Origin of the sequence: Bacillus sp. HNG (assembly GCF_003400205.1) — a bacterium.
Taxonomy (GTDB): domain Bacteria; phylum Bacillota; class Bacilli; order Bacillales; family Bacillaceae_L; genus Ferdinandcohnia.
Map to the genome: position 1 here is coordinate 1 of NZ_QUQV01000001.1, position 57,671 is coordinate 57,671.

Annotated in this window: 45 protein-coding genes and 2 pseudogenes (1 of these 47 running past the window's edge); 40 read left to right on the forward strand and 7 right to left on the reverse strand. The window is 35.6% G+C overall.

Features of this window, described 5'->3' with window-relative positions:
• Positions 1-1,307: 1,307 nt before the first annotated feature.
• Positions 1,308-1,820, forward strand: a complete 513-nt coding sequence (locus DZB84_RS00010) for an NUDIX hydrolase (RefSeq protein ID WP_116350205.1) — start codon at positions 1,308-1,310, stop codon at positions 1,818-1,820.
• Positions 1,821-2,110: 290 nt separating this feature from the next.
• Positions 2,111-2,407 (forward strand): annotated as a pseudogene (locus DZB84_RS00015) (DUF2750 domain-containing protein); the annotation flags it as partial.
• A 153-nt stretch (positions 2,408-2,560) separates the two neighbouring features.
• On the opposite strand, the gene DZB84_RS00020 reads toward DZB84_RS00015, so the two are convergent.
• Complete coding sequence (locus DZB84_RS00020) at positions 2,561-3,715, reverse strand: hypothetical protein (protein ID WP_116350206.1); 1,155 nt, start codon at positions 3,713-3,715, stop codon at positions 2,561-2,563.
• A gap of 704 nt (positions 3,716-4,419) precedes the next feature.
• Here DZB84_RS00020 and DZB84_RS00030 point away from each other — a divergent pair.
• From DZB84_RS00030 to DZB84_RS00110, 17 genes and pseudogenes are all read left to right on the forward strand, one after another.
• Positions 4,420-5,073, forward strand: a complete 654-nt coding sequence (locus DZB84_RS00030) for a hypothetical protein (protein ID WP_116350208.1) — start codon at positions 4,420-4,422, stop codon at positions 5,071-5,073.
• Between the two features lie 219 nt (positions 5,074-5,292).
• Positions 5,293-5,757: a hypothetical protein gene (locus DZB84_RS00035; protein WP_116350209.1), complete on the forward strand. Its 465-nt coding sequence runs from the start codon at positions 5,293-5,295 to the stop codon at positions 5,755-5,757.
• Positions 5,758-6,138: 381 nt separating this feature from the next.
• The gene (locus DZB84_RS00040; protein WP_116350210.1) at positions 6,139-6,699 is read left to right on the forward strand and encodes a sigma-70 family RNA polymerase sigma factor; all 561 of its coding nucleotides are present in this window, start codon (positions 6,139-6,141) and stop codon (positions 6,697-6,699) included.
• A complete protein-coding gene (locus DZB84_RS00045) occupies positions 6,689-8,158 on the forward strand; it encodes a hypothetical protein (RefSeq protein WP_116350211.1) in 1,470 nt (489 codons plus the stop codon). Before DZB84_RS00040 ends, DZB84_RS00045 begins: the two co-directional genes overlap by 11 nt.
• A gap of 569 nt (positions 8,159-8,727) precedes the next feature.
• Complete coding sequence (locus tag DZB84_RS00050; protein WP_116350212.1) at positions 8,728-9,234, forward strand: GyrI-like domain-containing protein; 507 nt, start codon at positions 8,728-8,730, stop codon at positions 9,232-9,234.
• Positions 9,235-9,288: 54 nt separating this feature from the next.
• Positions 9,289-9,816 (forward strand): AAA family ATPase, encoded by a 528-nt coding sequence (locus tag DZB84_RS00055; protein ID WP_116350213.1) that lies wholly within the window; start codon positions 9,289-9,291, stop codon positions 9,814-9,816.
• Between the two features lie 333 nt (positions 9,817-10,149).
• Complete coding sequence (locus DZB84_RS00060; protein ID WP_116350214.1) at positions 10,150-11,112, forward strand: catechol 2,3-dioxygenase; 963 nt, start codon at positions 10,150-10,152, stop codon at positions 11,110-11,112.
• Positions 11,113-11,261: 149 nt separating this feature from the next.
• A complete protein-coding gene (locus DZB84_RS00065) occupies positions 11,262-11,465 on the forward strand; it encodes a 2-hydroxymuconate tautomerase (protein ID WP_116350215.1) in 204 nt (67 codons plus the stop codon).
• A 225-nt stretch (positions 11,466-11,690) separates the two neighbouring features.
• Complete coding sequence (locus DZB84_RS00070) at positions 11,691-12,347, forward strand: HAD family hydrolase (protein WP_116350216.1); 657 nt, start codon at positions 11,691-11,693, stop codon at positions 12,345-12,347.
• Between the two features lie 129 nt (positions 12,348-12,476).
• A pseudogene (locus DZB84_RS00075) lies at positions 12,477-13,290 on the forward strand (lipid II flippase Amj family protein).
• 86 nt (positions 13,291-13,376) lie between these two features.
• The gene (locus tag DZB84_RS00080) at positions 13,377-13,871 is read left to right on the forward strand and encodes a phosphoribosylanthranilate isomerase (RefSeq protein ID WP_116350217.1); all 495 of its coding nucleotides are present in this window, start codon (positions 13,377-13,379) and stop codon (positions 13,869-13,871) included.
• 112 nt (positions 13,872-13,983) lie between these two features.
• Positions 13,984-14,142 carry a hypothetical protein gene (locus DZB84_RS00085; RefSeq protein ID WP_116350218.1) on the forward strand — a complete coding sequence of 53 codons (159 nt, stop codon included), beginning with the start codon at positions 13,984-13,986 and terminating at the stop codon, positions 14,140-14,142.
• Between the two features lie 541 nt (positions 14,143-14,683).
• The gene (locus DZB84_RS00090) at positions 14,684-15,253 is read left to right on the forward strand and encodes a hypothetical protein (protein ID WP_116350219.1); all 570 of its coding nucleotides are present in this window, start codon (positions 14,684-14,686) and stop codon (positions 15,251-15,253) included.
• A 28-nt stretch (positions 15,254-15,281) separates the two neighbouring features.
• Entirely contained in the window at positions 15,282-15,878 is a 597-nt protein-coding gene (locus DZB84_RS00095) for a class I SAM-dependent methyltransferase (protein WP_116350220.1), read from the forward strand.
• Between the two features lie 182 nt (positions 15,879-16,060).
• Positions 16,061-16,702 (forward strand): alpha/beta family hydrolase, encoded by a 642-nt coding sequence (locus tag DZB84_RS00100; RefSeq protein ID WP_116350221.1) that lies wholly within the window; start codon positions 16,061-16,063, stop codon positions 16,700-16,702.
• Between the two features lie 116 nt (positions 16,703-16,818).
• Positions 16,819-17,766, forward strand: a complete 948-nt coding sequence (locus DZB84_RS00105; RefSeq protein WP_116350222.1) for a phosphotransferase enzyme family protein — start codon at positions 16,819-16,821, stop codon at positions 17,764-17,766.
• A 127-nt stretch (positions 17,767-17,893) separates the two neighbouring features.
• Positions 17,894-18,394: a GNAT family N-acetyltransferase gene (locus DZB84_RS00110; RefSeq protein WP_223254350.1), complete on the forward strand. Its 501-nt coding sequence runs from the start codon at positions 17,894-17,896 to the stop codon at positions 18,392-18,394.
• An 89-nt stretch (positions 18,395-18,483) separates the two neighbouring features.
• On the opposite strand, the gene DZB84_RS00115 is transcribed toward DZB84_RS00110, so the two are convergent.
• Entirely contained in the window at positions 18,484-19,107 is a 624-nt protein-coding gene (locus DZB84_RS00115) for a LysE family translocator (protein WP_116350223.1), read from the reverse strand.
• Positions 19,108-19,633: 526 nt separating this feature from the next.
• Between DZB84_RS00115 and DZB84_RS00120 the strand changes: the two genes are divergently transcribed.
• From DZB84_RS00120 to DZB84_RS00185, 14 genes are all read left to right on the forward strand, one after another.
• Entirely contained in the window at positions 19,634-20,059 is a 426-nt protein-coding gene (locus tag DZB84_RS00120; RefSeq protein ID WP_116350224.1) for an RND transporter, read from the forward strand.
• 329 nt (positions 20,060-20,388) lie between these two features.
• Entirely contained in the window at positions 20,389-20,706 is a 318-nt protein-coding gene (locus tag DZB84_RS00125) for a hypothetical protein (protein ID WP_116350225.1), read from the forward strand.
• 47 nt (positions 20,707-20,753) lie between these two features.
• Positions 20,754-21,218, forward strand: coding sequence for a spore coat protein (locus DZB84_RS00130; RefSeq protein ID WP_116350226.1), 465 nt, complete (start codon positions 20,754-20,756; stop codon positions 21,216-21,218).
• A 604-nt stretch (positions 21,219-21,822) separates the two neighbouring features.
• Complete coding sequence (locus DZB84_RS00135; RefSeq protein ID WP_116350227.1) at positions 21,823-22,098, forward strand: histidine kinase; 276 nt, start codon at positions 21,823-21,825, stop codon at positions 22,096-22,098.
• An 89-nt stretch (positions 22,099-22,187) separates the two neighbouring features.
• Complete coding sequence (locus DZB84_RS00140) at positions 22,188-22,727, forward strand: DUF1572 domain-containing protein (RefSeq protein WP_116350228.1); 540 nt, start codon at positions 22,188-22,190, stop codon at positions 22,725-22,727.
• Between the two features lie 177 nt (positions 22,728-22,904).
• On the forward strand, positions 22,905-23,606 hold the full coding sequence (gene vanR / locus DZB84_RS00145) for a vancomycin resistance response regulator transcription factor, VanR-F/VanR-M family (RefSeq protein ID WP_116350229.1): 702 nt from the start codon (positions 22,905-22,907) through the stop codon (positions 23,604-23,606).
• Positions 23,599-24,705, forward strand: a complete 1,107-nt coding sequence (locus tag DZB84_RS00150) for a sensor histidine kinase (protein ID WP_116350230.1) — start codon at positions 23,599-23,601, stop codon at positions 24,703-24,705. The genes vanR and DZB84_RS00150 overlap by 8 nt, the downstream gene beginning before the upstream one ends.
• Before the next feature lie 94 nt (positions 24,706-24,799).
• Complete coding sequence (gene vanY / locus DZB84_RS00155) at positions 24,800-25,672, forward strand: VanY-A/VanY-F/VanY-M family D-Ala-D-Ala carboxypeptidase (RefSeq protein WP_116350231.1); 873 nt, start codon at positions 24,800-24,802, stop codon at positions 25,670-25,672.
• Positions 25,673-26,234: 562 nt separating this feature from the next.
• Positions 26,235-27,470: an MFS transporter gene (locus DZB84_RS00160; RefSeq protein ID WP_116350232.1), complete on the forward strand. Its 1,236-nt coding sequence runs from the start codon at positions 26,235-26,237 to the stop codon at positions 27,468-27,470.
• Positions 27,471-27,696: 226 nt separating this feature from the next.
• A complete protein-coding gene (locus DZB84_RS00165; RefSeq protein WP_116350233.1) occupies positions 27,697-29,070 on the forward strand; it encodes a hypothetical protein in 1,374 nt (457 codons plus the stop codon).
• Between the two features lie 322 nt (positions 29,071-29,392).
• Positions 29,393-32,785: a phosphodiester glycosidase family protein gene (locus DZB84_RS00170; protein WP_116350234.1), complete on the forward strand. Its 3,393-nt coding sequence runs from the start codon at positions 29,393-29,395 to the stop codon at positions 32,783-32,785.
• Positions 32,786-32,962: 177 nt separating this feature from the next.
• Complete coding sequence (locus DZB84_RS00175) at positions 32,963-33,340, forward strand: SET domain-containing protein (RefSeq protein WP_116350837.1); 378 nt, start codon at positions 32,963-32,965, stop codon at positions 33,338-33,340.
• Between the two features lie 95 nt (positions 33,341-33,435).
• Entirely contained in the window at positions 33,436-33,645 is a 210-nt protein-coding gene (locus DZB84_RS00180; protein WP_116350235.1) for a hypothetical protein, read from the forward strand.
• 361 nt (positions 33,646-34,006) lie between these two features.
• On the forward strand, positions 34,007-37,897 hold the full coding sequence (locus DZB84_RS00185; protein WP_116350236.1) for a carbohydrate binding domain-containing protein: 3,891 nt from the start codon (positions 34,007-34,009) through the stop codon (positions 37,895-37,897).
• Between the two features lie 63 nt (positions 37,898-37,960).
• Here the strand turns inward: DZB84_RS00185 and DZB84_RS00190 are convergent, their stop codons facing one another.
• Together DZB84_RS00190 and DZB84_RS00195 are read right to left on the reverse strand one after the other, a co-directional pair.
• On the reverse strand, positions 37,961-41,008 hold the full coding sequence (locus DZB84_RS00190; protein ID WP_116350237.1) for an FIMAH domain-containing protein: 3,048 nt from the start codon (positions 41,006-41,008) through the stop codon (positions 37,961-37,963).
• 104 nt (positions 41,009-41,112) lie between these two features.
• Entirely contained in the window at positions 41,113-43,092 is a 1,980-nt protein-coding gene (locus DZB84_RS00195) for a WD40 repeat domain-containing protein (protein ID WP_116350238.1), read from the reverse strand.
• 381 nt (positions 43,093-43,473) lie between these two features.
• Here DZB84_RS00195 and DZB84_RS00200 point away from each other — a divergent pair, with 381 nt between their 5' ends.
• Entirely contained in the window at positions 43,474-47,835 is a 4,362-nt protein-coding gene (locus DZB84_RS00200; protein WP_142759821.1) for a cohesin domain-containing protein, read from the forward strand.
• Positions 47,836-47,878: 43 nt separating this feature from the next.
• Here DZB84_RS00200 and DZB84_RS00205 read toward each other — a convergent pair whose 3' ends face one another.
• Entirely contained in the window at positions 47,879-49,474 is a 1,596-nt protein-coding gene (locus DZB84_RS00205) for an FAD-dependent oxidoreductase (RefSeq protein WP_116350240.1), read from the reverse strand.
• A gap of 168 nt (positions 49,475-49,642) precedes the next feature.
• Positions 49,643-50,266 (reverse strand): YesL family protein, encoded by a 624-nt coding sequence (locus DZB84_RS00210; RefSeq protein ID WP_116350241.1) that lies wholly within the window; start codon positions 50,264-50,266, stop codon positions 49,643-49,645.
• Positions 50,267-50,484: 218 nt separating this feature from the next.
• On the opposite strand from DZB84_RS00210, the gene DZB84_RS00215 reads away from it, so the two are divergent.
• The 5 genes from DZB84_RS00215 to DZB84_RS00235 all read left to right on the forward strand — a co-directional run bounded on the left by DZB84_RS00215 (position 50,485) and on the right by DZB84_RS00235 (position 55,972).
• A complete protein-coding gene (locus DZB84_RS00215) occupies positions 50,485-51,564 on the forward strand; it encodes a GNAT family N-acetyltransferase (protein ID WP_189655095.1) in 1,080 nt (359 codons plus the stop codon).
• Between the two features lie 311 nt (positions 51,565-51,875).
• Positions 51,876-53,144 (forward strand): sugar ABC transporter substrate-binding protein, encoded by a 1,269-nt coding sequence (locus DZB84_RS00220; RefSeq protein ID WP_116350243.1) that lies wholly within the window; start codon positions 51,876-51,878, stop codon positions 53,142-53,144.
• A 105-nt stretch (positions 53,145-53,249) separates the two neighbouring features.
• Positions 53,250-54,206: a carbohydrate ABC transporter permease gene (locus DZB84_RS00225; RefSeq protein ID WP_411266248.1), complete on the forward strand. Its 957-nt coding sequence runs from the start codon at positions 53,250-53,252 to the stop codon at positions 54,204-54,206.
• 36 nt (positions 54,207-54,242) lie between these two features.
• The gene (locus DZB84_RS00230) at positions 54,243-55,046 is read left to right on the forward strand and encodes a carbohydrate ABC transporter permease (RefSeq protein WP_116350839.1); all 804 of its coding nucleotides are present in this window, start codon (positions 54,243-54,245) and stop codon (positions 55,044-55,046) included.
• Between the two features lie 26 nt (positions 55,047-55,072).
• On the forward strand, positions 55,073-55,972 hold the full coding sequence (locus DZB84_RS00235; protein WP_116350244.1) for a Gfo/Idh/MocA family protein: 900 nt from the start codon (positions 55,073-55,075) through the stop codon (positions 55,970-55,972).
• Positions 55,973-56,020: 48 nt separating this feature from the next.
• Here DZB84_RS00235 and DZB84_RS00240 read toward each other — a convergent pair whose 3' ends face one another.
• On the reverse strand, positions 56,021-57,388 hold the full coding sequence (locus DZB84_RS00240) for a hypothetical protein (protein WP_116350245.1): 1,368 nt from the start codon (positions 57,386-57,388) through the stop codon (positions 56,021-56,023).
• Between the two features lie 220 nt (positions 57,389-57,608).
• Between DZB84_RS00240 and DZB84_RS00245 the strand changes: the two genes are divergently transcribed.
• Positions 57,609-57,671, forward strand: the 5' portion of a protein-coding gene (locus tag DZB84_RS00245; protein WP_116350246.1) for an NAD-dependent epimerase/dehydratase family protein. The gene runs 954 nt beyond the window's last position; only the first 63 of its 1,017 coding nucleotides appear in the window; it begins with the start codon at positions 57,609-57,611; the stop codon falls past the right edge of the window.

Here is a 57,671-nt window from a genome sequence, read left to right on the forward strand (position 1 = left end):
AAATTAAGTAATACATGAAAAACCTTCCAATATGGATGAGGAGGGTTATTTGGCATGCGCATTTTTAGTATATCATTAACTGTTTAATAATTTTACAGAAAAATATTGACATCCTATTAGCTGGTTTAGTTTAACAAGCTAAAGATAATAATTATAACATTATGTTTCGTAATTGGGCGTGATTGCTGCTTGGATAGAAAAGAAACCCAGTCTAGCTTTTCATGTGAAGCTATATACAAATGAAAACAACAAACCATAGAACTATAATAAGTCAAGGTTTCTAGGGTTTGCTTTTATATTTGCAATTTAATAAACAATTTCATTAACGATATTATTCAACAACGTTTGTCTTCTCAATTATGTAACTTTTCTTATATCTAGGAATTAATCACAAGAACATCTCATTTTTAACAACCAATCTTCCTTCTGTATTTACATAAAAACTTGGATCATCTAAAGAATTAGATTCGGTTAAATCTACTGAAACAAGTGAGTTAGTTTGATACTTAGAATCTCCTTGATAAACTGGGCTTATCATCAAGAGCAGAAACGACACTCAAAAATCCATCATATTTGATATATGAATTGTCATTAGCTTTTGAGTGTTCTTGACGATTATATTCCTCTATATCAGTTAAGACAATCCCTTGTTTAGAAAATTCATTAATAAGATATTCAAATGCATATTCATTTTCATCTTTCACATAATCTAAATATCTTTCACAGTATAAACATTTGGAGTGACTTTTGCCGTACCATTTGCTTGTACTTCAGTCCCTCCCTCTAAAGGTTTCTCGCCAAAAAGCCAACAATTAAACCGGCTAAAATCAGTAGTGCAAAGGATAATAATAAATTTTCTTGCATACGAGTGCCTCTTTCACTCTTTATTTTAATTCTTAATTTTTATATCGGTAACATACAAAAAATAAATTAAGAACTGTATTTTTATGGTAAAATTTCCATAGTAATGGGGGAGATGAGATTTCGTAAACAATTGGGTATTGTATACATCTTACTTTTAATCATGTCTTATTTAATTTTACAATCTCTCATTGGGAAAGACATTAGGCAATTGTGGGTCTTGATAATTGCTATTGTGTATTTGGTTTTGGCACTCGCTTGTTGGTACCATACAAGCGGTTTTTGGATGAAGGCATCAGCGACTACCTTGATTATCTCTACCTGTTGATTTTCTGAATTTTATCATTTTATTTATTATTGGTGTGCTAGGGAATGGATTTTCAGGAACTACTATCAACTAGTATAGTTTATATCCTTGATTGTAACTGATAAGGGGAGGAATATTTATGTTCCACAAAGTAATAGGGAATGAGTACTACATACAAACCCAAAAGAAAGTAAATTATAGAGAAGCAGTTCGGGCTGTCATTATTTCACAAGATAAAATATTACTAATCCAGAACAGTAAAGGAGATTATAAGTTTCCCGGTGGGGGAGTAGAAAAGAATGAAAGTCAAATAGATGCATTGGTTAGAGAAATTGCTGAAGAAACGGGATATGTAGATTGTGAAGTTGGAGAGAAAATTGGGATGGTGGTTGAATGTCATGTAGATGAATTTGATTCGAATGCTATTTTTCATATGACCTCTCACTATTTCGAATGTAGTATTAGAACGCCGAAAATGGTAGATCAGGTATTAGATGATTATGAGCTAGATTTGGAATTTAATCCTGTTTGGATCACGCTTGATGCAGCGATTGAAGAAAACGATAAATTAATAGCTGAGTTACAACAGAATGGTTGGATTAGACGTGAAAATCACGTGTTAAAAACTTTGAAAAAGAACGCAATCCTATGAAGAATGACAAAGGGAATTATCAATGGAACAATTTTTGGGAGTGTTTTCTCGTTTTGTATTCCCAGTGTGTTTATGCTAGTTGCTAGATTTTGGAAGGTGTAATCATTGTTGTTTTTTGTAGTTCTTATTGCATTAATTATTTTGATTGTTATAAAAAGGAAGATCAAAAAGGTAGTCATAATATTATCAGCAATATTGATCCTACTTCTAACAGGTGGGGTAATGTTTTCATAGATGGTGTACAAAACTTTGCCCCATAATTGCCTTGGTAAGTTACGTTTAAAAAAGCTTGGTCAGTAAAAGATGAAAAAGGATTTCCTAGTTCAACAAATCTGAATGGACAAACAACAATTCTTTTTTGGTCTGTGAAGTCAAGAGCAGAGAAAATAATTAAAACTGTCCCAGCATATAGCAAATTTCAATCACATGAAATCTCATTAGAAGATTTTATAAATAGGTGGTTAACTGGTCTTGAAAAGGATGGTTTAAATGTTAGTATTAATTGGAGTGGAAAAAGAGCAACTGGATATGACTTAAAGCCAAATGAAGTCCTTAAACGGATTAAATATGAAAGAGATAATGAGTGAAGTTGTTCAACTAAAGAAGCTGGTTAGTTGAATAAGAAATAATACACTTTTGTGTTCAAATTAAAAAAAATGCCAGAGAAGAAATAGTATAAAGTCAAGGACAAACTATCCGTAATAAAACAAAACGACAGGAAGCCCTGCCGCCGTTGAGATTTAGAAGTATTTCAACATTTCTTTTATACTCGCTTCGTCAACTTTTAAAAACGAATCCAATTCGTCAACCTTATCTCCGTCCAAGTGTTCCGACACACCGAACGGTTGCCCCATCCTGTTGACCACAACGTTGATATCGTTCAACAATTGCTTCATGTATTCAACTGCTTGATGATATCGTTTACTTACGGGCTTCCAATTTTTAACCGCTTCACTTGGGGGGTGTTTATCCGTTTTTGTCGGGTCAATTTTTATGTGTTTCACCCGCTTGTCGTGTTCTATTTGTATAACCGCCGCAAGCATTCGCAGCTTGTGGAAATCTTTTTCAAGGTCAACACCTTCAACCCGAATATGGTCGCCCACTACCGCAAGGATTCCGTATGCCTTCCTATAATAATCGTATTCAGTCGGATATCCCACTTGCATTAGTTTTTCGTCAGGTTCACCGTTCCACTGTTTTAACGTATTCGGGATATATTCTTTCACATTCAACGGGAAGTCTGGCTTAGTCAAATCCCCCTTTGTCGATACGTCCATCCATTCCTTTGGACGGGATAATTCTCCAATAATGTCACGGAATGCGTCCAATTTCGCCCACGATTTAAAATATCCTTCGGTGTCTCCGTTTGCCCGTGCTTCGGTTATACCTTCAATAGTTTCGTCAATCAATCCATTTAATGCTACATTTCCCGACATTGATTTCACGGATGTTAAAATTGGAATGTCCCGTTCAACTGATTGGTCAAGTAGGTCTTGTGGATAGAAACTTTTTTCAAACGTTGAGTAATGAAGTAGTTCACTAGATGGAAGATTGAAACGAATTTTCTTTTGCAATGCTTCGTCTTCCTGTTTATATATCAAAACCGCCGCCGTGACCGTTGGGTTGTTCTTCATAGATTCAAAACTTGTTTCTTCGTTCTTCTCGACTGTTTCAAGGTATTTCGTTACTTTGTTGGACATTTCTTGCGTCAAGGGTGTATTCTTCGGATAATCTTCGATCATTTCATTGATTTCTTCCTGCGTTGGTACACTCACTTTCACTTCCGTCTGTGTTTCCGCTTTTGCTTCCGATGGTGCGTCAACGTGCGTGAATCCAACGACTAAACTTCCTCCAACAACAACCGCACCCAATACTAATAATGCTTTCGATTGCATTTTCTATACATTCCCCTTCTTTCATAATTTTTCCTTTTTTTAGTGTAACATAATTATTTTGCAACTTGGTAAATTTGTCATTCTTTTTCAGATTTTCATAGAAAATAATCATGTTTCTGATCGTGAAGCGTAGGTTTCTTTTTGTACTAACGGGGCAGGATAGTTGAAGAAAAATATGAAAAGTAATATATTTCCAAATCGCGGAAATTATGCTATAATGGTGTAAAATTACACTTTTTAAGGTGGTTTGTATCGGTAAACATATTATTTTTTCTTATTTGTTCTTTGTTATTAGTCTGATAGCATTCTTAATATATTACAAACACGTTTACTACATAGATATAAGGTTAAATCTACTTATAATAGTTATAACTCCTATTATGGGTGTTATTTTTGGCTCATTAGGTAAAAGCGGATACCCTAAGTTGATTGCTATAAGTTTTAATATTGTCTTTATTTTATTCTTTGTACCATTACCTCTAATAAATTTATTCATTTGGACTTTTGGTAAATAAACTTTATATACAAGGTAGCGTTTGTCAAATAAGAAAACTATCGCTTTTTTACAAACAGTGCAGTTTTGTTAAATTAGCGTTATATTTTGGGGTGAACGAATGATGAAGTGGAATGTTCAGTTGTTTTTTTGTGTTATCAGTTTAATAAGTGCTTATGGTAATAATCGATTAATTTAAGGAGATGATTTTATGAAAGAAGAGAATACAAAAAAAGGTAAAGTTATCATCATTTCATTATTGATTTTATTTACTATTAGCCTACTAATTGGGTGCGGGAATGATGAAGATACTCAACAAATGCAAGGTTCGGTAGATGTAGTCGAAATTGATACAGATGAAAAGCAGAATAGTAACTCAGAATACAAAGATGAAATTGAATCACTAGAATTTCAAATCGAATATCTAAATGAACAGAATCAATATTTGGTATCCGTCATTAAACAATTAACAGAAGATTTCTCGGATGAGAAAATGCTAAATTTTTCTCGAAATCAGGTTATATATGAGTTGCAAATCAATGGTGAATCTATTCCGAAAAACGGACAAGTAACTATTCCTACTGGGAATATAGAAATTTTATTAGTACAAAAAGGTTTGGGATATGAATTTTTACCTCCTGGATGGGTAGAAAAAGGAATGATTAGTGGGAATTATATCGAACATATTTTAAACTTTGATACTTCGAATTGGACACCAACTGGAATGGATGGCACAGTTAATACCGCACAAGGTTATTTAAAAACCGATGCAAAAGCTGGTGAACATTTTTCCTTTAATATTACTGATGAGTTAAAATCACGTTTAAAAATCGATACCAATTTAATACAGATTGAAGTTAATTAAGTTAAATCTCATTTAATTAATGTGGTAGTGTATTTAGAAAATAATTGATAATAAAGATTGTGAAAAGATGTACATAAGCTAAAGGGTGCTTTCCTTAAAGAAGGAGAAGTGCCCTTTTTTGTAGAAGTATCTGTACTAACGGCAGATTTGTTTAAAATAGGAAGTTAAATATAAATTGGAGAATATAGAGTTAAGAAATATAGTAAGGGAGGGGATAAGTTGAGTAGTATAAAACGAGCATATATGGTGATCCTATTAATTTTACTATTTTTGTTGTTAGGATGTTCTAAAGAAATTTCCCTTGAGGATGAAATCGTAAAAATTCTTGAAAACAGTGAAGGTAAAGATTATGAAAGAATTATCGACTATGACATAAAAGGAGATTTTATTGTTGTCATATATAAGAGTAATGAAAATGAGCAATTAAATATCGGATTTATTAAGTTCCACTATGGTAAATTAGATTGGGAAATAGGTATTGGAGGTCCAGAATTAAGCGGTGGTGATACTTTTATTTCTGACCCAATTTATGTAAATGTGATTGTCCCAAAGGAAACTGGCATAAATCACGTAAAAGTCTTTGGGGAATATGCAAAACAAGTAAAATACTCTAATGAGATTAATTATTGGATTTCATATACAAATAAATCACCAAACAGCTTAGACGTTGAATACATAAAATAGCTTACAATCTTATTAAACTACCATGAAAATAAACTTCTCGTATTGCAAAAAAAGACAATACCAAAGAAGACCCTTCTAATTCGTTAAAAAACAGAGAGCAAATTCATCGATCTATGGATTGGTTGACAGGATGAAGAACAAATATAGACACCTTAGTATATTTTGATTCTCTGAGGTGAAGCTCTGATTTTTGCGCTTCATGGATGGCTAACGATTGATTTCCCGTTTACTAACCAAACCCATACTTCAGTGTTGAAGTATGGGTTTCTTCTTTATACTAAAGTATAGGCCTTAAGCTATTTCTAAAGAAATTTATATATTAGTAGAACCTAAACATGATTAGTTTCGTCTAATACTTAAAACCTAAAAGGAAGCGAATACATGATTGAAGTGGAAAGGAAACCTGATACATCAATTGAATATCTTGACAATGAAGAGAAAATTACGCGGTTAATGGATCAATATGGCCAAGAAGTTATTATGCTGGCTTATACATATGTGAAAGATAAGCAATTGGCAGAGGATATTGCCCAAGAAGTCTTTATTAAGTGTTATGAAAAATTGGATTCGTTTAGGCATGAGTCTTCGTACAAAACCTGGATTTACCGCATAACGATTAATAAGTGTAAAGACGTTTTTAAGAGTTGGCACTATAGACATCTAATTTTTACTGACCTTATTAAAGGAAAAAAAGATATTGCTGCCCAATCGGCAGAATTTGAAAATGTAAAAAGAGAAGAGAACTTATGGGTGGCAGAAATGGTTATGAGCTTACCATTAAAGTTAAGAGAAGTTATTATTCTATATTACTTTGAGGAACTAAAAATTGAAGAAATTGCAGAGATGTTAGAAATCAAATTAAATACAGTAAAAACAAGATTGCATCGAGCGAGGTATGTATTAGAGAAAAAATTAAAGAGAGGCGATCTTAATGGAAGATAAACTGAAGGATTTAAAAAGTATTTTAAGAGATTCTCTAACAGATGAACAAAATATTCACTTTACTGAAAAACATAAACATAAGGTTTTAAAATCTATTAAATCAAATTCTTTACAAACCAATTTTTCTAGGTCGTTTAATAAAAGAATTCATCTAATACTTAGTGCAGCAATTACTTTTGTTTTACTAGTGGGTACATATCACATAGCAGGAATTAATGATATTTTTTCTGAAAATGAAGCAAAGCAAATTAATAGGGAGCATGAAACAAATAACGTTACTTCAAGCCCAGAAAAGGATATTCAACAGAACGAGGTTATTGTACCTCCTTCTCAGGAAGAAAATTACAAAGACATGACCAAAGACGAGGTGTACAAGAAACTATTATCATCAGGTAAATTTGATACTGTAAAAGGTGAATATGATATTCAAACCGTAATCCATGATGGTACAAAAATGAGTTCAAATGTTAAATATTCAATGGGGTTAAGTCCACTAAAGGGTGGCTACAGCGTTGAAGCTTATAATCAAGGTGATAGTGTGGCCAACACTATAACGTACTATAAAGAAGATACTCTGTGGACATTAGATAGTGTTTCAAAAACCTATTCGGAGAGAAGATATAGAAACAGCGTACCTCCGATAGCACAAAGTTCACTGTTCCCACGTGAAATCACATTAAATTACTTAAAAAGTTTAGATAACTGGGAGATTGAAATACAGAACGAAAAGATCCTTACTCACAATACAATTGTTATAAAAGGCAATTTAAACGAGTATGCAGCTGAGAAACACAGTGCAGAAACCTTTCGTTTCTGGATTGATAAAGATTCTGGAGTCCTCCTAAAATATGAAACATATAATGGTAAAGGCGAGGTTGTTGACTATTTATATCCAAAAGAACTTCAAATAAATGTGCCAATTGACACAAAAATGTTCATTCCAAATTTAGAAGGATATAAAAAATTTGATCGGGAATCAGCTCAGGAAAGACAAAAACAAAACGACAAACAACAAACAGAACTGAACTTACATAAACCCATATTCTCAAATGAAAAAGGTTACTTCTATGTCCATGGAATAACTTTGGGAGACTCAATGGATAAGGTAATAGAACGCCTAGGAGAAAAATATTCATTAGATGAAGAGGATGGTAGTGGGGCAGACGTAATCTTAGATTATAATGGGCTTGCAAGATTTTATTTCAAAGATAAAAAGTTAGACTGGATATTGTTAATGAAAGTAGATAAAAAATACTTTAACAACGTATTTGGTGATTATGAAGGCTCTAAATTTACATCAGATGATAGTGACCGCTATTTTTACTCTATGGAGACTAATCAAATATTAAAAGCCACTACGAACGTTCCTAATCAGGATTTATATTTGTACCTATCATATCCTGGTCCAGAGATCCAAGAAAATCCAGATTTTCTAAAGATGAAGCAAAGCTTAGAATAATTCTAAGCCATACTTAGATAAAGTAGAAGGAATGAGAAAAGCCCCCTTAAAATTAAAGGGGGCTTACTTGCTTATGTTATTTAATAAAGCCTTCATAAGGGGTAGGGAGGTAGGGATAGCCAATTGAAATCATTTGTCTGGAGTCATCATTGCTAACTATCTTAAGGATCTTAATTTGGACCAACGTTATAAAATCAGCACTTCATTTAACCCGTAAATCTCACATTACTATAATTCAATAATGCTAGAATGCTGAATGCCCTTATAATATACTCTATGATTATGTGCATAAGTTCCCTGGCTAGCTCTCATTCGAGTTGCTTACATCCTTTACGTTTATATTAAGGCTGTAATGATGTAATAAATTTTGTGAATAATGGCCATAAGTTAAATGGTAGCAATACCTAAACAAGCAATTATAATGGTCGCTTTTTCTTTTTTAAATTCCTACATAATATTTTGAATGTTATGTTAGTATGATAGTGACTGATTTTGTACTAACAGAGCAGATAGGAAATAAGATACTAGTTTATTAGTAGAAACATAGAAATTGTAAAGGAGATGAAGAAATGAACAATATTTTTCAGGAATTAGTGGAAAAGCATAAGCCAAAAATTGTAGATAAAAGGGAATTTAGAGTTGTTGGAATATCGTGTAATACAACCATGATGGATAAGGACATTAAAGTACCTAATATCGTTGAGGAATTCCATTCTTCTAGAATCGGTGAGATCAAAAACAGAATGGATGAAACAATCTCTTATGGTATTTTTGTTGACCCACCAAATTTTAACCCTGAAAAAGATGAGTTTACTTGGATTGTTGGTGTAGAAGTAACAACTGATGAAGATATCCCAAAAGAGATGACGTCTATAACCATTTCCGCCCATCAATATGCTGTACTAGAATTTAATCCAAAGACTGATGATATTAATCCCTATCAGTTTCTTTATCAATGGTTTACGAGCGAGGGATATGAAGAAGCGGATCTCATTGGCTTTGAAGTTTATAATCCATATAAAGGTGTAGACTCGAATTATGTCCTGCATTTACCTGTTAAAAAAGATATGAAATAAACAGATGTGACATCATTTTGCTAGCTGAGTAAGTTTCTTTGAAAGGGGAACAAAATGATCATAATGATAAACGGAGCCTTTGGTGTTGGGAAAACTACAATTGCAAATGAACTTCAGAAAGAAATAAAAAATAGTATGGTATATGACCCAGAAGAAATTGGGTTTATGTTACGAAATGTGGTTCCAGAAGAAATAAAGAGATTCGAGGCTGCGACAGGCGATTTTCAAGATTTGTATTTATGGAGAGAATTAACTGTTGAGGTGGCAAAACGTATAAACTCAAAATATAAGATGAATCTTTTGGTACCAATGACGATTCGAAAACCTGATTATTTTCATTACATTTTTAATGGGTTCAAAAGTATTGATGAGCAAACGTATCACTTTTGTTTAACAGCAAGTAAAGAAACTATTTTTGATCGGTTAAGGCACCGTGGTGAGGAAGAAGGAAATTGGTGTTTTCAACAAACGGAGAAATGTTTGGAAGCCTACAATGAAAATGACTTTGGAGAGTACATAGACACTGAAAAGGGTTGCATTAACGTCATCATTGAAAGTATAAAAGAAAAGCTAAACCTTTGATGAAAAAATAATAGTATTGAAATATATGAACAGCGGGATACTACCCGTTTTTTTTTGTGTAAACTTTTATAGAATATAAAATTACAAACTATCATAATAATTGATAATTGAATATATTCTTAATATTGTGTAAGATAATTCTATAATAAGTAATTGTAAACGGTTTAAATATCTATCTTGTATTCATATAAGGGGGGCTTTTTTGGTAATAGAATAGAAGGTAAGGAAGTCACAGAGTACGCCCGTTTAATTTCAAGTGTGTATGATGAGCTACATGATGAACAGATATATGTATTTTTTAATAAAATATTTTTATAACCAGGAGGTTTTATTATGTCAAATTTTGATGTAGCCCAATTAGCTCATGTAGAACTGTATTCTCCAAAGCCTGAAGAGACACTTAAGTTTTTTACAGATTATCTTGGCTTGCAGATTAGTGCAAGAGAAGGGCAGTCTGTTTATTTAAGGGCCTATGAAGATTTCTATCATCATACGTTGAAAATTACAGAAGCAAAGGAAGCGGGTATGGCACATACTGCCTGGAGGGCTAGCTCTGAAGCTGCATTGTATCAAAGAGTTCAATCCCTTGAAAAAAGTGGATATGGGAAGGGCTGGATTGAAGGAGACCTTGGACATGGGGCTGCATATCAATTCCAAACACCTGATGGGCATAATATGGAAATTCTTTGGAATGTTGAGTATTACCGAGCTCCAGAAGATCAAAAGACAATGCTGAAGAGTCGCCCACAAAAGAGACCGAATATCGGAATTCCAGCAAGGCGTTTAGATCATATTAATTTAATGTGTGGAAATGTCACACAAAATAAACAGTTCATGGCAGACGAATTAGGTTTTAAGCTTCGTGAAAATATTATCATGAATGATGGGGCTGAGATGGGTGCATGGATGAGTGTTAGCCCACTAGTACATGAAATAGCGCTTATGGGGGACCAAAGTGGTGAAAAAGGAAGATTCCATCATGTTGCTTATTGGTATGGATATCCTCAACATTTAATGGACCTAGCAGATTTACTCGTTGAAAACGGTATAGAAATCGAAGCTGGTCCTGGAAAACACGGGATAAGTCAGGCATACTTTATGTATGTTTTTGAGCCGGGTGGAAACCGTGTCGAGTTATTTGGAGATTCCGGTTACTTAATATTGGATCCAGATTGGAAAACAATTACCTGGAAAGAGGAAGAATTGGATAAGGGGATCATTTGGTATGGTTCACCACTCCCTCAAGAATATTTCATATATGGGACACCTGATCGATCATCAGTTAAAGTGAAATAAAGGAAAACGAATCGTAAAAAGACAAATTTTCATTTGGAGATCATAAACCCATACAATTTCAAATAATTAATATGTATGACGTTAGTTGTTATGGTTACTTATAACCTCGCAAACTATTAAGTTATATATTGAAGAAAGGAGTTTCAATCATGCCATTCGTTCAGATAAATATTCTTGAAGGGCGTTCGCCAGAGAAAAAAGAACGATTAATTCGAGAAGTGTCTATATTAGTATCAGAAGTATTAGAGTCTCCAATTGAAAATGTCCGTATTATGATCAATGAAATGCCTCCAGAACATTGGGGGATTGCCGGAGAATCCGTGAAAAAGCGAACACAAAAGAGTAATGAGTGATTGGGAATACTACATGTATTACTATTAAATGAAGTTAGCTATTGAATCAAGTAGCGCAATCTATGTTATACATAAATAAAAACAGTAACTTCAAATGACTTAGATTCTGCAAAGATCATCAATGATGGTCTTTCTTTTTTTTTTTTTTTTTTTGGAAAAACTTGGAATATTATGATAATATAAAAGTGAGAAAGGTTGTGAATTTATTTGAGAGGTTATAAGGCAATGCTATTTGATTTAGATGATACCTTACTTAATAGGGATAAGGCAGTAGAAAAAATGTTTCTAATGATTTTAGAAAAGTGTTATGGGGCTACGAAACAGCCAACAAAAAACGACATGTTACAATCATTCGAAGAATATGATAAAAGAAGCTATGGCGATAGTGATAAAACAAAAGTGTTGGAATCTTTTTTTGATGCATACCCTCCAAAAGTTAGATTGCCTCGCAGATACATTCAAGATTTTTGGAATGAAAATTTTCCGCAATGTTTCTCTATAGACCAAAATACTATACATATCGTAAATACTCTAAAGATGTATGTTAAGGTTGGAATTGTAACAAACGGCTCAACACAGAGACAAAAAGCAAAAATAATGAACACTCATTTAAATCGTTGTTTCGATACAATCATTATTTCTGAAGAAGTTGGATTTAGTAAACCTGACGAACGCATATTTGAATTAGCATTACATAAGCTTAACGTGCGACCGGAAGAAGCATTATTCGTAGGAGATGATATAGTAAAGGATATTAGTGGTTGTCAAAATGCAAATATGAAGGGCATATGGTTCAATCCTCATAAGTACAAGAATGAAACCGATATTAAACCATATGCTGAGATCCATTCTTTTGATAGATTAATAAGTTATTTGACATAAAAGACAAAATCAAGCTTTTACACTTTACAATTTTTAAAATAACGAAAGGCCCGAATCATACAAAAGAGAGATTTTTATATTTATAGTAAAATTAGGATACCAGTTTAATTTTAAAAAGAAGGTAACAAGATGGAGTTCATAACTGAAAAATTATTATTTATAGCATTGTTTATTTTTATTATCCATTCGATTGAAACACTAGCTTATGCTGTTAGGTTATCAGGTGCAAGGGTTAAGCTGATTGCCTCAGCTTTATCACTCTTTAACATAATGGTGATCGTTTCGAGATTGGCAAACATGATGCAACAACCTTTCACCGGGAGTTTAATTGATAATGCTCCAAAAGAGAACGCTTTGCATTTTGTTGAAGCCCAATTTCGAATACTCATTAGTGCATCAACAGCTGGAACAGTATTTGGAATCATTCTCCTTCCAACTTTTATTGCTTTATTTTCTAGAGCAATCATCCATTTATCAGAAGAAAGAGGTTCTGTACCTTCTTTAATAAAAAGGATTTTCTCTACAGTACATAAAGCGTGGCATTACACATTTTAGTCTACCAAAGTTTACTTACTTGCAGGATACAAGAATAAAAGATATGCCCATTAGATTATTTTTTATAAATATGATAATTACAGCTATCTATACCATCGGTGTTTTATCTGCATTATATGCAGCTTTATTGGCTCCAGAAAGAGCTTCTACCGCCATTATGGCATCAGGTTTAATAAATGGGATTGCAACAATCCTTTTGGTTATCTTTATAGACCCTAAATTATCTGTAATAGCAGACGATGTTGTTAATCAACGTGGGAGTTACAATAAATTAAAGACGATGTCGTTAATGATGGTAACTTCAAGGTTTCTTGGTACAATACTTGCTCAATTTTTGTTCATTTGGGGAGCAAGATATATAGCTTGGTTTACAAAATTCATCGTGTAGATGTTTCGCGATTTTATGCGGTATTTTACGAAAAATGCTGGTTTGTGGATGATAAAAGGGAGTAATCAAAGGAAAGTGGGGGACAAATGGGTACTAACAAGTTTAATGAGTTTATTGAAATTGCAAAAAGACTAAACGATATTGAAATTATTCCATTGCTCATGGGGTCAGTTGGTTTAGAAATCGTTACAGGAAAAAGTTGGAATGCCCAAGACTTAGATATTCATGTACCTGGTGATAGAAGAGGCTGGGAGGTACCACCTGAACTATCTATATTTAACTGGGATAAAATTATGAATATCATGAATGCCATGGGATATACCCTAATTGATTTGCATGAGCATGAGTTTTCTAAGGAAGGTTTATCCGTTGAATTTGGTATTATTGACACATTAACTGATTTTGCAGGAGTACCATTAGAGGAATTAGAATTACATCAAAAAGGAGAGGTAAAGTATTATTTGCTAAATCCTAAGCAATATCTTTCCGTTTACGAGTCTTCATCGAACGACAGTTACCGAGCTGATAGAAATAATAACAAAGATCGTAAAAAAATTGACTTTCTAAAAAGTATGGTTTAATACGCTGACCATTTTCCTGCATGAGCGGGTTCGCGTTTTTCATTTGACAACTTTTGTTGAAGGTAGTGAGCTATCATTGCAGTAACGTTTAACAGAAAGGGGAGAAAAAGATATGTGGTGGGTTATCATTTTGATTTTAGGAATTTTGGTGCTTGCTTTATTTATGGATTGGAGACGAAAGAAAAACAATTATAATTCAAATACACCAAACGTACAGAACAGTACAACTTCAAATTATAAGATGGAAGACACTAGATATAAACATAAATGAAGATTACTGTTTATACTCTCACAGAGTTCTTATTAAATAAAACCAAAGGTTGAAACGAGAAGATAGGTGATATTATTGGGCAGGTACTTACTATTACCTTTTACCATATTATTAGTTAGGTGTACTGTTTGGAATAACCAAATAACTGATTTACTCCCTAAAAATAAGTCAGGATAATGTTATTGAACAAGAAAATGTAAATGAAAATTTATAACATCATCACGCCTTCAATTCCTTTGGGCATCTAATTAGAATATACCGTGAGAATGTCGATTTCAGTTCAATTAAGCTAGTAGACATTCAACATAAGAATTATGTAATATATTCTGTCAAATGAGAAAGGTTGTCTTATATATCTTTTGAATTATGAAAACCATGAATTAAAAGATCTATCCACTTTTAAATATGATTTCAAGGATGAATGATAGTTACGGAAAAGTAATTCAGAATATTTAAAAAAATACTGAAATCATGATATTTTGATATTTGCAGGATAAAACTTTCGGTGTATTATAGTTTTCATTTACGAGGAGGGAATTGAATGAACAAAACAAATTTACTCTTTGTTTTGTTTCTTTTTTTTGTAGCAGGCTGCATGAAATCAGAGAATATCCAGAAAGTAAATAACGCTAGTATAATAAATGATGATAAATTATTACATCTGGAAAAACGGATAAATGAACTTGAAAAAATGCAGATGGAGTTTCAGAGTTTAAGTAGTTCAGATTCAACTTATAATAATGACGTATATGGACAATTTGAAATCCGGTTACTTCAATTGGAACATATAATAAATCATATTCCTGAATTGGAAGTAAAACTAGGATACATCGAAGAGACCCAAAGTCACCAGTCTAAAAACACCTTACGTGTTCAATTAATAGAAATGTTGGATGATAATAATTCCTCCAATAATTTTCGAATCGAAAAGAAAGGATATATAGATATTACGCTAAGTAATGAAGTTCTCAATTACACATTAGATGGTTTAAATTCAGAAAAAGTATTGGTAGAAGAATTACAGACCAAAATAAACGAGTATCATCGTTTATTTACTTTCCATATTGTAGATGAAAAGGCCATTTTAATTACAGAAAAATACTTACCTTGATTGAAATAATATTATAGGAGTTTAAAAAATGGAAAATAACGTTTTTGAGGATTTGGCAAATCGATATGACACAAAAGAAAGAATTGAACTCGCTAAAGTGATTGTTGAGGTAGTAAGACCAAATTTACAAAATGAGAAATCAAAATCGTTAATAGACTATGGAAGTGGAACGGGTCTAATCAGTTTAGAAATATCAGACCTAGTCGATTCCATTTTGTTGGTAGATTCGTCAAAACAAATGCTGGAGGTTGCGAAAGCTAAAATCTCTCAAAAAGGAATCACCAACGCCAACGTACTTTATTCAGATTTTACTCAGGAAACTCCTGAACTTAAGGCTGACATCATTTTACTATCACTTGTCCTTCTTCATATTCCGGACACAGACAAAATTTTACAAGAACTGTTCCGTATTCTGAATGATGGCGGCAAACTAATTATTATTGATTTTGATAAGAACAATCAAATAAATCATCCAAAAGTACATAACGGGTTTTTACACAATGAGTTGGAAAAAAGATTATCAGAGGGCGGATTTAAATCAATTGAAATAAAGACATTCTATCAAGGAACTCGTATTTTTATGAATCAAGATGCATCCATGTTTATATGCACCTGTAATAAATGATTCTTATTTTTTATTTTTTACACACATTAGAAAACATTCATAACAAGGGAACTGAGTTTTGGTATCGAAGCTTTTAATGAAGAGAATGAAAAGCTATGATATCTATAAGCAGTCATTTTTGAAGAAGGAATTTTTGCTTATAGTGAAGAATACACAAGTAGAAAACCATAGGGAGTGAGAAAATGGAGACGAATAAGGAAGTTCTTGGTTCGAAAAATATCCCATTTAGATTGATTGAACAAAAACAAGAAGTAAATAATTTGGTTATTGTCTTACCAGGGGCTGGTTACACAACGCAGGCTCCATTGTTACACTTTACCACAGGGTTATTCTATACGAAAGGCTTTGATGTTTTACATATTAATTATTCTTACAATCGGCAAGAATTATCTGATCTCAGGATTGAAGATTTCAAAAGAAATGTACAACTTGCAATTGACAATGCAATAAAAAATAAAAATTATAGTAATTATTATATTGTGGCTAAATCAATAGGAACAAAAGCTTTAAGTGATCTTTTAAATAATACAAGGTTCAAAGATGCAAAAGTTGTATGGTTGACTCCCATATTACAAAATGATGAGGTTTTTAAGACTATGGCCAATTGTGATAATAAGGGACTTTGTATTATAGGAGATAAAGATCATTGTTTCATTGAGGAACGTTTTGAAAGATTGAAAAATAATCATAATCTTACATTAAAAGTACTAGATGGTGGAAATCATGGCTTAGAGCTGGATAAAGAACCAATTAAATCTATTGAATTATTAAAATGTGTAATTTCTGATATGAATGAGTTTTTAAAAATGAATGGGCATCCTTAAAAAGGATGTCTTTATTTCTATTGTACTAATGGTTAGTTGATCCGAGTAAAAGTATTGGCGCTATTTTTGCAGAAGTTATTTAGCAAGAGGATGTTGAAAATGTGGAGAGAGGGAGAATGATTTTGGTACAAGAAATACTTGAACTACTTAACAAATTTTATCCTGTAAATTTAATAAAAGTTGAATCGGTAACAAACGAGATGTTTCGGTGTACTTCTGATGACGGTTATTATTTTGCGAGAATTACAAACTATAAAAGTTTTGATGAACAGTTAGAAGAAGTGAATTATACAAATTTCCTACATAAAGAGGGATTGGGCGTATCTCCAACAATCTCGTCTTTAAATGGTAACGTTGTAGAAAAGATAATTCTTGGTAACAAAGAAATGTTAACAGTTCTTTATAAACCAGTTCCTGGTGTACATCTCCCAAGAAATCAATGGAATGCAAACGTATTAAAAGAATTGGGTCGACAAATAGGTAAATTACATCGTTTATCGAAGAAGTATGAAAGGCTACATACAGTTAGATATATTAATGATTGGCATGATAACGAGGAATACGCCTTTCTCAAATATATTCCTAAAGAAGAAGTGGCGATAAGAGATCTTGCAAAAGATGTTTTGTTAACCATAAAAAATATCCCGAAAAATGATACGAATTATGGATTGTTACATGGCGATTTATGGTTAGAAAATATATTGGTTGATAATGGTTTCAATTTAGGAATGGTTGATTTTCAAGATTGTGAGAAACATTTTTATATATTTGATTTAGCAGTTCCCATTTATAGTGCGTTAGAGTATTCGTTTGTTGGTAGAGGTAGCATTGTTGAGTATGGACGTCAAATCACAAAAGCAATCATAGAAGGATACTTAGAGGAAAATGACATATCCTCGGAAATGCTAGAGAGACTACCCCTATTTATTAAACTAAAGGAGATATTTGAATACAGTTTAATGCATATGTACTGGAATAAAGAGAAGCTAACTGAAGAACAGATAAGGATAATGAACCATTATAGAATGAGGCTTGAACAAAATCATTCTATTCCAATCATGTAGCCCAAATAGTTCAGGTCATTAGATAATAGAGTAAAAGGTATTAGAAACGATTATTTAGTGATTATTAAAATGCCAATTGAACAACGCGAAGTATAATTTTATAAGAAAAATAGATGGAGGGAAAAAGGTGGTAAGGGTTGTAAAAATAGATAGAGATGGACACTTACTGGTAGCCATTGATGGTCTATATAGAGAAGTGTGGAATCAATCTATAATCGAACGATTGAAAAAACATATAAATTACGACGGATTTAGGGGATATCTAATGAAGTCAGATGATGAGGGAATTATAGGATTTTCTTATGGTTATATATCACGATCAGGTCAATATTATCACGATATACTCGCAAATGAACTTGGGCCAATTGCGTATGAGAAATGGCTTGAAGATTGTTTTGAGTTTGTTGAATTAGCTGTGCATCCTACCCATAGAAACCAGGGTTACGGTACAATTCTCATTCATGAATTACTAAAGGAAGTAACGAATAAGACCACTGTTCTAACGACTCAAGTAAATAATCGTTCTGCCCGTAGTTTGTATCAAAGATTGGGATGGGTGGTTGTTAAGGAACCGTTTATACCAAGTAAAAATGATTCTCCATATGTGATTATGGGTAAGGCTTTGTGATAAAAAGGAATAATGTGGTTAAACAAATATTCTCGTTAAGAAAACCCCGTCCTAATAGTAGAACAAGGTTTTCTTCGCTTAATGAAGGGTCATTTTTGGCTAAAGGCCATTTTTAATCCGATAAGGGTGAAGAGAGACCCTTGAATATAGTTAATCTTTTTAGAGAAGGCTGGATTTTTACGTAAGAAATAACCTACTTTGCCAGCAAATATACTAATTAAAGAAAAAATGACTAACGTTTGCGCTAAAAAGAGGATTCCATAAATAAGCATTTGAATGGAAACATGCCCATTCTCATAATTAATGAACTGTGGGAAGAATGCAAGGAAAAACAATGAAACTTTTGGGTTTAATAGATTCATAATAACCCCTTTTTTGTACAAAGATTTATAGTCTAAGGTGTCCTCATTGTGAAGGTTAAAACTCGATGCTTTTTCTCTGAAAGACTTAAATGCTAAGAATAATAAGTATGCTGCTCCTGCGTATTTTACGAAGGTGAATGCAAAAGCCGATTTGTAAATAACAGCTGAAATTCCTATGGTTGCAGCTGTAATATGTACCAATAATCCTGTGCAAAGCCCAAGTGTTGTAAAAATCCCTGCATTTTTTCCTTTAGCTATACTTTGTGCCAATGTGAATAAGTTATCTGGTCCTGGCATAATCGTAAGAACGATGGCTGCACCCAAAAACGATATAACAGAAAGGTAATCCACGTTTATCCCTCCAATAGATTATGGTTCATTTTACCACAACCTTATGAACTCGTATAATAAGAGTTCTTATTTGGGGTATTTGGATAATATTGTGCGAAGGAAGTTAGAAATTATTGAGCTTCCTGTGATTTCTGCGGATGGTACGAGACTCCTGCGGGAATGCGAGCCAAGCGAGACCCCGCAGTGAAGCGAGGAGGCTTGCGGATCGCCCGCGGAAAGCGAGTACCAGGAGCGGAAATCACCCTATGTTTTAAAAGCAAAAATCTATTAGAAATGAGCCATTTTTAAAGTTAACTTATTAACCTAAAGATATACATGTATATTTTTTAAATTCACAGAAATATAGGATATGGAAAAAACAGCTTAACCGCCGGGATAAAAGATGATCCCGAAGAATTTATAAATCAAATCAATTGATATCCCAGAAATATAAAAGTAAAAGAGAAAGGTACAGAATAATTTTGGGTGTGGATAATAAAGGAAATTAATATCCTTTTGTTGAATAAGAACGGGTAGGAGGGATCAAATGAACAAAAAAGAATACATAAAAGCTATAAACTGGACAATTTTCATACTTGCAATAGTTACGGCGATTATTACAGCTTACACCACTCTCTATGACCTTAACCATACACCTATAATGGGAGAAGATGCGCAGTCTCGTGCAGGATTCCGATGGGGATCGTTGCATATTATGATCTCGATTGCCATACTGATCATTTCAGCTTTATTAGCAAGAGGTTGGAAACGCCTCTTTCCATATAATGTTCCGATTGCGATTATTCTGGTTGGTTTTTGTTATGTATTATTTTTTCTTACATTCACGATTGGATGGGTCGGGGCGGTAGGCATGCTAGGTTTCTTTATCGCTCTCCTAGTAGGTGTGGCTTTAATGATTTCGTATTCTGTGGCTAATCTTATTGAACGGCGAAAGACTGTAAATAAAAGTTAAGTAAGCTTGCTCTGTAAAAGAATAATGCATTTTACACAACAACCACTTTTTACGAATGGTGCGATAGTCCGAGAAGGATTATCGCTTATTTTCATTTAGAGCAATTACGTAAGAACAGCTTAAGGCTTACTTTTAGTGAATTTACCCCGTTCAAATAGCAAAAGACATTTCACTTAACCCTAATTTTTAGTGAATGTTAAATGTCATTCATTATGTCTGTACAAATACCTAATTAGGATAAATATAAGGAAATTCCACGTATGACTTATACACTAAACGTGACATTTACATATAGTAGCATTGTGTAATTGATTAAAGGAGGGTTGAGAATGGGGGTAAATCCAAAAGACTTACAAGATTCGCAGCAAAAACTCACAAACATGCTTGTTAAAAATATTTTAAATAAACATGGCGTTCAATTAAGTACACCTAATCTTTCAAGGAATCAAAAACAAGAACTTCGAAATACAATTCGAAAATTACAAGAGCAAACTCAACAATTTTTGAATAACACACAAACAACTTTAACAGAAAATGATGTAAATCCAGATACAGGAATGGTTGAAGATACAAATACAAATAGACCAAAAGTTTATAAATCAGTTGTAACAAACAAATCAACAGGTCAAAATCGTAAATTGAAATAACTTAATAACCTTTCAAATTAATTAAAAAATCAAGGAGGAAAATGATTATGAACCAAGAAACTTATCGTTTCAACACTGCAGATCAAAATAAATGGTCTGCATTGGATCCAAGTTCTGAACACCCATGCAATATTAACAATGAAGAAATCGTTCAAGAGGCGACTCAGGCTGCAGATAATTTACAGTTTAATGAGGAATTAATTTTTATTAAAGATTCATGTGACGTTACTGTAACAACTACAGATACAAAGGCGGCATTAAATTTACAGGCTGCTTTACAAGCTGCAATTGCTGTAGTTGTAAGTATTTCAATTGCTGATAGCTCACAAGCTCAGAGAGTGACTCAGGAATTACTACAAGCATCTAGAAACAGACAGATTTCTCGCCAAAAGACTGTCATCGAAAACTCAAGAAATGTTAATGTTACAACAACTGACACACAAGTTGCTGTGAACGTCCAACTTTTACTTCAAGTTTTACTTGCGTTATTAGTTGAAGTTAATATCCTTTAATCACTCTCCTTCTACTATTCTATGATAATGAGTCAAACCATGACATTAATATTAGCCACTTTTTTTGAAGAAATTTTTCGAGATGGATAAACGGATTAGCGAGTTCAAAAGAGATACTAAGAATATCTTTTAGAGGTGTAAATAGGAAACTCATTTGCACCTCTATTCCGTTTTATAACTATGTTTATAAGCACATTTACGGTTATTAACATACAAATTAGCGCCCTTGTAAAGGTGAACTTCCTTTTTAGAAAAAATGTTCGAACGAGTAGATTACTTACATAATATGTTGTGTTAATATTTAGAAAAAGGGATAGGGCGGTGTGGATATTAACAATGATGAAAAGAATATTGTTTCTAATCACCGCTATCGTATTTTTTTTCATATATCTAGAAATATATAAATTTATTTTTACCTATTTCTTACCTCACGATGAGGTAACGGGCTTATTTACTCTACTAATCGGTTTCCTTCTTTTGGCTGTTTTATCAATCATTTCGACCCAGAAAACCTTTGAGATTATTCGACGAAGTAAACGAAGGTAATACCAAAATTTGAGGGTTACTTACATATTTATTTTTAATTGAGAGTGTGGCTGATTTGATGAAAAAATATCTTGGATACATTTCATTGGTTTTGATTGTGATTTTTGTATTATTAGCATTTATTTTTCCTCATGTATTGGATCGTTTACCTGAATCTTTAGACCTGTTGTTATTATTAGGTCTTTTGCTAGGTTCATTCATTACTGCACTATTTAGTGTGAAAGGACGATTAAAAACAATTGCTTTATCCATTTCAACTCTTGGTATGTTCGGATTAGTTATCTTATTTATTATTGTTATAAGTATGATGTTGTTTGGAAACTTTGGGACATAACTTGAATAACCTGGAAATTTTTTTGTGGGTGGGTCCAAGTTTGTAAAATATATAAAGGAAACTGTTTTTTAAATCTGGAGGGGATGACCGTGAATCTTGGAAGCGAATATTTGAGAATTGTCATTGAAAGATTTAAAGATGTAAAAACCCTTGGAGAGAAGACAATGACTCAGTTATCGGAAGAGGAAATCCATTGGGCCTATAATAACGAGTCCAATAGTGTTGCAATCATAGTAAAGCATTTAAGCGGTAATATGGTTTCTAGATGGACTGACTTTTTAACATCAGACGGGGAAAAACCATATAGAAAGCGTGATGGGGAATTTTTAGATGATATATCCTCGAAATCAGAGTTAATAACTGTCTGGGATAAAGGGTGGGAAGTCTTAATTAATACACTAACTAATTTAAGTGAACAAGATTTATTAAAACATATTTATATTCGTGGAGAGCGTCATTTGGTTATAGAGGCCATTGAAAGGCAAGTGGCCCATTACGCTTATCATGTCGGTCAGATTGTTTATATTGGTAAGCAAATAAAAGATGGTTCTTGGGAGAGCCTCAGCATCCCAAAAGGAGAATCCGAAGAATACTTAAAGGAAATGCTTAACAAACACAAAAATCATTAGTCTAAAAGTAAAAAGCTACTCAAAGCGAATTGAAAAATAAGACCATCATTTGATGGTTTTTTTTAGGAACTTTTTTTGGATTTATCCGTATTAACATATGTTTAACAATATGACCTTTAAAATAGATAAATAGAAAATGGAAATTAGATTATGTTCATTTTACATAGGAGTGGGAAGATGAAAGATATTTCGGTATTAGTTGCGGATGATGAGAAGGAAATTGCGGATTTGGTAGCGATCCATTTAGAAAAAGAAGGATACAAATGTTTTAGAGTATCAGATGGGGAAGAGGCTGTTCGTGTTGTGGAGAATCAACCAATCGATTTACTTATTTTAGATATTATGATGCCAAAAATGGATGGATTTGAAGTAACCCGTCGCATTCGCGAAAAACATAATATGCCAATCATTTTTCTAAGTGCGAAAGCATCAGACTTTGATAAAGTACAGGGACTAGTCATTGGAGCAGATGATTATATGACGAAACCATTCACCCCAATCGAATTGGTTGCTCGTGTAAATGCTCAGCTCAGGCGATTCATGAAGCTTAATCAGTATAAACCAAATACAAATCATACTACCAGTGTGGAATATGGTGGATTAGTTATTTCTCCTGATCAACGCACAGTTACTTTATATGATAAAAGCATTGAGCTTACACCGAAAGAGTTTGATATTTTGTACTTACTTGCGAGCCATCCAAAGAAAGTATTTAGTGTGGAACATATTTTTCAACGTGTATGGGGCGAAGCGTATTATGAAGGTGGGAATACCGTTATGGTTCATATCCGTACACTTAGGAAAAAACTTGAAGAAGATAAACGGAAGGACAAATGGATTAAGACAGTATGGGGAGTAGGGTATTCATTCAATGGCTAAAATGGTGTTCAATTTTCGTTCTAAGATGCTAATGTTATTAGGTTTAAGTATGTTACTTTCTGGTCTTATCACGTATATACTCTTTAAAGTTCTGCAATATTATTATCATACGAATGTCCAATATGGTGAACCTTTGGCTCAGTATCGATTAGCTATAGCTAAATTCGGAGACTTTACTCTCTTTTTTATTATCTTTATTTTGCTTTCATTCGTTTTTTTCTTTTTCCTTACTAAGCCTTATTCTACTTATTTTAATGAGATTTCAAACGGGATTCACTTCCTTGCCCGAGGAGATTTTAACCACAAGGTACATATCCGTTCAAATGATGAATTTGGGGACATTGCACGTGATATTAATTTGGCAAGTGAAAAATTACAAGAAGCAATTCAAAGAGGAGATTTTTCAGAAAGCAGTAAGGATCAATTGGTCGTAAATTTAGCTCATGACTTGCGCACTCCACTTACCTCTATTTTAGGATATTTGGACTTGCTCCTTAAGGATGAAGGCTTGACTAAAGAACAATTCAGGCATTTTTTATCGATTGCTTTTACGAAATCTCAACGTTTAGAAAGGTTAATTGAAGAGTTATTCGAAATTACAAGAATGAATTATGGAATGCTTCCAGTCCACAAAAAGAAAATAAATGTAGCGGACCTACTTCATCAATTAAACGAAGAATTGTATCCTGTCTTCGAAAAGAATCATTTAAAGGCTCGGATGAATTGTACGTCTCAGTTACTGATTTTGGGTGATGGGGATTTGCTTGCACGTGTGTTTGAAAATCTTTTGACTAATGCCATTCGTTATGGATATGATGGCCAGTACGTTGATGTTAACGGTTTTATAGATGAAGATGAAGTGGTTGTTCAAGTTGTGAATTATGGAGACAGTATCCCAGCTGATGATTTGCCACATATCTTTGATATGTTCTATACCGGAGACAAAGCACGAACTCATCGAGAAGATAGCACTGGTCTTGGTTTGTTCATTGCAAAGAATATTGTGGAACAGCATAATGGATTGATTACAGCAAAAAGCAGTTTAATCCAGACCATCTTTGAAGTTCGAATACCAATGGAAAATGAACCTATTCAATAAACATTTAAGAAAAATTTAAGATTTACCCTACTCTTTTTTTTAACAGTTTTACTTATTCTTTTAGTGTAAAGGAGAATAAGGAGGAAGTTGTAGAATGAAGAAGTGGGGTTTTTTATTTGTCTTATTATTGTGCTTGAGTTTACTATACATAAAGTTTGATCGGTATTCTGAACCAAAAGTGGTTATACAACATGTTAACCAACAAGATGATAGAGTGAATTCCGTAAACATCCAACGTATAGGGATTAAAGAAGACCAAATCTATCAAGGGAATTTGCTATTGGTCAACAATGATTATCCGGTTCAACATGAGAGTATAAAGTCCGATGTCATCAATCTATATACACAGAATGAATTTTTGGAAGGATACGAATTATTAAATGGCGACATCGATTTGTCAAAGGAAATCGCACGTAAATTTTCAGACATGGTTCTTGCTGCAGAAAATGAAGGTGTGAGTAATTTTGTCATTACTAGTGGGTTTCGAGATTTTGATGAACAAAACGCACTTTATCAAAATAAGGGTTCTGCCTATGCTTTACCCGCCGGCCACAGCGAACATAATCTAGGTTTATCATTGGATATAGGATCTACTCAAATGATGATGGCTGAAGCACCTGAAGGAAAGTGGATCGAAAAAAATGCATGGAAATACGGGTTCATTCTACGATATCCTGAGAATAAGATGGACATTACCGGAATTCAATATGAACCGTGGCATATCCGCTATGTTGGTTTACCACATAGTGCGATTATGAAGGAAAAAAATTTTGTTTTAGAAGAATATTTATCATACCTAAAAGAAGAAAAACAGATTTCAGCAAGTCTAAATGGGGAAACTTATACAATTTCATATTATCCTATTTCTAAAAGTACGACGATTAACGTACCGGAAAATCGATACCTTGAGATTTCGGGTAACAATATAGATGGTGTGATTGTGACTGTTTTCGATCGAAAATTGTAACTCAAATCGTGACAAATCATAATAGCATCAGAGTTGGTGTGGAACGAATCTGAATGAGGTTCGGCATCCCAAATGTTTAGACTGCAAACAATTAGACTGATGTTTGCAGTCTCTTTTTATATCTGGTTTTATAGAAGCTGATTCTCATGCAATGACACTTTCTTTCTACATTACCTTCAAATGTATATTCATCATTTAATGGATGATAATTTTAAAAAAAGAGCAAATTCCAATATATATGCACCAAAAATAATAAAAGAACTTAACATCCGTAAAACTTTGTGAATTTATTTTTTTCCACTTAATCATGAAACTCTACTTTACCAAATAATGTATAAAGTAACTATTCAATGGAATGAACGAATACACAAGACCGCATCTGATATGAGACCTGCTCTGAATAGGAACGAATTGAGGGGGGACATGATGTATTTTGAAAAGATGAAACTTAGGTCAACGTTTCCTTTGAAAGTGAGATTTTGTAAGATCGAAACGGCGATTCTAACGAAAGTTGATGGACTATGTTTAAAGGCTATGGCGGTTCCATATACTGCTACATTATATGAATAAGACGGATTCTGTCGAATTCGGAAAACCGCATACCAATAAGCTTTTATTCATTTCTCTAGCCATGCTTGGCTCGATGACAACTTGGTTTTCAATGACAGCTGTGTTACCAACTTTAACTGATTTGTGGGATTTAAGCAGCAGTGAGATCAGCTATATTATAATTATGGTCAATTTTGGATTTATTGTTGGTTCAATGGTTTCGGCATTTATGAACCTGCCGGATCGCATTCAACCTCATATTTTATGCTTTTGGTCTGCCATGCTAGCGGGAATCTCAACCATTCTAATTGCTATACTTGCAAAAAATTTGGTTGTTGCATTGATTTTCCGCTTTTTTACGGGTGTTGCCCTGTCTGGAGTATACGGACCAGGTTTGAAACTTGTTTCTACATGGTTTCAACTTAGGCGCGGTATGGCGATGGGGGTTGTTGTGGGCGCATTAACGATTGGTTCAGCCGGTCCCCATTTGTTCAAAGGATTTGGGATTTCCTCCTGGGAGCTAGTGGTAATGACTACGGGTGTGTGTTCTATTTTATCCGGAACCTTAATGCTTTTTGTGAAGGTTGGACCTTACCCTTTACCTGTAGGAACCTTTGATCCAAACGCAATCCCACGTGCTTTTAAAAATCAGAAGGTCAGGCTTGCAAACTTCGGATACTTTGGTCATATGTGGGAGCTTTATGCAATGTGGTCGTGGTTTGGCTTATTTTTAACAGCGAGCTTTCGAACAAGTGGGATGAATGATTCTTCATCTGCCGCATCGCTCGTCACATTTATTGTGATAGGCTCTGGATTACTAGGTGCTTGGTTTGGTGGAGTTTTCGCCGATCGTATTGGGCGGGAACAAGTGACACTTTGGTCCCTAGGGATTTCCGGAACGATTGCACTTTTCATTGGATTCTTCTTTGGGAGTTCACCATGGATTGTATCTATATTCGGAGTAATCTGGGGAGTAAGTATTATTGCAGATTCAGCCCAGTTTTCTGCCTTACTAACAGAGCATACAGACCAGCGTTATGTAGGGTCAACATTAACCATTCAGTTGGCTATCGGCTATGTACTTACAATTATTGTGATTTTTCTCGTGCCATTTGTTGAATCAATCATTGGCTGGAAATTTACATTCTTAATCCTTTTACCTGGACCCATTCTGGGATTTATATCGATGTTTCGATTACATCGGTTAAAAAAGAATGAAAAAATGGATAGCATTTATGAAGTAAAATGAGATGATAAGGAAGCATAGATTTATAATTTGATAGCGTTTACAAAAAACGCGATTAAGGGATGTTTTTTATGTTATTGAAAAGGGAATAGTGCCAACTAATAAATAGTAGGGAGTTGTAAGTACAGCCTCTGACATCCACAAGGACAATGGGTGAGAAAACTTGTAGTTTTTTCCTGCTATGCTATAATTTGATTGTTTGATTTATACATCTTTGTAGGAGGAAGAAATGAAACAACACCCATTGGTCCGCTATCTTTATTTATTTTATGCATCCGTATTTTTGCTCCATACGATTAATGTTTTTTTAGATAGCGAGACAATCAATTACATACTCGGAGTTCTTGCGATTTTCATGCTGATTGTGTCATTTCCTTTGGCATCGGGGCTTTTTAAGATCCTAGGAGGAACATTTTTGGCAATAGGAGGATATTTATTTATTACGAGTGGTCATTCGTTGCATGTCATTCCTAGTTTACTAACTTCAAATCTATCATTATTAACGCTTTTAGCAATGCTACCTTGGATGAATAGTATTGTAAAAAGTGGAAGATTTGACCGGAATTTGAATCTGCTTATGAAAGTGAATGTATCTGATCTTGGTAAATTATATCCACGGAGTTCATTAACGACGCATATTCTTGCTGCTTTTCTTAATCTATCAGCTGCCACGATCTCACAAGATGTACTCAAAAGCACCTTGGCCTCTTTTAGTAAAGAGATTCGTAATTCTTTTATTACAACAGCATCCCTAAGAGGTTATTCATTGGCATTGCTGTGGAGCCCGTTGGAGATTATGGTCGCTGTCTCAATATTTGCTACAGGTGTTGATTATGTCACTCTCTTACCATGGCTCATTTTGATGGCAGTTGCTGCCTATCTATTAGATTCAGTTTTTGGACGCATTTATTATAGAAAGTACAAATTTGAAGAATCTAATCTGAATAGGCAATTAATAATCGATAAAAAAGTAATAAGTAAAAAAATGATGCAGTTCATCATTGCACTCATCTTATTCTTAACACTGGTTATTATGATTGGAAATCTGTTTGATTTAAGCTTTATTTTAACCGTTACCATTCTTATTTTCCCATTTGCCTTTATATGGTCGCTATTAATGAAAAGACGAAGGAGCTTTTGGACTATTGGTTGGAATAATTGGAAAGAAAAGACCAATACGATGCAGAATTTTATCGTATTATTTATCTCACTTTCTTTATTTTCTACTAGTTTAGGAGATACAGCATTTTTGGAAGCGATTCAAAAACCACTTTCCTATGTTTCTGAATATCCAATGGTCATTTTATTCCTAATTCAAGTTATTTTTGTTTTACTAAGTATGTTCGGTATCCATCCAATCGCCACGGTTGGAATTTTAACCGGAATCATTACTCCATTATTAGACGTAATGAATCCTGTTAGTATTGCTCTCGTGTTAATCACAGGATCAGTTGCAACCTTCACAGTAGGAACGTATGGGTTACTCGTGACATTAACAGCGATGGGCACAGGACAAAGCCCTTATCGTATAACCGTTCAAAATATGCCCTTTGCAATAGGTATGTGGGTAATTGGGACATTAGTAGCGTATTTTTTATTGTAAAAACAAAAGCTTTCAATTTAGTTTCTAAAGACCTGAATCTAAAAAATATTCAGGTCTTTTTTACTGTTTTTTAAATGACTCCCTTCAAATCAATAGAATCATTTTAATTGATTCCTATAACCTTAGACCTGTTTTTTAAAAGAAAACCCTTCCATTTGTAAATAAATTCCCTACTTTCTTCCTGATAAAACTTAATAATACATCAATAACCGCTTAATAATCTGTAGTTATTCTATTAAGAGATTCTTGATATAATGAAAACATACTTCAAGAATATTCCGTATATTATAAAATTTTATTTTAGTAGAGGGGAGATTAACGAATGAATGTAAAATGGTGGCGAAATGTAATAATGGCCTCAGCGATTACGGTACCATTAGCACCAACTGTCCATGCTGAAAATCAACCATCAGATGTCGCCCAAGCTCGGTCAACCTCATCAGACAGAACTGAACCCGTTATTTTTGTTGGTCCAGCTGGCAAAACGCTTGTTTCAAATCAATCGACAACACCGATTGGACCAGGGGTAGAACTTACTAGTTTTGAACGATTTGATGCTCGAGGGTGGTTAAATGGTGAAATTATGACCATAAACCTTGGAAATGACAGTAATTCAACAGACTTACTTTTTCCAGGCAGTGTTTCATCAGCTAAACCGTTGTCTGTAATGGCAAAAGAAGCAGGTGCAATCGCGGGTGTAAATGGAGACTTTTTCGATATTAACAATACGAAGGCTCCTTTAGGCACTGTCGTTAGTGAAGGGAAACTTGTAAAGGGTCCTCAAGGTGGACACACATTAATAGCTAGTGTAGATAAAAACGGTCTTGGTCATATTTCTACCATTCTATTAGATGGAAAGGTTAATCTACCAAACGGAGAAGTTAAACTCGATGCCCTCAATCAATACGGAATTTCAAAGGATGGTATCGGTCTATACACATCTGTCTGGGGAACTGCTGAGCGTTCTCAAGCTGGAAGTCCGTTGTATGAGGTACTCGTTGTGGATGGAAAAGTTGCCTCCGTATCAGCAGGGGCTGGAAGTGGCGCAATTTCTGAAAATGCTTTCGTACTTGTTGGACGGGAAAAAGGAGCAGAGGTGTTAAAGGCATTATCCGTTGGTGATGAAGTAACTGTGGAATACGCTCCAAAGTCTGACATCGATGTTTCCTTTGCAGTTGGTGGAAATATCAAGCTTGTTGAAAATGGAGAAGTCATTTCAAACCTAGACGATACGACATCCGCTCCTCGAACTGCAGTTGGTTTTTCAGAAGATCGAAAAACCATGATTCTTGCAGCAATTGATGGACGTCAAACAGATAGTCGTGGGATGACCTTCAAAGAATTAGCGGAATTGATGAAGGAACATGGCGCACATTATTCCTTAAACCTTGATGGTGGAGGTTCCACTACCATGGTTGCTCGAAAAACTGGCACAGATGAAGTGAAGGCTGTGAATCAGCCATCAGATGGCTTTGAACGTTCTGTGCCGAATGGAATAGGAATTTTTGCAAAGGCTGGAAGCGGAGAATTAAAGAGTTTTTCAGTTGATACGGTATTTGATTCAGACAAGAGCAAACGTGTATTTCCAGGGTTCACAAGAACTTTAATTGGTTTAGGTCATGATGAAAATTATTCTCCGGTTTCAGTTGGTGAAGTGAAATGGCAGGCACTACCAGCAGATGTTGGAGCATTTGAGGAAGATGGAGTGTTCCGCGCGAAAAAGACTGGAAAGGCGATTGCGCAGGCCCAAGTGAAATCTTCAAAGGGTTCCATGGAGATTTCAGTTCTAGGTGAATTAAATCGAATAGAAGCCTCGGACGCACGATTAAGTCTTGAAATGGGACAACAATCTCGTTTTTCGGTTACTGGCTTTGACAAAGACGGGTACAGCGCACCAATCGAAGCTAGAGATGTGAGCTTAGATTATGATGAAACGGTCATATCCATCATGGAAAATGTGGATGGTAGCTTTACTGTAGTACCTAAAAAAGATGGCGATTCTGCGCTAATCACAATTACAGCAAAAGATGAGGTTGCATATCTTCCAGTAACAATTGGTCTTGCAACAAAGAACGTTGATGATTTTGAAGATATAGCTGGTTGGTCATTTACAAAATATCCAAGTGAAGTTGGAGGTAGTATGAGGCATGTCGATGGTAGGAATGGAAAAGGGATCGAGTTAGCATATGATTTTTCAACATCAACGGCTACCCGTGCAGCTTATTTACAAGCATCACCAACGATTGAGTTACCTGGTGATGTACAGAAAATCGGCCTCTGGGTAAAAGGGGATGGAAACGGTGCTTGGCTTCGTACTGTTATAGAGGATGCCGGAAACACAAGATATACACTAACACTAGCGGATCAGGTGAATTGGACAGGATGGAAGTATGTTGAAGCAACAGTACCTGAAGGCGTACGATATCCAGTAAAGCTTTGGAGAATCTATCCAGTTGAAACAAACAAAAACGAACAATACACAGGTCAACTGGTGTTTGATGATGTTACTGTTAAAGTTCCGACTTCAATTGATGTTCCTGATCAACCGAAAAATCCAGATCCACTTATTATCCAAAATGGGGAGATAGAAAAAGGTCGTTGGAGATTTGCAGTACTAGCAGACAGCCAGTTTGTAGCTAAGTCTCCAAATAGTTCACAAGTACAGATGGCTAGAGAATCTTTAAGGCAAATCGTAGCTGCTAATCCAGAGTTCCTTGTCATCAATGGGGACCTAGTAGATACAGCATGGGAAGAAGACTTTGAACTCGCCGAGCAAATTTTGCAGGAAGAAATAGGAGATAAACTACCAATCTATTACATTCCAGGAAACCACGAAATCATGGGACCAGGTACATTAGATAACTTCCTAGAAGTCTATGAAAATAATCGTTATACATTTGACCATAAAGGTACAAGATTTATTTTACTAGATTCTTCGACAGGAAGTTTCCGGACAAGCGATTTCCAACAGCTACTTGATCTTAAAAAGGCGTTAACAGAAGCTGCAACGGATCCAAATGTGAAAAACGTAGTTGTAATGGCACATCATCCAACACGTGATCCACTGCCAACCAAAAATAGTCAGCTTAGTGACCGTAAAGAATCCAATCTTCTTGAACAATTTTTAACGGAATTCCGTCAAACGTCAGGAGGAAAAGGTGCGCTCTTTATCGGTGGACATGCTCATACTGTAAGTGTAGAACGTGTTGAAGGTGTTCCGTACATGGTGGTTGGTCCTTCTGGAAAGGCGCCATACGGTTCATCTGATGCAGGTGGTTTTTATGAATGGACGATGTTTGGTGTAGATCCAACTCCAGTACCTGCTCAGGCTAAAGGGCCTGAACAATCAAATGGAAAAAGTGCAGTTTCCGGTACAGATTGGATTCAAGCAGAAGTAAATCCATTATTGTTGGACATTACCCTTCAAACACCAGAAAGTGTAAAAGTGGGAGAGACCATTAAGATTGAGGCAACTGGTCACCAAAAAGATAATCTTAACTTCCCGCTACGCTATCCTGCAACCGTACAATGGGAAGGTAGTGACAATGTCTTGATTGGAAGTGGAGAAGAGCTTTCCCGAGCAGAAACCTCTGGTAAATATACGGCAATCTTCAATTATGAAACAGGAGAATTAAAAGCCCTGAAAGTAGGCGAAATAACTCTAAAGGTTGAAGCAAACGGAATGACAAAAGAACAAACTGTTATAATTGAATAACTGGGACAAAGGGATAGGTACAGCGTCCCAGATTTTGTACGATCCTAAAAAAGAGGTTGCATTTTTTGCAGCCTCTTTTCACTTTTGTGGATGCCTCCAAACTTATTAGGTTTTTATTTTAAGGGATTAGTGGTAAAGTTAGAAAGAAAATCAAAAAAATTGGGTAGGTATAACAACATGATCGAAATAAAAACATCTTCACTAAGTGATGGCGAATTTAATAGAGGGGTATTTGCTACAGTTGATATCAAAAAAGGGCAACTAATCCATGAAGCACCAGTGATTTCATACCCTAATGACCAACATCAGCACATTGAGAAAACATTACTCGCTGATTATGCATTTGAATATGGGATTAATCATACGGCAATCCTTCTTGGTTATGGAATGTTATTTAACCATTCCTATGAACCCAACAGCATTTATGAAATCAACTTCAAAAATCACACATTTGACTTCTATGCGTACACAGACATAAAAGCAGGAGACGAAATCCTAATTAACTACAATGGCGATGTGGATAATAAAGATGAACTCTGGTTCAACAAGGAGTAGATAGATAACAACTTGTATTACAAATTTTTAGTTTAAATGAAACGGACACCAACGAAAAATGCTTACGAGTAGCAAAAGTCTGGAGGTGACAAAGAATGAATAAACGATGGACAATTGGCAAAATTAAAGAATTTGTTGAGAACAATTCGGATAGTAAATTGCTTACGACGGAATTTCATGGTTTTTCACAAAAGTTACTATTTAAATGCGCATGTGGTAGTAATTTTGAAAAAACATTTACGAAATTTAAAAATAATAACCAACGTAAATGTGATGTGTGTCAACCTCCGAAACCGTCTCGTTAAATTGTAGGGAATAAAGAGCACTACCTCATACTAATTAATACAAAAAAGGTTTTCTGCTAACGCGCAGGAAATCTTTTTTAATTCGGTGAAGAAACACTATACACTTTTTGAGCATTTTCTACTAATTGGCACTAGTAATCTATCATTTTCTTCCTGTTCTCACTTAAAGTCCAATTTACGACAGAGTATCGTAAGAAAGACCTATATGTATGATGAATATAGTTAAGTAGAATCAAAATAAGGAAGGGTTATTAGAATGTTAGTTTTTGATAGTAACGAAAGGTATGTAAACGCTTCCTGAAAATGAGAAAGGAGGTTAAATAAAGTTTCACATCTAAACAATTTAAGGGAGGTTTGTTGTTTGAGCAATAGAAAGATGAAAAAAACAATCATGCTCACATTTTGTTTTACTCTTTTATTCAGTTTAATCGCTCCTTATATTAGTTCTGGAACAATCATGGTTTCTGCAGAAACAGGACCAAGCGTGGTACGAAATGGAGGTTTTGAAGAAGTTGTGATCCCTGGGTGGAGTCTAGTTACGAACAACCCTTCAACAAGTATCGCTATCAGTAATGATCGTGCGAATACCGGTACACATAGCTTGCATTTTATAGATTCAAATTCAAATAATCCAGGCGGGAACTTGCAAGTGACAAGTGAGAAAATAGCCGTTAATCCTGGCGAGTCCTATACTGCAAAAGCGCATGTGAATGTTGTTAAACAATCCCATAGTATTGGATACGAGGTTCATTATTTTAATACTGAAAATCAAAAGGTTGGAAGTGCAACGTTCATAAATTTTCAATCAACAGTTTTAGGAACGAATCAATGGACTGAAATCAAGGTGCCTTTTACCGTTCCAGAAGGTGCTACCCAAGTTGAGCTTCGATTCAATTCAGGTCATCCATCTAATACTGAAGCGTACTTTGATGATGTTAAAATTGTGAAGGATTCTGATTCAACAGAAATTTTACCAGTAAACGAATCATTTGAAGAAGAAGTTGTATTTCCTGGATGGAGCCGCGTAACAAATAACCCGTCCACGAGTTTTGCATTTAGTTCAGAGAAAGCACATACAGGAAATAAGAGTTTATATTTTAAAGATGAAAATAACAACAATCCAGGTGGTAATTTACAGGTAACAAGTGATAAGATTCCTGTTACCACAGGAGGGTCATATATTGCGAAAGCATATGTGAATGTTGTCAGTCAATCCCATAGTATTGGTTATGAGGTTCACTTTTTTAACGATGAAGGACAAAAGGTTGACAATGCTACTTTTATTAACTTTAGTGCTGCTGTTTTAGGAACTGATAAGTGGACTGAAATTGAAGTCCCATTTGACGTTCCAGAAGGTGCGACACAGGTTGAACTACGTTTCAATTCAGGTCATCCTTCAATCACGGAAGCCTATTTTGATGATGTAACGCTTGAAAATCTCTCCACTGAAGAACCTCCAGTTGACGATATACATACAGATGTTGTTAATCCTGGCTTTGAAGAAGCAGTCGTTGATGGAAACATTCCTGGGTGGACATCAGAATTTGAAGGTCCTGGTATTCAAGTAAGTACAGAGAGAGCTCGGTCAGGAGTGCAAAGTGTACATTTACATGATACTACTGATAAAGCAGGTGTGAGTGTTTTGAGTGATAAAATAGCAGTTGAAGCCGGTGCATCCTATTTATTGACTGTCTATTCAAACGTTGTAAGTCAGTCGCATAACGTTGTGACCGAAATCCGTTATTTTGATGCAAATAATAAGAGCATAACTCAGCATCGGGAATTGAATGGTAACTTACCAAAAAATGAATGGAAAGATTTAAAAGTTTTTAGTGTAGCCCCGGATAATGCAGCATACGCAAGACTCGCTTTCTATTCTGGCGGGATTAGTTTTACAGAGGTTTATTTTGACGATGTTTCCTTTGAAAAAGTGACGGAAGATGGCCAATTTGATCGTGAATATGGAGCACCTATTAATCTAGGTGAGATGGTTCATGTTCAATTAGGACAAGCAGGCGCAATTCAGGAAAATAGTTTAGGTGAAAATGAAGTATATTATCATTCTAATGGTGCCCCTGGAACGTTTTCTGTCCTAGATGCCGAGACAGGGGAACTCAAGTTTTCTAAAGTGATTGACAATACAGAAGCTGTGTGGGCAATTACGATTGGCCCAGATAAAAATGTGTATTTTGCTAGTACTTCTGATGGAAAACTATACCGATATGTACCAGAATTAAAAGAAGTCCAAGAATTAGGAGCCAATCCTTCTGCAGCTTGGGTATGGGATTTAGAAGCGACAGAGGATGGTAAAATTTATGGTGCTACCTATCCAGGTGCAGGTGTATTTGAATATGACATTAATACAGGTGAATTTAAAGATTTTGGTAGTGTCACAGATCAAGATTATGCACGTGGACTAGCTGTAGATGGGGATTATATCTACGTAGGAATTGGCACAATGAAGCATCTGTATAAAATCAATCGACATACAGGTGAGAAAGAGGAGCTTATTCTTGAAGGGCATTCAGGTGAGAACGGATTCATTCAGGATGTTTGGGTTGTGAATGGGAAACTTCTTGTAGCCGTTTCAACCATTAATATGATTGTCGTTGACCCTGAGACGATGGAAGTAGAGGGTTCGTTCCAATTTAGTAATATGATTTCTGAACCGGACCCTTCAGAGCCTAACATGATTTACTATAAAAATGGCACACAATTATACAAATATGACCTAAATACAAATGTAGAAACGTTGATTGAAGGACTTCCAATTCTACCAGATACTCCTCGAGTTAAGGATATGGCATGGATTACGTTATCTACTGGGGATACAGTCTTGGCGTTTGTTACACAATATGGTGAATACATGTTATACAATCCAAAAACAAATGAACTGAACTTTGTCGCATTAGATCTTGCAGCAACAGCTGTAGCCATCCAGTCTCTTGATACGGGTCCAGATGGAAAACTATATATGGGCGGATATCAACGTGGTATGAGTGTGTATAATCCTTTCACTGACGAGATTGAAGTAAATATTTCCTCGTTTGCTCAACCAGAGGGAATCGGATTTTTGAATGACAAAGTTTATTTTGGTACCTATGTGGGTGCCATTATGTACAGCTATGACCCTAATCAGCCAGTGGATCTAAATAGTAATCCACATCTTGAATACGACATTAAAGATGAACAAGATCGTCCTTTTGTGATTACATCAGGTGATAACAAACTATTTGTTGGAACAGTCCCTGATTATGGTGTATTAGGTGGGGCTTTAGCCATCTATGATGAGGATACAGGTGAATGGTTCCAACAACGAAATGTTGTTCAGGATCAAAGTATTATTAGTTTAGCTTATCATGACGGTAAGTTATTTGGAGGTACTTCAGTATGGGGTGGTTTAGGAATTAACCCAAAAGCAACGGAAGCGAAGATTTTTGTATGGGATGTTGAAAAAGGTGAGAAAATTGCAGAATTCACACCTGAGATACCGGGAATAGACGTTACACCTCGTATGATTGGTGACTTATCATTTGGTCCTGATGGATACCTATGGGGTGCTGTTGAAGGAACTATTTTTAAAATGGATCCAGAAACCTATGAAGTTGTTGACAGCAAAGTGATTCGACCAAGTTTATATAATAGTAGTAAATGGTACCCATATCAACTGGAGTGGGGACCAGACGGGATGCTATATACAACCTTGTCTCGTAAACTAATTGCGATTGACCCTGAAACATTAGATTACAAAGTTCTTGTCGAAGATTTTATGAACAGTATGACTGTAGGCATTGATGGAAGCATCTATTATGCGTTAGGCAGTGAGCTACATAAAATTGCTGTTCCTGAAACGGATGCAACCTTAAAATCCATCACGATTGATGGGGAGGAGCTTGAAGGTTTTCAATCTGGTACTACTATTTATACGTTAAATGGTGAACAAACTGAAAATATCGTGGCAGAGGCTACTCAAGTGGGGGCAACTGTAGAAATCGTGCATTTAACTGATAAAGCAGAAATTATTGTGACCGGTAAAGATGGAAAATCAACTCTATTGTATACAATCGTTTGGACGGATGAACCATCCGAACCCGAAGAGCCGGGTAAGCCAGGAAAACCGGATAAACCGGGAAAACCCGATAAACCAGGAAAACCCGATAAACCAGGAAAACCGGATAAACCAGGAAAACCCGATAAACCAGGAAAGCCGATTAACCCAGGCAAACCAGACAAGTCAGGTAAACAAGAGTAATCATCACAATATGGACTAATCAAAAATGGTCTTCTGCTGACGCAGAGGACCATTTTTTTGCTATTATTTTTTGATTGCTTCCTCAATAGAAGCAACGTTATTGAGTAATGTAATTTTGATTTCGCCCTCAATGTTACTATTGTTTAGATGCTTTCGGAAATCCTCAAGATGTTTTAGTGCTTGATCTTTCTTCCCTTTTTGGTAATGCTGTTCAGATTGTGCTAATCGGTTGCTTAGTTGTTGTGCCACTGAATGTGGAATACTTTCTGCTTTTTCGAGCTCGTTGATTTGCTTTGTTAATGTTTCACTTGTAACATCAACAGTTACGACAAGCGTATTTGTTTTGATTTCTTCCCCATTATATGCGACGGTTGCATAAATCTCTGTTGTTCCTGCATTTTTCCCGAGAATTTTAACACCCTCAATGGTAGCAACATCAGGATTTGAGTTGATCCACTCTATTTGAGCTCCTGCTAAATTGATTGTATTTCCATTTACGAGTGTAACGGTTAAATCAATGTTTTGCTCCGTACCTTGTAGCATTGATTCACTTTCGACAGTTACTGTTCCATTTTCAAGTGGAACAGGTAGTTGATACAAGTTATGGTCAAATGAATAGTAAATATTTCCTTCCTTATCTACATCCATCAAATTGACATTACCATTAACCAACTGTTTACTTTTCATTGTTTCTGGATCGATAACAGTTAGTGTACGAGCAGCTGTTGTGTATAGGAAACCTTGGTTATCCCAGCGAATGAAAAATGGTCGCCATTGGCTTCCTCGGTTTACACCTTTATAAAGTTGCGTACTTTTTACAATTTCACGATTATCTGGATTCATCGCGAAGATAACTGTGTTATAAGCGCCAGCCTTATCTAGTCCCCATGCAACACCCCAGACGTTTCCATCAGGTCCAACGGACAGTTCGCCGATCATTTCAGGTTTTTCTAAACCTGTCACTTTGAGGTCGAATACTTCATGTTGACCCGTTGCCACATCATATTCGAACATTTTCGCTTTGGGTTCAGTTGGGTCAATGCCAAGACCGCCCGATATCGTGGAGCCACCAAATACTGTTCCGTTAAGATAAGCTAATCCGATGATACTTTGATTTTTAATGATATTCCGAATGGTTTTCCACTTATTCGTTTTCGAGTCATAAATCGTAAGTGCTCCACCTAATCTTCCATAATCAGAAATGGTTCCCACAAAGAGCTTGTTATCACCAGATGTAAACGTAAAAGGTCTACTTTGATCATCCTCGATGTCTTGTACTAACTCGGGATTTTCGCCGTTTTTACCACCAGAGAAGGTAAAAGGGCGGTTTGGATCATATTTGTAAATTTTAGCTCCACCATATGTTCCAAGATAGACATCACCATTTAGAAACCCAATTCCTTCAATTTGGTGAGGATCCCGTTCTTGTAGGATGTATTTATCAATCGCCGTATCAAAGACTCCAAAAGAACCTTGATACCCACCCATATAAATCTTTTCATCTTCACCAATTTCTAAGCTTTGCATTAACAAACCTTGCATATCCACTTCTGGGTAACTGACCTTTACAGTATGTGTAGTAGGGTCAAAAATTGAGTATTCGATCTGATGATGTAAAATAGCCAACACATCTTTACCGCTTTCATCCTTTATCCAACGCATCGCTTTTGCAGGAGTAGCAGGCAGCTGTACCGTTGGTTCTACCTTAGCTGTCTTATGTGTAGTCATATCGTAGGTCCATAATTGTTGTGTATTTTTATTAATGTAGTAAAGAATATTTTCATCATATGGAGCAGGGGATGAAATGAGCCCATCAAAAGTATGCTCATCCTGCCAATCCATGGTATTCACTTCTTCACCCGTTGACTTGTCAATCGTTACTAATGAAGTTCCATATGCAACAAAAATAAAATTACCATATTCCCAAATATTCGATATAGATGTGGATGTACCTGTAATTGGTAGATTAATCTCAGTTCTTTCACCCGTTGCAAGATCCATCTTCATTAAATAAGCGGTTGTACCCATTCCGACATATAGACTATCTTCCGTAATTCCAAGTCCGCGTGCATATTGTTGACCTTCATAAAAAGTTCCTAAATCTGTAAATTGAGCAGATTCAATATCATATTCGAATACTTTCGCATTTGGATAGGTTGCTCCGTATATTTTTCCATCGTGAGAAGCTTCTAACTGCCAAACCCAATTGTCTGAAGGATTCTTCCCGAGTTGCTCTAAACGTTTTTCCTTCACTACATATCTGTATAAAATTCCATTATAGGTTCCAGCAAAATACACATTTCCATCCGCACCTACAACCATTGCCCAAACGACATCACTTCCTGGGAGGTTTTCAGAGAATATTTTTTCACCCGTTTTAGCATCAGCTGCATAAAACGTTGCAGGTGAACCATTCGTAGCATAGTAGAGTTCACCATCTCCAATCGCTACTCCTTGAGATTTTGCAGCCAACGCGGCTGGACCGTGATTAATAGGTTTACCATATTTAATAGGGAAGTCTAAAATATTTGATTCTTTCTCAAAAAATCTAACATCATCATAATACCCTTTCATAGTGGATGTAGATGATTGATAGATAAAGATTTTAACTCCTTTTGCACCAGTGGGGGCAGTTGCTTCAATATCTACGGATTGCCATTTATTGAACTCAGAAACATCAAAATACTTTGCAGAGTTTGATATAATAGTACCGTTTTCATCGGTCCAGCGAAGCCAAATCCCTGGTTTTCCAGTTAATTCTTCAACATACAGATTGGCTGTTAATTTATATTGATTACCTTCCGTGATACCAATTTCTTGGCTGAATAAGCCAACTACTCCGTTATTATCGATAGCTAGACTTTGGTTTCCAGTATTTACAACTTTATTCGAAATACTCATTCCGGTCTTAAAGCCTCCCGTCCAATACACCCATGATGGCAAATCTGCCTCGGATGTAGGTTTTGCTTCAAAATCCCCGTTCTCGACACTTAATTCTTTCCAATTATCTTCAGCAGCTACGGAACTCGTTTGTTGAACATAGGGAAGAGTGGAGAAGACGAGTATTGTGGCCAGTAAAACGATAGAAAAAAGTCTCATTTTTTCTTTCAATTCCTATTCCTCCTGGATTCGTCATTATTTCTGACAGGTAAAACGAATTTTACCTGTCAGATTTGATAAGAGGTGATAGCAGAGAAATGTATCTCGCTATTAATCTATCTTTCGTATTGATATAGCTTGGTACCTCTAGCAAAATAGATATTGCCATCTGGATCCATTGCAAATAGTTTGGTATCTTCTGCTAACACTTCATGTTCCAATGTATCCGGGTTGATTTTCACTATATCTCCTCGAACTTGACCATATAAATAACCATCATCAAATTGTAAAAAACCTTCCCGCCATAAATGACTAATTGAGTCCCAATTCACTTGATACAGTTCCTTTGTCTCAACAACCTGATTTGTTGTTGTGTCGAATTTAAATAAGATGCCAGAAGTCAGCCCCCAAAGGTTTCCATCATCATCAAAGGTTAGGGCTGATATGGCTTTTTCACCGGGAACTGGAATGGTTTCAAATTGCTTTTCACCTGTATGCATATTATAGACAAACAATTTCGCTTCATTTTCTGTAGGAGTAATACCTAGTCCACCCCAAACAGAAGTCCCACCATATAGAAGCCCGTCCTTATAAGCTAATGAAATTACACTTTGATTTTCAACAATATTCCGATGGAAGGTATAATCATTTGTAGATGGATTAAATATCGTTAATGCACCACCAAGCTGTCCATAATCAGGAACTGTTCCAATTGCCAATAGATCACCAGCTGATTCTAAAGCGAAGGGGCGATCCTGTCCCTCTGATTTTATGCTGAAATGTTCAACTGGATTAATACCCATTTCATAGCTTTCGGTAGGATTGTAGGAATATAAGAACCCACCTGGATAAATTCCCATATATAATCTATTTTGATGGGTAATCATTCCTTCGATTTGTCCTAGCCCTTTATTCTCCGTTACTTGACCCGTTGTAAAATCATATTCAGCAAGCCCACCAGACAAATATCCCCCAACAAAAATATTACCGTTAGGTCCTTGAGTAAGGGATTGGATACTAACTGGTTGACCACTCAATTGACCTTGTAAAATTTGTTGATTTCCCGTGATTGGATTGTAGTGACGAATTTTACCATCCCAAGCAATTGAAACCAGTGTCTTACCTGGAAACTTACTATTTTCAAATTTTGCCCAACCGAAATCTCTAGCAGAAAATAGGTTGTTGAAACCAGTCGGTGTTAGTTTTAATGAGTTTAAATCGTAGGAATACAACTCTTCATTTTTGATAAAATAAACCAAATTACCAGGACCCGGTTCGGAAACATCAAGTCCATTTGCACCATCAATTTCATCGATGATTTTCATTGTTTTCAAATCGAAAACGAGTATTGTATTACTAGAACCGGTTGCCCGAGCAAACATCGTATTGCGAATTACGTCAATATCATAGATATAGGTCTGTTTCGCATACTTTTCAGGTAGTGTAATCTCTACTTTATCACCAGTATGTATATCTACTTCGACAAGGTTTGCTCCTTGAGTTCCAAGCCCTACATAAAGTTTGTCTTTATAAATATCAAGACCCCTGGCGTATTGTTGTCCTTCTTTGACTTGGCCATAATCACGAAATTTCTTAGTTGAGGGATCGTATTGAAAGACTTTGCCGCTTGGAAAGGTTCCGCCATAAATACGACCATCCTCATCTGACTTAATGCGCCAAATAAAAGATTCACCTGGTATTGGATTTCCTAGATTCTCTACATGATTAGCACCTGGAACATACTTAAACAATGAGGCACTAGAGTACGTTCCGATATAAACATTTCCCATGGGATCAACTGTGACACCCCATGCACCACTTGCTCCATCAAGCGGAAAACTCGCAACGCGTTCTCCAGTTTGGGCATCTAGTACATTAAACACAGCAGGGGAGCTATTAGCGACCGCGTATACCCAATCTTCACCATTTGGACCTTTTCCATAATCAGCAGCGGGAACGGAAACGGAATTAAGCACCGTGCCAATCTCACGAATATTGTTATCTGCCGCAGATGTATGATGGCTACCAAATACACTTGAAAATAATGAGAAGACTAGAACTGAAATGACATAATAAGATAAAGTTTTGCTTTTCATTGCTTACCTTCCTTTCACGTTTTTAGGTAGGGTAGAGAGACTTGAAGTTGAACGTTGTGGTACGAACACTATTTTGAAACCGCATACAAAATACTTCCAAACACCTCCATTTTTATCTACTCACTTTAATTAAGTGAGCGACAAAGACTATTAAAAATTTTCTGATTTCAATTAAAGGATAATGAAAGAATTTAGTCTTTAAAATGACGATAAAGAATTTAGGTCTATAGTAGGAGGGGGTTAGAACCTTGTTATCATACGAAAGACGGGTTTCAATATGTGCGCACTTAAAGACAATTTTCAGACTTGTCCAACTTTTGGGAAATCAATACAATGTAATAGATTTAAGGTTTTTATTAATGAGGGAGAGGGGTTATGCATTTGGTTTGGATAAGAAAGGTAACACTGTTATTGTTATGTGTTTTGTTGGTGCTTCCAAGTATTTTTCAAGGCACAGCATTATCTTTAGAAAAGGTAAGTGCGGCTACTATTTCGAGTACAATCTCTGTAAAGAATAATAGTTTTGAAGAAGCTGTAGTCGATGGCAAAATCCCAGGTTGGACATCTTTATTTCAGACAGGAGAAGGGTATACGTTTGAAGTTTCAAACGAACATAGTGCTATCGGAGAAAATAGTCTTCATCTGTCAGATACGATTAGGGGACAATCGGTAGGCTTGCTAAGTGAACCTATTGCTGTTCAACCAGGTGATTCGTATACAGGAATGACTATGTTGTATTTAAAAGATAATAGTACAGCAAGCTTTCGAATTCAGTTTTATGATGAAAAGAATGTTCAAATTAAAACGGAAGAGTATGTGACGCATAGTGAAACCTCTAAAGGATTTCCAGTTGAGGAATGGTCCAAGGTTGATACGCCTACTGCAGTTGCACCTGAAGGAGCCAAATATGCTAGGGTTGTAGTTTTTACAACAAGTTACGCAATTGCTCAAGCTTATTATGATGACGTGACTGTGCTACATACACCGAAACAGGGAGATGGTGATGAAACGCATACCCCTGAACCGATGAAAAACGGTAGTTTTGAAGAGCCAGTGGTAGACGGTACGATTCCAGGTTGGACTTCATTGTTCGAATCTGGAGACGGACACAATTATACTGTTACGAATGAACAAAGTGCATCAGGAGAATACAGCCTTCACCTGTCAGATGAGATTAGAGGAAAATCAGTTGGTTTATTAAGTGATCCAATCGAGGTGAAACCCGGAGATTTATATACCGGTACGGCTATGTTGTTCATGAAAGCGGATAGTACAGCCAGTATTCGTTTAGAGTTTTATGATGAAAAAAATAGTAAGATTCAAACGGAGGAATATGTAACACATAGCGAAACTTCAAAGGGGTTTCCAATTGAAGAATGGACAAAGGTTTCTACACCATTTGCTACGGCTCCTAATAATGCGAAATATGCAAAAGTAGTTGTCTATACGACAAGCTATGCGATTGCTAAAGCATATTTTGATGATGTGTCGATAGAGGGAGAAAGAGCAGTAGAGCCGATTGGAACAGACGTACGAAATTCGAGTTTTGAAAAACCTTTATACAATGGGAAAATTCAATACTGGGAATCGTTATTTAATGTGGGATCAGATTATCATTTCGAATTGAATAACGAGATCAGTGCTTCAGGGGACTATAGTCTGAAGATTTACGACCAAGTTCGCAATCAATCAGTAGCTTTAATTAGTGATTATGTTTCGGTTACCCCCGGGGATTCTTATACAGGTTCTAGCAAGCTGTATCTCAAAGATGGAGGTACAGCAAGTATTGATATTCGTTTCTATAATGCAAATGATGTTCGAATTGATGTAGGCGCAACTGAAATGCATTATGCTTCAGGAAAAGATGTTCCAATTGAGGAATGGAGTGATATATATACTCGAAAAGTGGTCGCACCAGATGATGCAGTCTATGCTCGAATGGTACTTTACACAACATCGTACCAAATAGCGGAAGCTTATTATGATGATGTAACGATCATTCACGATGCAGATACATCACCGGCAAAACTATCAATTTCGGCACCAACACAAATTACTGAAGGTGAGACTTTTTCAGTTACATTAGATGCTACAAATGTAAAAAACCTTTACCAAATGGATGGTAATATCTTGTTTGACCGCGAAAATTTACAGTTTTCGGGATATGAACCACTAGGAGCTTTTGCAACAGAATCTGCGTCTGTAACTGTAGAGGAGGCTAACGGAAAACTAAACATAGTAGCTTCTACCAATCCTGAACAACCAATAATCTCTGATTCAGGTATCGTACAATTACATTTCAAAGCAGGCTCTAAGTCAGGGCAAGCCTGGACAGTCCTAAGCAAAGATACAGTAATGAATCATGAGTTCCAGGTAGAACGTGATCAAACATCATTGATCTTAATAGGGGACATTGAGGAAAAACTAGAAAACGTAACTTTTAGTGAACCCGAAAATCTTCAATCCCCGATTGCAGATACAGTCGGATTGTTTGATGGACGCACCGGGGTGGAAGACAGTGTTAATGTAATGTATACAACGGTAAAAGGAATTCCTCCCGTTTTCCACGTGATAAATATTGATGAGCATAAACTTATTCGTAGCTTACCGATGGAAGGTGCAGGTGACGTATGGAGCCACACGGTTGTACCGAACGGAGATGTTTATGTTGCTGCAGGGGGACAACTATGGGTGTATTCTCCTGTAACTAAGGATATTAAAAAGGTCTACACACATAGTACGGAGAATGTATTTTGGGCACTTGAACATGATGAAGCAGGCAATGTATATATTGCTACTGGTCCGTTAGGAAAAATTATTAAGTATGATCCAACTACTCATACAGCACATGACTATGGTCGATTAATGGGCCATATTAGCCAAGAATATGTTAGATCTATTGATTATAGCAATGGGTATGTATATGGCGGAACTTCACTTGGAGAGATATATAAAATTAATGTAAAAACAGGCGAAAAAGTTGAAATTGCTTCTCCATTAAATGAAGAGGGTTATGTATATGATTTAGACATTGTCGATGACAGACTGTTAATTGCCCGTTTTGAAACATCACAAACGAGATATGTGTATAATTTGGAGACAGAAAAATGGGAAGACGTAAAAATTGTAAACAGTAGTTCCGGTCTTCATCTACCAAAAACATCCCTAGACGGAAAAATTTATATGCCGGTCAATGGAAAGATTGCTTCCTTTGATGTCAATACATTCGAGGTAGCTGAAATTGTTGATTTTGGCACAGGATTTAGAGGCGCTGACTGGGTTGAACCACCTGATCCTGAACTTCCTGGTGTAAGTTTAGTTACAATGAATTTTGCGGGAAGTTATATGTTCTTTAATCCTGCCACTGGAAAAATTAAAACAATTAATAACTTCTTACCGCCATCACCTTCTATCACACATGTTTTTAAGAAGGGCACAAACGGAAAAATCTATATTACTGGTATGCAGGCCTCTAAAGCAGCCGAATACGATGTGTTTACAAAAGAAATGAAACTTTTCCCGATGGGGCAAGCTGGGGCTGTTATTCCTTACCAAGATAAAGTCTACTTTGGGGTTTATCCAGGTGGAGGTTTTGAGGAATATTTCCCTGCAGGTGGCGATAATCCTAGGAAACTCTTTAATATTGGTGATGCGCAAGACCGCCCAATTAGTGGAATTGAAGCGGAAGGAAAAATATTTGTCGGCTCGATACCAGACTATGGTGAACTTGGTGGAGCGATGATGGTCTATGATCCTTCTGGTGATAACCCTAAGGACTCTTACAAAGTCCATCGAAATATTGTAGAAAATCAAAGCATCATTTCATTAGCGTACAAGGACGGAAAAATCTTTGGTTCAACAAGTATTAATGGCGGATTGAGTTCTGAGACAAAGGCAACAGAAGCAAAAATATTTGTATGGGATATTGATAAGGAAAAGAAAATCAAAGAAATTTCTTTAGATATACCTGGACTCTATAATCCTCCTGCAATCGGTGGACTTTCAATTGGTCCTGATGGATTACTTTGGGGAGCTGTAAATGGAATTGTGTTTGCAATGGATCCAGAATCACTTGCTGTAATTAAGTATAAAAATCTTTTCCCAACCGATGGTTCTTGGGGGCAATGGGGCGCTTATAATGTTGAGTGGCAAAACGACATCCTCTACATGCAGCTTGGTCGAAGATTAGTTGCTATAGATCCAATTAGCCTTGATTTCCATTACTTTGAGGATTCCGAAGCATTTACGATAGGTGAAGATGGCCATCTGTATTATTCACCACGTTCAAACAGAACGTTAATGTATAAGGTAAATATCACTGATAAAACACATCCTGGCCGATTACATCTAAATAGTCCAACTGCGATTAAACAAAATGAGATGTTCGAGGTAACGTTGTATGCCAATCAAGTAAATGATCTGGATAAAGCTATTGCTCAACTGGAATATAACGCAAATGAATTGAAATTCATACAGGCAAAAGGCGTCGAAGCATTCAGTGAAAAGGGTACAAAATTTAAAGTGGCAAGGGAGTCTGGGCAGGTAACGATTTCTGCTTCATTACCTTCTGGAAAGTCTCTCAATAAAGATGGCAAAATAGCTGTACTTCGATTTAAAGCAAACAAAAATATAGATAAAACGGCAATTTCAATTTTGAAAAATTCAAAGGTATCTTCTATAGACAGTAATGAGGATATAGATATTGGAACGGCTCAAACAATTACGGTGAGAGTTTTACCATAAGATTAAAAGAGGACTACATTAGAATCAAATGTAGTCCTTCTTTTTATTTCTTCCCAAACGTCTCTTTCATTCGTATAACAGGATCATCCTCAATTGAATCATCCCATTCGAGTACTTGTCCGAAAGAGAGCAATTCCATTTTTAACTGATCGTAAGCAATTTCTTGTACGGTTGTTTGATTTTTAAGAGCTAAAGCAGCTGCAGCACCTGCTGATTGACCTAATATCATGAATACGGGTTCCATTCGTATGGAACCATAGGCGATATGTGAACTAGATAAACAAACGGGAACAAGTAAATTTGTACATTCTTCAGCTTTTGGACGAATCGAACGATACGAGATTGGGTAAGGTGAAATCGGTATTTCTACGTCGCCTTCATTGTATACACGACCATCAATAATCAATCTTCTAACATGATGGGAGTCCATTTGATAGGATGCTAATCCGATTGAATCATTTACAGTCATGTCACCTAAACAATTGTGATCAGTCATCACATAGTCAGCTATCATTCTTCTTGCCTCTCGAATATAGAGCTGATGTGGCCAATGCCCAGTTTCTTCAAATTCATCACGGGCTAATCCCCACTGGGAAACCTCGTCACGAATCACTTTAGGAACTTGTTCATCATTTGCTAAAAAGTAGAGCAAGCCAAGATTATAAGTAAAATGATCTTGGAAAATCCTTTCACGTGTCTCGAAATCCCCATCGGGCCATTCATAATTCTTCCCGATATTATCAGTTGAAAATCCTCCATAGTTATTCAAATCAGTCTTTCCATTTGGTAACATCGTATGAAGATTCATCACATCCCATACACCTGCATTGATATAACGTAACAATAATGAGTAGCGGTTCCGATTATAGCAAGGTGGTTTCGGAAAAGGAACACGATTATCAGCCCGATTTGTTAAGCAAATGCGGAAATTATATGCCTGTATTCGATGGTCACCTTGTCCCTGAAAGCCAAGAGTTTCATTAGTGGTTTCGGTAATACCTGGTAAAACTCCACTTGTAGGGTCGCCTTCGATTACATAGGGATCAATCCATTTATCAAACTGATGGTGGGGATGTCCAAATTGAATCCCATTATAGGTCTCTTTATAGGTTGCATTCGATTCTCTACCTACAATGTAAGTAACATCTGCTTTAGCCATTACGTCACCCTCATAGCTAGCATCAATAAATATGTCGCCTATATATGTAGTTCCATCTTCCATGATTATTTTAGTTATCTTGGTATTCTTTTTTATTACTTCGATTACATGTTGATTATAAACAACCTCGATCTCAAAGTCCTTTAGCCATTTTTCAAATACATATTTGGCTGCCTTTGGTTCAAATGTCCACTGTTCGTTCTTGTTGTAGTAGATTCCTAATTCCTGAAAGAATTCTTTCGATAAACCACCAATTGCTTCCTTTGCACCAATATCAGAAGCACCTAACCCACTTGCCGTGATACCCCCAATATTTTTTCCGAATTCAGCAATAACGACAGATAGACCCATTCTCTTCGCTTGAATGGCCGCTGTTATTCCAGCGGGTGTAGCGCCATAGATGATCAAATCTCTTTGTATAACAGCTGGTTCGCTAACTTTTGGAGTAGGAACATAATAATGTAAGTGACTGAAATCCATTGATATCCTCCTTAAATGGGATAACATGATACCCCTTTCAAACTTACTTAAAAGTTTAAAAGAATAATTGGAATAATCAAGACTTTTAATGGACTTTAAGTCAGACATAATTTCAGGCAGAGAAAAAGAGTGTCCCGAAATACGGACACTCTTAATAGCATTGCTGATTTATTCCTGTGTAATCATCTTTTTCTTACTATTAATTTTCAAGAAGGCGCGGTTACTACACCACGTAATTGCTACTGCTAACACACTTCCAGTAAAAAACGGAATAATTCCTGGTATTAAATTTACAAGAATCCCCAGAAGCATACCTGCTGTCAAGATAAGAATCGTCTCTATAAGAGAACTAGCAGCAATCAAAAAGGATTGTTTGATATATTGAAAGAATTTCATTTCGAATTGTATATATACAGGAAAGAAATAAAATAATGTGACAATATACGAAATGGACAGAAATAGTAAGATTGGAAACAGGAATTGCAATTTATCTACATTCTTTTGTAGAAACATAAAATCATAAAGTAAGATATAGCCAATTAAAATGAAAAATAAGCCAAATTTATTCAGAGAAATAAATTCCTTCTTATAGGTGTTCCAGAACGTTTGAAAGATCTTCTCAACCGGTTCTTTACTAAGCCATTTGTGGACAATCGTAAACATTGCACCTGTCGAAGGGAATAGCCCCAGCACTCCAAAACCCAAAACTGTAAAAACAATCCATAGTATATTTACATATGCAAACTTCAACATCATAACTGCAAAATGATTAAATTTCTCCCATCCACTCAAATCGACCACCTCAATCCACTTGTTGAAAAAAATCATTACGAATTATTTAAAGACAATTAATAGACTTGTCACTTGATAAAATTAACATAAAATAGAAGGTAAGTATTGTAAGTTTAGTTGTATTATAACATGGATTTAATGGTAGCGATTCCAATTTTTAAACAGTTATTTAATTCCATTCTCATGTGTAGTAATAAATGATAAATAGAGGTGAACTTATGCTAGAATTCCGATTAGTTGAAGACGATGATTTCCAACAAGCCATTGATTTAGCAGATAAGGTTTTTCGTAAAGAAGGGCATGTGTCGATGGGAATTGCATTCCCACAAGTGTTTTCTGCTGCGTTGAACCAATCTTATGGCGCCTTTGTCGATGATAAACTAGTTTCATTTATTGGTTTGGTTCCATCTGTTCTACATCTTGAAGGTGCTGAAATCCAGGCTTATTCAATCGGTGCTGTCTGTACAGACCCTGACTATCGCAGAAAAGGATTAGCCAACACACTATTAAAGAAAATTTTCGAGCATGTCAACAAGTCTGGTGCATCTGTTCTATTTATTTCAGGGGATTTACCACTCTATATTAAGCAAGGTTGTACTTTCTATGGAAAGATGAATCAATATAAACTTCATAGTGGTGACATTACAGCTGATACATCTTATAAAGTCAGAGAACTTGGTCCTTATGATTGGTTTCAACTTAGAAAACTAAGCCAAAATCGAAAAATTAGGTATGAACAGACCATTTATGAAATTGCGCAGCTTAATAAGGGTGCTGGGTTTGCAAGTATTTTTAAAATGAAACATAAAGTCCTTGTAGCCGAGAAGAATAATGAGTTAAATGCATTTTTAATATTTGGGGTGCCATACCAAGAACAAGAAGGAGTGGACTCTCGCGTCATTGAATGGGGTGGAGATCCAATTGCCATTCGTACCTTGCTTGCAGAAGCATTTACATACGGCCCAGATTCTCTGTTATGGAACGTCCCAAGCTATGAAAAAGAGCTTATTCAAGATCTTGACTCTTTTCAGGAAAAGGTGGATCAGACATATCCAGGAACAATAAAAATCATGAATTTGGATCTATTGCTAAACCAGCTTGGTCCATACTTTAAAGACAAACTTGTCATTTCAACTATGGATGATAAACAGAAACGCCTTTTTAATGATGAAAATTCAACTATTTTGAGTAATCTTGATGTAGAAGAGCTGATATTAAAAGGGAGCAAGAATGTAGATTGGTATTCTTATATTTTTCCAATCCCGTTTCCATTTCCACAAGGTTTGAATTATGTATAATACGATTCGTTGATATGGTAAAGTGCATTTTATGCAACCGTATTTTGTTTGGGAACTAAATTAAATTTCATTTCCTATTAAAGACAATTAATAGACTTGTCACAATACCTCAAACAAAATAGAATATAAGTATTCAAACAAGAATAAGTAGCAAATTTTTTTAAAATGAGATGTTACCGTTTTCAATTATGCGTATTTTCAGTCAAAATGGACGCGGTTTAAAGGGGGGATGGAAAAACAACAAATCATTGATAGGTTATTAGTCATTGAGATTTTTTATTGAACTTAACTAAATAGGGGGAATTTCGTAGATGAAAAAGAAACGTTTTTCGTTCATGGCACTTTTGCTTTCAGGTAGCTTACTTTTTTCTGCATGTAGTAATGATACGTCAACAACTCCTGATAAAGGAAAGGATTCAGGAAAGGTGGATGGTGAAATAACTGTTTGGGTTCATCCTTATACAGGTGATGCTAAGAAAGAAGAGGAAATGTGGAAAGAAATCACTGCAAATTACAACAAAGAGTTTCCTGACGTAGAAGTAAACATAGAAACGATTCCGTGGGCAAATCGAGACCAAAAAGTCCTAACTGCATTAGCAGCTAACAATGGACCAGATGTATTCTATGCGATTCCTGACCAAATGCCACAATATGCAGATGTAGGAATGCTTTTAGAATTAGACCCATATTTAGAGGCTTCTGATCTTGAAGGGTTTGTTGATACTTCATTAGTATCTACTACATGGAAAGACAAGAAGTATGGATTACCAATCCTGCAAGAAGCTTATACATTCATTTATAATCTAGACGTCGTGAAAGCGATTGGAGAAGATCCGGCAAATCTACCAAAAACGTGGGAAGAATTTGAGGCATGGGCAGCAAAAGCAAAAGAAAAAGGTTTCTATGCATTAAACTATCTGGGAGGAGGTTCCATGAATGGAACAATCTATCCTTGGGTTTGGCAAGCTGGTGGAGATGTTGTAACAGATGAAAATGAAGTATTAATCAATAGCTCTGAAAGTGTGAAAGCGTTCGAGATGGTAAATAATTTCTATCAAAAAGGATATATTCCAGAAGATTCGATTACAGCAACCACACAAGATGAATTATGGTTCGGTGGAAAAATATTGGCACAACTTGGATCTGGGATAAGTATTACGATGATGGAAAAAGAAGGTAAATTTGATTTCGCAATTGCTCCTCCATTAACTGGTGAAAAGCAATTAACATATGGTACAACTGGAATGTTTGTAGTGCCTTCAAACAGTGATAATCCTGATGCAGCAGCAGAATTTGTAAAGGCAGTAACAAATGCTGAAAACCAACGTATTTTCAATACTGTAACACAATATATCCCAACCCAAGAAGAAGCAAAAGATATCTTTGATTCGAATCAATATATGAGTCAATTAGCAACATATACACAATATGCATTACCTGGTGTTATACATCCAAAAGGGCGTGCAATCATGCCATTTATTCAAGCTGAAATTCAAGCTATGATGGCAGGAGACAAAACTCCTCAAGAAGCAGCAGATGCAGCAGCTGAAGCAATCGAAGCTGAGTTAGCAAAGCCGTAAAATAATAGCTTCTTAACGTAAAGAGAGTTTTATTCCTTTTGAGAATAAAACTCTCTGTTTATGAAAACTTGTTTTGTTTATCAATAAAAGAAATAAGGTGATAGCTTGGAAAAGGTCGTAGAAACTCATAACAAAGTACCTCTGGAAAACATAAAAAAGGTCAAGCCTCCTTTAAAGAAAAGGATAAAAGATGAATGGAGAAGAAATGGTCTTGTTTATCTTGTACTTACTCCTGTATTAATCCATTTTCTAATATTTCAAGTCATTCCATTTGTATATAGTTTTATATTAACATTTCTTAATTATCGAATTATCGGTACTTCCGAGTTCGTTGGTTTACGTAACTGGAAGCAATTGTTTCAAGATGAGATTGCTTTAAAGTCAATTTGGAACACTATTTTATTTTCCTTCTATTATATACTTCCTACAATGGCACTTGGTTTAATTTTAGCGCTTGTCATAAAATCAGGAATACGATTTACAAAATTTTTCAAAGGAATCTTTTTCCTGCCTGTTGTTACATCATTTGTTGTTGTGGCAGGTATCTGGGAATGGCTATTTTCAGGGACGGAATCAGGATTAATTAACTACTTATTAAGCTTCTTAGGGATTGGACCTCAGTTGTTTTTATCTGATTCTTCACAAGCCTTACTTGTATTGGCAGGTTTGAGTATATTCAAAGTATCTGGAAGCACAATGATCTATTACTTTGCTGGGCTCCAGTCCATTCCAAAAGATATGTATGAAGCCGCAAAAATTGATGGTGCTTCACCTTTAAAATCCTTTTGGTTAATCACTTTCCCATTATTAAAACCGATTCATTTCTATGTATTAATCATTACGACAATTGGTTCTTTCCAAATTTTTGACTCTGCATTTTTATTAACAAACGGAGGACCAAACTTCTCAACAAGCACAATTGTATTTTATTTATACCAAATCGGATTCACGAATTTGAACTTTAGCTATGCAGCTGTTTTATCTTACGTATTATTTGCGATTATCTTAATCATTTCGCTTATTCAGAGAAAATACTTTGGAAAAGATCAAGGTATTTATTAAGGCTGAGCGTGATTGTAAGGGAGATGAAATATCTTGATAAAAAAACTACTTAACTATTTTGTACTGTTCTTCCTAGGATTTTGCTTTCTACTGCCATTTTTAATTATGGCATTAAGTTCATTTAAAGAAACGACTTTTGCAGCTATGGATCCGTTATTTTGGATTCCAGACAGCGTGTCATTTAGTAACTTTGCGTACCTATTTCGTAATGATAATTTCTTACGATGGATTTTTAACTCGGTAGTAATAACCATTATTCCTGTTTTTTCACAAATGTTTTTTGCTGGTTTACTAGGTTATATATTTGCTAGGAAGCAATTCATCGGAAGGGAATTCATATTCTGGACATTTATGGCCGTAATCATGATACCGTCGCAACTGCTTATCATTCCGAAATTCATCATGTTTTCAAAATTTGGTTGGATTAATGAATACCAAGCTTTAATTGTTCCCGAACTTTGGGCGATAATGGGTGTGTTTTTAGTTCGCCAATTCATGCAAGGGATTCCTATGGAATTAGATGAAGCCGCAAGAATGGACGGAGCTAATGATTTTCAGGTGTTTCGTAAAATTTATATGCCATTAGCATTTCCATCTATCGCAACTGTTGGGACATTCGCGTTTGTAAGTAACTGGAATGATTTATTTCAGCCATTAATTTATATGACAAATGAAAAAATGTACCCAATCACAGTTGGGCTAGCTTCCACATTGAGCAAAGAAGGAAACTTTGGAATTGAAATGGCCGGAGCGACACTCTCATTTATCCCGACCTTCTTAATCTTCTTATTCTTCCAGAAGTATTTCACAGAAGGCATCCAGTTATCAGGTCTTAAATAAGTTAACGTAAGTAAGGGAGTGAATTTATGAGGGATTTAAAAATAGGAATGATTGGTCTCGATACCTCACATGCAACTGCTTTTACAAAGTTATTAAATGATCCGTCCCACCCTTTTTATGTAGGGGGTGGGAAAGTAGTTATGGCGCATCCAATGAGCTCATCTGATTTTAATTTAAGTTATTCCCGTGTTGGTCCAATTACGAAAGTAGTTGAGCAACTGGGTGTTCAAATCGTCCATACGATGGAAGAAGTGGCAGAGCATTGCGATGCAATTTTAATAGAGTCTGTTGATGGAAGGGTTCATCTTGATCAAGTAAGCAAATTGTGTAAGTTTAAGAAACCTTTATTCATTGATAAACCATTATGCTTAACTACCTCTGATGCAAGAAGAATCGTGGAGCTAGCTGATCAATACGAGACACCTATTATGAGCTCTTCAGCCTTGCGATATGCGAAAAGCTTAAACATGGCACTTGCCATAGAGGATAAAGGGAAGATAATTGGAGCTGACTGTTTTGGACCGATGGAGATTGTTGACACCCAACCTGGGTATTTTTGGTATGGGATTCATGCGGTTGAAATGCTCTATACGATAGTTGGGAGTGGTGCAAAGCATGTTCGTTCAGAATCGAACGAGGATTTTAATGTAATTGTTTCAGAATGGCAAGATGGTCGACTTTTTAGCGTGAGAGGGAATAGAAAAGGAAATGGAGATTTCGGTGCCGTTATTCATTTTGAAAAAGGTAGTGAGTATGTATCGATAAATTCTTCCTCAAAACCCTTTTATGCTAGTTTATTAGAGAATGTTATCGATTTTTTTAAGGACGGTAAAACACGAGTGCCATTGCATGAAACAATAGAAATTATTCGGTTCATTGAGGCAGCAAATGAAAGCAAGGAAACAGGGAAAAAGGTGTATATATAAAAGGAAACCCTTTAAGTGAAAACAGCGGGTAATGTAGTTCCCGCCATTTCATTCTTTTTTTATTTCATGGTCATCGAGGATAAAGCTAAGTCGATAAATTCGTCTTGGTCTACCTTTGTAGGTGATCTTTTCTTCACCTACAATATCCACTAGATTGGCGTCCATCCACTTCAATAGGATTCGATGTGCACTTCTTGTTGTAATGTTTAATGTAGTGGCTAACTCTTGGGCTGTATAATCATATTTTTTATGACGTGCTACTCGTGCCATTAGCTTTGTCATATATGCGGCTGACATTCCAGCCTGTTCGGCTTTATTAAGGAGTTCAGCATCAGTGATGGATAAATCATATTTTTCATATTGAGTATCCGTGATAATGTCAACTGGACCAATCACACTTTGATCTTCACGAACGATATAGCAGACATTACCGCCTAATTCTTTTGATTGACGCAGGGCAATTCTAGCATGGTTACCTGCTTCCGCTGCAGAGAGACCGAAGCCGACACCAATACTTATGGATACACCTAACTCTGTTTTGGCTGAGTTTAATATGGGTATGAATTTATAACCACGGGTTTCTCTTTCGAAAATACCGCGGGTCGTAATAAATGAAAACTCATCTCCGCCAGAATTGATCAAGTGACCATCAATTAGCTTTGTATAGTTTAGCATCATTTGTTGAAATTTTAGCTTAAATACTTGTACTTCATGTTCTGTTTTGTATTTTTCAGTAGCTTTATCAAATTGATCAATATCGATAATACCAAACACAATTTGTGATTCCTTATTTTTACGAGCCTCCGTCGCTAGCAATGCACGCTCGAGTGAAACAATTAAGTCCTGATAGGTTGGGGTTACCCATTCATTCGGTATGCCCAAATCAGATAGTTTCAGTGAAACCTCCTGGGTACCAGTAATGACAATGGAACTAAAGTTTTGATAATTATGTTGGTGAAATTCAACAATTTCCTCAAAAGTAGTAGTCTGACTGTAATGTGGAAAGGATGTAAATTCGTAATTGGATTCGCCTAATTCATATAGGATTTGTTGAATGTATTTCTCTTCAACAGTATCAATAGAAATGTGCCTGAGGTCATATTTATTTTTAATCAAAAATAAGGATCGATACAGGCCAGTACCCATTAAAGGAACATAATGGGCCGGAATAGCAAAATTGAAAAGTTGTTTGGCCTTCAGGTAAGTAGGAAATTCCATGAAAAGGAGAACTTCAACCTTATTGACCAAGTTTTCTATATCCTTAGGTTCAATCGTAGAAGGTGTTGAATGTAAAAAGAAAGGTTGAAAATTAGGAAAAGATTCAAGCGCTTTCATAATTTCGTTCACAAGTTCTACAGGACTCACGATACCGATAATAATTTCAGTACCATTAGTTGATAATTGATTCGTTTTCATAATGTCATCTCCAGTAAAAGACATATTAAAGAAATGTCTTTAAATAATCTTACTACTAGATTAAGAGGAACTTATTCAATTGTCAATGAAAAAGAGGATTTATTTAAAGACTTTTAAGTGACTTGTCTTTTAATAAACCCAACTATACAATGTAGGTAATTAGTAAGTAACCATGTTTTTCCTAATAAAAACTTAAAAAACATATCTTAGGAGGATCTAAATGAAAACGATTGCGGAATTAGAGGATTTTATGTCAACGCCTAGTGAGGCATTGATAAAAGAT

Bases quoted from the DNA above. Each gene is read 5' to 3' on its own strand.
- DZB84_RS00010 (WP_116350205.1), top strand. From the start codon at position 1,308: ATGTTCCACAAAGTAATAGGGAATGAGTACTACATACAAACCCAAAAG.
- DZB84_RS00020 (WP_116350206.1), bottom strand. From the start codon at position 3,715: ATGCAATCGAAAGCATTATTAGTATTGGGTGCGGTTGTTGTTGGAGGA.
- DZB84_RS00030 (WP_116350208.1), top strand. From the start codon at position 4,420: ATGAAAGAAGAGAATACAAAAAAAGGTAAAGTTATCATCATTTCATTA.
- DZB84_RS00040 (WP_116350210.1), top strand. From the start codon at position 6,139: ATGATTGAAGTGGAAAGGAAACCTGATACATCAATTGAATATCTTGAC.
- DZB84_RS00045 (WP_116350211.1), top strand. From the start codon at position 6,689: ATGGAAGATAAACTGAAGGATTTAAAAAGTATTTTAAGAGATTCTCTA.
- DZB84_RS00050 (WP_116350212.1), top strand. From the start codon at position 8,728: ATGAACAATATTTTTCAGGAATTAGTGGAAAAGCATAAGCCAAAAATT.
- DZB84_RS00055 (WP_116350213.1), top strand. From the start codon at position 9,289: ATGATCATAATGATAAACGGAGCCTTTGGTGTTGGGAAAACTACAATT.
- DZB84_RS00060 (WP_116350214.1), top strand. From the start codon at position 10,150: ATGTCAAATTTTGATGTAGCCCAATTAGCTCATGTAGAACTGTATTCT.
- DZB84_RS00065 (WP_116350215.1), top strand. From the start codon at position 11,262: ATGCCATTCGTTCAGATAAATATTCTTGAAGGGCGTTCGCCAGAGAAA.
- DZB84_RS00070 (WP_116350216.1), top strand. From the start codon at position 11,691: ATGCTATTTGATTTAGATGATACCTTACTTAATAGGGATAAGGCAGTA.
- DZB84_RS00080 (WP_116350217.1), top strand. From the start codon at position 13,377: ATGGGTACTAACAAGTTTAATGAGTTTATTGAAATTGCAAAAAGACTA.
- DZB84_RS00085 (WP_116350218.1), top strand. From the start codon at position 13,984: ATGTGGTGGGTTATCATTTTGATTTTAGGAATTTTGGTGCTTGCTTTA.
- DZB84_RS00090 (WP_116350219.1), top strand. From the start codon at position 14,684: ATGAACAAAACAAATTTACTCTTTGTTTTGTTTCTTTTTTTTGTAGCA.
- DZB84_RS00095 (WP_116350220.1), top strand. From the start codon at position 15,282: ATGGAAAATAACGTTTTTGAGGATTTGGCAAATCGATATGACACAAAA.
- DZB84_RS00100 (WP_116350221.1), top strand. From the start codon at position 16,061: ATGGAGACGAATAAGGAAGTTCTTGGTTCGAAAAATATCCCATTTAGA.
- DZB84_RS00105 (WP_116350222.1), top strand. From the start codon at position 16,819: ATGATTTTGGTACAAGAAATACTTGAACTACTTAACAAATTTTATCCT.
- DZB84_RS00120 (WP_116350224.1), top strand. From the start codon at position 19,634: ATGAACAAAAAAGAATACATAAAAGCTATAAACTGGACAATTTTCATA.
- DZB84_RS00125 (WP_116350225.1), top strand. From the start codon at position 20,389: ATGGGGGTAAATCCAAAAGACTTACAAGATTCGCAGCAAAAACTCACA.
- DZB84_RS00130 (WP_116350226.1), top strand. From the start codon at position 20,754: ATGAACCAAGAAACTTATCGTTTCAACACTGCAGATCAAAATAAATGG.
- DZB84_RS00135 (WP_116350227.1), top strand. From the start codon at position 21,823: ATGAAAAAATATCTTGGATACATTTCATTGGTTTTGATTGTGATTTTT.
- vanR (WP_116350229.1), top strand. From the start codon at position 22,905: ATGAAAGATATTTCGGTATTAGTTGCGGATGATGAGAAGGAAATTGCG.
- DZB84_RS00150 (WP_116350230.1), top strand. From the start codon at position 23,599: ATGGCTAAAATGGTGTTCAATTTTCGTTCTAAGATGCTAATGTTATTA.
- vanY (WP_116350231.1), top strand. From the start codon at position 24,800: ATGAAGAAGTGGGGTTTTTTATTTGTCTTATTATTGTGCTTGAGTTTA.
- DZB84_RS00160 (WP_116350232.1), top strand. From the start codon at position 26,235: ATGAATAAGACGGATTCTGTCGAATTCGGAAAACCGCATACCAATAAG.
- DZB84_RS00165 (WP_116350233.1), top strand. From the start codon at position 27,697: ATGAAACAACACCCATTGGTCCGCTATCTTTATTTATTTTATGCATCC.
- DZB84_RS00170 (WP_116350234.1), top strand. From the start codon at position 29,393: ATGAATGTAAAATGGTGGCGAAATGTAATAATGGCCTCAGCGATTACG.
- DZB84_RS00175 (WP_116350837.1), top strand. From the start codon at position 32,963: ATGATCGAAATAAAAACATCTTCACTAAGTGATGGCGAATTTAATAGA.
- DZB84_RS00180 (WP_116350235.1), top strand. From the start codon at position 33,436: ATGAATAAACGATGGACAATTGGCAAAATTAAAGAATTTGTTGAGAAC.
- DZB84_RS00195 (WP_116350238.1), bottom strand. From the start codon at position 43,092: ATGAAAAGCAAAACTTTATCTTATTATGTCATTTCAGTTCTAGTCTTC.
- DZB84_RS00205 (WP_116350240.1), bottom strand. From the start codon at position 49,474: ATGGATTTCAGTCACTTACATTATTATGTTCCTACTCCAAAAGTTAGC.
- DZB84_RS00215 (WP_189655095.1), top strand. From the start codon at position 50,485: ATGCTAGAATTCCGATTAGTTGAAGACGATGATTTCCAACAAGCCATT.
- DZB84_RS00220 (WP_116350243.1), top strand. From the start codon at position 51,876: ATGAAAAAGAAACGTTTTTCGTTCATGGCACTTTTGCTTTCAGGTAGC.
- DZB84_RS00235 (WP_116350244.1), top strand. From the start codon at position 55,073: ATGAGGGATTTAAAAATAGGAATGATTGGTCTCGATACCTCACATGCA.
- DZB84_RS00240 (WP_116350245.1), bottom strand. From the start codon at position 57,388: ATGAAAACGAATCAATTATCAACTAATGGTACTGAAATTATTATCGGT.